The organism is Bacteroidota bacterium (assembly GCA_017303975.1).
In the GTDB taxonomy this organism is placed as follows: domain Bacteria; phylum Bacteroidota; class Bacteroidia; order JAFLBG01; family JAFLBG01; genus JAFLBG01.
This window is the reverse complement of sequence record JAFLBG010000003.1, coordinates 65,157-122,827: the sequence shown is the minus strand read 5'-3', so window position 1 is coordinate 122,827 and position 57,671 is coordinate 65,157. Positions and strand designations below refer to the sequence as shown.

The 57,671-nt window shown below is 35.1% G+C and carries 44 protein-coding genes (1 of these 44 only partly in view); 19 read left to right on the top strand and 25 right to left on the bottom strand.

What is annotated here, in order from left to right; genetic code table 11:
• Positions 1-715 carry the 5' portion of a gliding motility-associated C-terminal domain-containing protein gene (locus J0M08_02230; protein ID MBN8701853.1) on the bottom strand. It extends 3,806 nt beyond the left edge of the window, so only the first 715 of its 4,521 coding nucleotides appear in the window; the start codon lies at positions 713-715; the stop codon falls past the left edge of the window.
• Positions 716-896: 181 nt separating this feature from the next.
• Complete coding sequence (locus J0M08_02225) at positions 897-2,795, bottom strand: ABC-F family ATP-binding cassette domain-containing protein (protein MBN8701852.1); 1,899 nt, start codon at positions 2,793-2,795, stop codon at positions 897-899.
• Between the two features lie 216 nt (positions 2,796-3,011).
• Between J0M08_02225 and J0M08_02220 the strand changes: the two genes are divergently transcribed.
• Together J0M08_02220 and J0M08_02215 are read left to right on the top strand one after the other, a co-directional pair.
• Complete coding sequence (locus tag J0M08_02220) at positions 3,012-5,696, top strand: PKD domain-containing protein (GenBank protein ID MBN8701851.1); 2,685 nt, start codon at positions 3,012-3,014, stop codon at positions 5,694-5,696.
• 33 nt (positions 5,697-5,729) lie between these two features.
• Positions 5,730-6,941 carry a hypothetical protein gene (locus tag J0M08_02215; protein ID MBN8701850.1) on the top strand — a complete coding sequence of 404 codons (1,212 nt, stop codon included), beginning with the start codon at positions 5,730-5,732 and terminating at the stop codon, positions 6,939-6,941.
• Between the two features lie 19 nt (positions 6,942-6,960).
• Here the strand turns inward: J0M08_02215 and atpC are convergent, their stop codons facing one another.
• Positions 6,961-7,197, bottom strand: a complete 237-nt coding sequence (gene atpC, locus J0M08_02210) for an ATP synthase F1 subunit epsilon (protein MBN8701849.1) — start codon at positions 7,195-7,197, stop codon at positions 6,961-6,963.
• A 71-nt stretch (positions 7,198-7,268) separates the two neighbouring features.
• Positions 7,269-8,783, bottom strand: coding sequence for a F0F1 ATP synthase subunit beta (locus J0M08_02205; GenBank protein ID MBN8701848.1), 1,515 nt, complete (start codon positions 8,781-8,783; stop codon positions 7,269-7,271).
• Between the two features lie 305 nt (positions 8,784-9,088).
• Between J0M08_02205 and J0M08_02200 the strand changes: the two genes are divergently transcribed.
• Both J0M08_02200 and J0M08_02195 read left to right on the top strand, forming a co-directional pair.
• On the top strand, positions 9,089-10,033 hold the full coding sequence (locus tag J0M08_02200; GenBank protein ID MBN8701847.1) for a bifunctional riboflavin kinase/FAD synthetase: 945 nt from the start codon (positions 9,089-9,091) through the stop codon (positions 10,031-10,033).
• A gap of 11 nt (positions 10,034-10,044) precedes the next feature.
• The gene (locus tag J0M08_02195; GenBank protein ID MBN8701846.1) at positions 10,045-10,701 is read left to right on the top strand and encodes a leucine-rich repeat domain-containing protein; all 657 of its coding nucleotides are present in this window, start codon (positions 10,045-10,047) and stop codon (positions 10,699-10,701) included.
• A gap of 19 nt (positions 10,702-10,720) precedes the next feature.
• Here J0M08_02195 and lipA read toward each other — a convergent pair whose 3' ends face one another.
• Together lipA and J0M08_02185 are read right to left on the bottom strand one after the other, a co-directional pair.
• Entirely contained in the window at positions 10,721-11,593 is an 873-nt protein-coding gene (lipA, locus tag J0M08_02190) for a lipoyl synthase (GenBank protein ID MBN8701845.1), read from the bottom strand.
• 15 nt (positions 11,594-11,608) lie between these two features.
• Positions 11,609-12,418, bottom strand: a complete 810-nt coding sequence (locus J0M08_02185; GenBank protein MBN8701844.1) for a hypothetical protein — start codon at positions 12,416-12,418, stop codon at positions 11,609-11,611.
• 105 nt (positions 12,419-12,523) lie between these two features.
• On the opposite strand from J0M08_02185, the gene J0M08_02180 reads away from it, so the two are divergent.
• The 3 genes from J0M08_02180 to mnmD all read left to right on the top strand — a co-directional run bounded on the left by J0M08_02180 (position 12,524) and on the right by mnmD (position 14,579).
• Entirely contained in the window at positions 12,524-12,928 is a 405-nt protein-coding gene (locus J0M08_02180) for an OsmC family protein (GenBank protein MBN8701843.1), read from the top strand.
• A gap of 259 nt (positions 12,929-13,187) precedes the next feature.
• Positions 13,188-13,883 (top strand): uracil-DNA glycosylase, encoded by a 696-nt coding sequence (gene ung / locus J0M08_02175; GenBank protein MBN8701842.1) that lies wholly within the window; start codon positions 13,188-13,190, stop codon positions 13,881-13,883.
• A 3-nt stretch (positions 13,884-13,886) separates the two neighbouring features.
• Positions 13,887-14,579 (top strand): tRNA (5-methylaminomethyl-2-thiouridine)(34)-methyltransferase MnmD, encoded by a 693-nt coding sequence (mnmD, locus tag J0M08_02170; GenBank protein MBN8701841.1) that lies wholly within the window; start codon positions 13,887-13,889, stop codon positions 14,577-14,579.
• On the opposite strand, the gene J0M08_02165 is transcribed toward mnmD, so the two are convergent.
• The 4 genes from J0M08_02165 to J0M08_02150 all read right to left on the bottom strand — a co-directional run bounded on the left by J0M08_02165 (position 14,563) and on the right by J0M08_02150 (position 24,831).
• Entirely contained in the window at positions 14,563-16,899 is a 2,337-nt protein-coding gene (locus J0M08_02165; GenBank protein MBN8701840.1) for a TonB-dependent receptor, read from the bottom strand. The genes mnmD and J0M08_02165 overlap by 17 nt on opposite strands.
• A gap of 88 nt (positions 16,900-16,987) precedes the next feature.
• Positions 16,988-17,398 carry an EVE domain-containing protein gene (locus J0M08_02160; protein MBN8701839.1) on the bottom strand — a complete coding sequence of 137 codons (411 nt, stop codon included), beginning with the start codon at positions 17,396-17,398 and terminating at the stop codon, positions 16,988-16,990.
• Positions 17,399-17,513: 115 nt separating this feature from the next.
• Positions 17,514-20,666 (bottom strand): T9SS type A sorting domain-containing protein, encoded by a 3,153-nt coding sequence (locus J0M08_02155; protein ID MBN8701838.1) that lies wholly within the window; start codon positions 20,664-20,666, stop codon positions 17,514-17,516.
• A gap of 733 nt (positions 20,667-21,399) precedes the next feature.
• Positions 21,400-24,831, bottom strand: a complete 3,432-nt coding sequence (locus J0M08_02150) for a gliding motility-associated C-terminal domain-containing protein (protein MBN8701837.1) — start codon at positions 24,829-24,831, stop codon at positions 21,400-21,402.
• 313 nt (positions 24,832-25,144) lie between these two features.
• Here J0M08_02150 and J0M08_02145 point away from each other — a divergent pair, with 313 nt between their 5' ends.
• Positions 25,145-26,668: a hypothetical protein gene (locus tag J0M08_02145; GenBank protein MBN8701836.1), complete on the top strand. Its 1,524-nt coding sequence runs from the start codon at positions 25,145-25,147 to the stop codon at positions 26,666-26,668.
• A gap of 103 nt (positions 26,669-26,771) precedes the next feature.
• Here the strand turns inward: J0M08_02145 and holA are convergent, their stop codons facing one another.
• Positions 26,772-27,812: a DNA polymerase III subunit delta gene (gene holA / locus J0M08_02140; GenBank protein ID MBN8701835.1), complete on the bottom strand. Its 1,041-nt coding sequence runs from the start codon at positions 27,810-27,812 to the stop codon at positions 26,772-26,774.
• Between the two features lie 29 nt (positions 27,813-27,841).
• On the opposite strand from holA, the gene J0M08_02135 reads away from it, so the two are divergent.
• The 4 genes from J0M08_02135 (at position 27,842) to J0M08_02120 (ending at position 32,374) form a co-directional block, all read left to right on the top strand.
• Positions 27,842-28,315, top strand: a complete 474-nt coding sequence (locus J0M08_02135; GenBank protein ID MBN8701834.1) for a type I restriction enzyme HsdR N-terminal domain-containing protein — start codon at positions 27,842-27,844, stop codon at positions 28,313-28,315.
• A gap of 139 nt (positions 28,316-28,454) precedes the next feature.
• A complete protein-coding gene (locus tag J0M08_02130; protein MBN8701833.1) occupies positions 28,455-31,208 on the top strand; it encodes a S8 family peptidase in 2,754 nt (917 codons plus the stop codon).
• A 41-nt stretch (positions 31,209-31,249) separates the two neighbouring features.
• The gene (locus tag J0M08_02125; GenBank protein MBN8701832.1) at positions 31,250-31,798 is read left to right on the top strand and encodes a DUF5606 domain-containing protein; all 549 of its coding nucleotides are present in this window, start codon (positions 31,250-31,252) and stop codon (positions 31,796-31,798) included.
• 63 nt (positions 31,799-31,861) lie between these two features.
• A complete protein-coding gene (locus tag J0M08_02120) occupies positions 31,862-32,374 on the top strand; it encodes a DinB family protein (protein ID MBN8701831.1) in 513 nt (170 codons plus the stop codon).
• Here J0M08_02120 and J0M08_02115 read toward each other — a convergent pair.
• The 7 genes from J0M08_02115 to gldA form a co-directional block, all read right to left on the bottom strand.
• On the bottom strand, positions 32,357-33,115 hold the full coding sequence (locus tag J0M08_02115; protein ID MBN8701830.1) for a cyclase family protein: 759 nt from the start codon (positions 33,113-33,115) through the stop codon (positions 32,357-32,359). The genes J0M08_02120 and J0M08_02115 overlap by 18 nt on opposite strands.
• The gene (hemW, locus tag J0M08_02110) at positions 33,093-34,250 is read right to left on the bottom strand and encodes a radical SAM family heme chaperone HemW (protein ID MBN8701829.1); all 1,158 of its coding nucleotides are present in this window, start codon (positions 34,248-34,250) and stop codon (positions 33,093-33,095) included. The genes J0M08_02115 and hemW overlap by 23 nt, the downstream gene beginning before the upstream one ends.
• Positions 34,250-35,761: a HAMP domain-containing histidine kinase gene (locus J0M08_02105; GenBank protein ID MBN8701828.1), complete on the bottom strand. Its 1,512-nt coding sequence runs from the start codon at positions 35,759-35,761 to the stop codon at positions 34,250-34,252. The genes hemW and J0M08_02105 overlap by 1 nt, the downstream gene beginning before the upstream one ends.
• A gap of 69 nt (positions 35,762-35,830) precedes the next feature.
• Positions 35,831-38,407 (bottom strand): hypothetical protein, encoded by a 2,577-nt coding sequence (locus J0M08_02100; protein ID MBN8701827.1) that lies wholly within the window; start codon positions 38,405-38,407, stop codon positions 35,831-35,833.
• A gap of 45 nt (positions 38,408-38,452) precedes the next feature.
• Positions 38,453-39,982, bottom strand: a complete 1,530-nt coding sequence (locus J0M08_02095; GenBank protein ID MBN8701826.1) for a pseudouridine synthase — start codon at positions 39,980-39,982, stop codon at positions 38,453-38,455.
• A 144-nt stretch (positions 39,983-40,126) separates the two neighbouring features.
• Positions 40,127-42,613, bottom strand: coding sequence for a bifunctional UDP-N-acetylmuramoyl-tripeptide:D-alanyl-D-alanine ligase/alanine racemase (locus J0M08_02090; GenBank protein MBN8701825.1), 2,487 nt, complete (start codon positions 42,611-42,613; stop codon positions 40,127-40,129).
• 10 nt (positions 42,614-42,623) lie between these two features.
• The gene (gene gldA / locus J0M08_02085; GenBank protein MBN8701824.1) at positions 42,624-43,529 is read right to left on the bottom strand and encodes a gliding motility-associated ABC transporter ATP-binding subunit GldA; all 906 of its coding nucleotides are present in this window, start codon (positions 43,527-43,529) and stop codon (positions 42,624-42,626) included.
• A 96-nt stretch (positions 43,530-43,625) separates the two neighbouring features.
• On the opposite strand from gldA, the gene rsgA reads away from it, so the two are divergent.
• From rsgA to J0M08_02070, 3 genes are read left to right on the top strand one after another with little or no spacing between them, the layout of a single operon-like run.
• A complete protein-coding gene (rsgA, locus tag J0M08_02080) occupies positions 43,626-44,558 on the top strand; it encodes a ribosome small subunit-dependent GTPase A (protein MBN8701823.1) in 933 nt (310 codons plus the stop codon).
• Positions 44,559-44,577: 19 nt separating this feature from the next.
• Positions 44,578-45,543 carry a GNAT family N-acetyltransferase gene (locus J0M08_02075; GenBank protein MBN8701822.1) on the top strand — a complete coding sequence of 322 codons (966 nt, stop codon included), beginning with the start codon at positions 44,578-44,580 and terminating at the stop codon, positions 45,541-45,543.
• Complete coding sequence (locus J0M08_02070; protein ID MBN8701821.1) at positions 45,543-46,355, top strand: hypothetical protein; 813 nt, start codon at positions 45,543-45,545, stop codon at positions 46,353-46,355. Before J0M08_02075 ends, J0M08_02070 begins: the two co-directional genes overlap by 1 nt.
• A 12-nt stretch (positions 46,356-46,367) precedes the next feature.
• Here J0M08_02070 and J0M08_02065 read toward each other — a convergent pair whose 3' ends face one another.
• The 5 genes from J0M08_02065 to J0M08_02045 are packed head-to-tail and all read right to left on the bottom strand — an operon-like array spanning position 46,368 to position 52,281.
• Entirely contained in the window at positions 46,368-47,267 is a 900-nt protein-coding gene (locus tag J0M08_02065; protein MBN8701820.1) for a DUF4249 domain-containing protein, read from the bottom strand.
• Between the two features lie 13 nt (positions 47,268-47,280).
• The gene (locus tag J0M08_02060) at positions 47,281-49,635 is read right to left on the bottom strand and encodes a TonB-dependent receptor (protein ID MBN8701819.1); all 2,355 of its coding nucleotides are present in this window, start codon (positions 49,633-49,635) and stop codon (positions 47,281-47,283) included.
• Positions 49,636-49,690: 55 nt separating this feature from the next.
• A complete protein-coding gene (locus J0M08_02055) occupies positions 49,691-50,020 on the bottom strand; it encodes a MerR family transcriptional regulator (GenBank protein ID MBN8701818.1) in 330 nt (109 codons plus the stop codon).
• A gap of 2 nt (positions 50,021-50,022) precedes the next feature.
• Positions 50,023-52,044 carry a urocanate hydratase gene (locus J0M08_02050; GenBank protein MBN8701817.1) on the bottom strand — a complete coding sequence of 674 codons (2,022 nt, stop codon included), beginning with the start codon at positions 52,042-52,044 and terminating at the stop codon, positions 50,023-50,025.
• A 39-nt stretch (positions 52,045-52,083) separates the two neighbouring features.
• Positions 52,084-52,281 carry a hypothetical protein gene (locus tag J0M08_02045; GenBank protein ID MBN8701816.1) on the bottom strand — a complete coding sequence of 66 codons (198 nt, stop codon included), beginning with the start codon at positions 52,279-52,281 and terminating at the stop codon, positions 52,084-52,086.
• A 46-nt stretch (positions 52,282-52,327) separates the two neighbouring features.
• Between J0M08_02045 and folB the strand changes: the two genes are divergently transcribed.
• Positions 52,328-52,672 carry a dihydroneopterin aldolase gene (folB, locus tag J0M08_02040; GenBank protein ID MBN8701815.1) on the top strand — a complete coding sequence of 115 codons (345 nt, stop codon included), beginning with the start codon at positions 52,328-52,330 and terminating at the stop codon, positions 52,670-52,672.
• 2 nt (positions 52,673-52,674) lie between these two features.
• Here folB and J0M08_02035 read toward each other — a convergent pair whose 3' ends face one another.
• Positions 52,675-55,281 (bottom strand): M1 family metallopeptidase, encoded by a 2,607-nt coding sequence (locus J0M08_02035; GenBank protein MBN8701814.1) that lies wholly within the window; start codon positions 55,279-55,281, stop codon positions 52,675-52,677.
• Positions 55,282-55,467: 186 nt separating this feature from the next.
• Between J0M08_02035 and J0M08_02030 the strand changes: the two genes are divergently transcribed.
• Both J0M08_02030 and J0M08_02025 read left to right on the top strand, forming a co-directional pair.
• A complete protein-coding gene (locus tag J0M08_02030; protein MBN8701813.1) occupies positions 55,468-55,974 on the top strand; it encodes an acetyl-CoA carboxylase biotin carboxyl carrier protein subunit in 507 nt (168 codons plus the stop codon).
• Between the two features lie 30 nt (positions 55,975-56,004).
• A complete protein-coding gene (locus tag J0M08_02025; protein MBN8701812.1) occupies positions 56,005-56,718 on the top strand; it encodes a superoxide dismutase in 714 nt (237 codons plus the stop codon).
• 47 nt (positions 56,719-56,765) lie between these two features.
• On the opposite strand, the gene J0M08_02020 is transcribed toward J0M08_02025, so the two are convergent.
• Complete coding sequence (locus tag J0M08_02020) at positions 56,766-57,140, bottom strand: hypothetical protein (GenBank protein MBN8701811.1); 375 nt, start codon at positions 57,138-57,140, stop codon at positions 56,766-56,768.
• Positions 57,141-57,257: 117 nt separating this feature from the next.
• Between J0M08_02020 and J0M08_02015 the strand changes: the two genes are divergently transcribed.
• On the top strand, positions 57,258-57,467 hold the full coding sequence (locus tag J0M08_02015) for a helix-turn-helix transcriptional regulator (protein ID MBN8701810.1): 210 nt from the start codon (positions 57,258-57,260) through the stop codon (positions 57,465-57,467).
• The last annotated feature ends 204 nt before the right edge of the window (positions 57,468-57,671 follow it).

The following is a 57,671-nucleotide window of genomic DNA, read 5'->3' as shown; positions in this document are numbered from 1 at the left end:
TCTTATACTCCGATTTTACCTCCTCTATTCTCCCATTAATTGTCTGGTAAATTTTAGGCAGATTTTCCTTTATTACTTGCAATCCAGTATGTATTGAAAGTACATTATTCTCCAATTCAACCTTATCTGCTCCCGTATACTTTAATTTTATATCATTCACATCTCCGGTAGGATGAACAACAATATCATACTTTACTATTTTTGATTCTGTTTCGTAAAAGCTAAAATCAATTCCCTCGTAAACACCACTATAACCTAATTTATTGTACGACTTTACATTCTCAGCTTTTATCCCTGAATAATAATAATTGTTGTATCCACTTAATTGATTAGAGGCACTTATCAGAGGATTGTAATTTCCGCCAACAAACTCCAAATCCAATCGATGATATGAAATACGGGGGTTAGAAAGGGCAACTTCGTCAAACTGAGCTTTAGTTATCGTGCCTTCAAAAAGTTCTTTTGTTTTTGTTTCTAACGCTTCGAAATAAACTTTGTTTACGGAATTTATATTATGAAGTACATACGAAATTTTAGTATCAAAGAAATATAAATTTAAATCAGGAGTTGTCTTTACATACTTTATATCACTCCTTGAATTTCCATTAAAATCTAACACCTGCCCTTTATTCTCGATAAAACCGGATGCTGAAAAGCCCACACTTACGCATAGCAGAGTGAAAACAAAAAGTAAAATTTTTATTTTTTTACACATGAATCTTTTGTTTGATTGTATTTAATACTAAAACAAAACACATGCTTAAACGGGGTAAGGTTACTATACTATTAAGTAACTGCAATCCTTACGGTTTTTCAAACAAAAAAAATGTAATTATTAGAATGCGACAGAAAACAATCGCATTTCACCTCAATTTAACACACTAAAAATCAACAGATTAAATCAATTCGCTCAATTCAATCCATCGAGTGGTTTTTTCTTCTATCTGTTGTAACAAAACTCCTATTTGCAGAGACTTTTCAGATAGTACATCGTGAGAAATTTCGGGGTTTGAAATTTCAAGCTCCAGTTGTTTTCGTTGCGACTCCAACATTGCTATTTCTTTTTCTAAATTTTCGAACTCTAATTTTTCCTTATACGACAACTTTTTCTTTGCGTTTTCCTGTGGCTCCAGATTGCTGCTTTTCGAAGTCTCCTTTTCTACAGGAATTGCTACTTCTATTGCACCAGCATCCTTTTTCTCGTCCAATTCATTTCTATATTCGGTATACGTACCGGTATAATCAGAAATAACCCCATCACCCTCAAATACAAAAAGATGATCTACTAATTTGTCCATAAAATACCTATCATGCGAAACAACCAATAAACAGCCGCCAAAGCTCATTAAAAACTCTTCCAACTTATTTAATGTTAGAATATCTAAATCGTTTGTTGGCTCATCCAGAATTAAAAAATTAGGATTTTTTATAAGCACGGTCAATAAATACAACCTTCTTTTTTCTCCACCACTCAGCTTAGAAACAAAAGTATATTGCATTTCCGGAGAGAACATAAAATGCTGCAAAAATTGGGAAGCTGAAAGCTTAGATCCATCGGCTAATTGAATAACTTCCGCAATATCCTTTACTACTTCAATTACACGCTTATCTTCTTTTAATTTTATTCCGGATTGCGAATAATAGCCATATATAATCGTTTCTCCTGTATTTACTTTTCCTGAGTCGGGTTGCTCGGTGCCAATAATAATATTTAAGAAAGTAGATTTCCCTACTCCATTTTTTCCAATAATACCAATACGCTCGCCATTTTTGAATGTATAATCAAAACCAGCTAATATTTTTTTATCTCCAAAATTTTTATTTATTTTTTTTAACTCCAAAATCTTTCCACCCACACGAGACATCTTCACTTCTAATTTTAATTCTTGTTGTACTTTTCTGCTTTTTGCTTTCTCCTCTATTTCATAAAACGCATCAATTCTAGATTTAGATTTTGTAGTACGCGCTCTTGGCATTTTACGCATCCACTCCAACTCGTGCTTCATCAGCTTTTGAGTCTTACCTAAATCAACATTGTAAACTTGCTCTCGCTCTGCACGTCTTTCTAGAAAATAAGAATAATTACCGGCATGTCTGTACAACTTACCATCTGTAAGTTCTAGAATAGAATTACACACGCGATCTAAAAAATACCTATCGTGGGTAACCATCAAAAGTGTTATAGAATCCTGATCTAAATACTCTTCCAACCACTCTATCATCTCAACATCCAAGTGATTGGTAGGCTCATCCATTATAATTAAATCCGGATTATCTAACAGCAAAATTGCCAATGCCAATCGCTTCTTTTGTCCTCCGGATAACGCGGAGATTTTTTGTCCTATATGTACGATTCCAAATTTTGACAAAATGGTTTTCATTTTGGTATCGTAATCCCAAGCTTGCAGCTCGTCCATTTTATGCGATGCAGCTTCAAACACAGCATATGTTTCAGGATTGTAGTTTTCTGTTTGCTCTGCAAGTGCCTTTTCGTATTCCTTTATAACATTTACTAAGGTAGAATTGGTGTTTTTTATAATGTCTTCTATCGTAACATCAGCTTTAAACTCGGGCTCTTGACCTAGGTAGCCAACTCTAACACCATTGCGCATGGTAACAATTCCGCTATCTGCATCGTCTTTCCCAACCACTATTTTCAAAAGGGTTGATTTTCCTGAACCATTATTTGCAATTAAGGCAATTTTATCGCCTTTACTTAATCCAAAGCTTATTCCTTTGAACAGAATTCGTTCTCCATAGGTCTTGGAAAGATTGTCAACTGATAGGTAATTCATATGGGAGTCGAAGTTACAATAATTCTTGTAAAGCCCATTAGTAGTAGAAAATAGAATTTTCTCATTCTAGGCTATACCAATTATTCAACCCAAAACCTAATAATGATAAAATTTTGGTTAGAACTAAATCTTAGAAAAAAGTAGCTTTGAAAGGGATAGGAACATCTAATAACAAATTGACTAGCATAATTAGTTCGCTTATCTTTAAAGACTTAAATGGTATTGAATCTAAAATATAAACTACTATTTACCTTTACACTTCTAAGCTTATCCATGTGGTCAACACACATTGTAGGAGGAGAAATTTATTATGATTACTTAGGGAACAATAATTACAATATCACGCTCAAGGTTTACAGAGATTGCATTAATGGGCAAGCTCCGTTTGACAATCCTGCTTCCGTTGGCATTTTCGATGCTTCCGGAGTACTTATTACAACGTTAAGTATTCCATTTCCTGGCTCTACGTTATTGAGCTCTAATTTTAATAATCCATGCTACCAGACACCTACAAATATTTGTGTTGAAGAAGCCGTTTATGTTGGCTTTATTCAACTTCCACCCATTGCAGGTGGCTACTATCTTGCCTACCAACGCTGCTGTAGAAATAACACCATTTTAAATCTAGTAAATCCGGGCAATGTAGGCTCTACGTATTGGACCTACATTCCCGACCAAAGTGTGGCTACCACTAATAACAGTCCCCGATTTATAAATTACCCGCCCATTTTTTTGTGTGCAGGCTTGCCCATAACTTTCGATCATTCTGCCAACGACCCCGATGGAGATTCGTTGGTATATGAGCTATGCGATCCATACGATGGAGGTACCACATTAAACCCAATGCCGGTTCCTCCTTCCGGCCCACCTTACACAGCAGTTCCATTCAATACAACTTCGGGATACAACGGCTCTTATCCAATGGCCTCTAACCCTGCACTGAGTATAAACCCATCAACCGGATTAATGACAGGAACACCCAATACCATTGGACAGTGGGTTGTTGGCGTTTGCGTAAAAGAATACCGAAATGGAAATTTAATAAACATACATAAAAGAGATTTTCAATTCAATGTAATGAACTGCCCGAATAATACGGTTGCATCTATTCCGTCTCAGCAAACATTTTGCACCGGGTTTAATGTAAATTTTCTAAACAATAGCATCAATGGATTTAGCTACCATTGGGACTTTGGAGAGGCCGCCCTTACAAACGACACTTCTAATATAGTTGCTCCAACCTGGACATATCCTGCAGCAGGCACTTATACCGTTATGCTAGTTGTAAACCCAGGTTATTCTTGCGTAGATACAGCATACTCCGTTTTTAACATACAACCGTTGTTAAGCCCAAGCTTTACAGCTCCAACGGGACAGTGTCTAAATACCAGTAATTTCTCGTTTGCCGCAGGGGGGACGTTTAGTGGACCAATTACAAATTTCAGTTGGAACTTTGGACAAGGAGCAGCGCCACCAAATTCTAACCAACAAAACCCAAGCGGAATTTCATATTCTACCCCAGGAACAAAAACTGTAACTCTTAGTGTATCAGAAAATGGGTGCACTAAAACTTCTGTTCAAACAATTACAGTGCACCCAATGCCTACAGCATCTGTACCTGCACAACAATCGTTCTGTGGTGGGCTATCTGTAACCTACACAAACGCTAGTTTAAATGCCAACTCGTTTTTTTGGAATTTTGGCGACCCCACTACTAGTCAAGACACCTCATCGCAATCCTCTCCTACCTATACATTTTCCGCACCCGGAAATTATACAATCACACTTATTGCAGCCACCGGATTTGGGTGCAAAGATACAGCCTACACAACCTATGATATTCAGCCTTTGCTGCAACCCTCATTTATAAAACCTTCCGGACAATGTATTACAAATAATAATTTTTCGTTCACCGCTTCCGGATTTAGCGGTCCGGGCACTTTATTTACTTGGGACTTTGAAAACGGGGCTTCCATAAACACAAGTAATCAACAAAATGTAACTAATGTAAATTACGGAGCAGCCGGAATTTATGCAGTTACACTTACCATTTCAGAAAACGGATGTACTAAATACTATATCGACTCTGTGGAGGTTTTCCCATTGCCTACAGCACAATTTAATTTTTCGCCTATGGTTGTTTGTAATCCATATACCATTTTGTTTGCAGACACTACAAATGCAACCGGCTCTGTAGCCTCCTACAATTGGACATTTCACGATGGCACCACATCTTCGTCTCCAACCACATCGTTTTCGTATACCAACGTTGGTTTGTTTTCATTTACTGTTCAACTAACAGCAATTGACAACAACGGGTGCACACAAACATTTACATTTCCTAAAAACAATAGTATAACCGTAAATCCATCTCCAACAGCAGGAATAAGCATTAGCGAAACGGCAACTTCAATTTTTGACCCGGAAGTTACGGTAACAGATTTAAGCATCAATGGTGTAAATTGCTACTTGCATTTTGGCGATGGAACGATAGATAGCACCTGTAATTTTAACAACATAAGTCATTCCTACACAACACCAGGAACCTATACAATTCAGCAAATACTAATAAATGGAATTGGCTGCTCAGATACATTTGCATTAGCGTTTGAAGTTTTACCGGAATTTAGATTTTTTGTACCAAACGCATTTACCTACAACAATGACCAACTCAATGAAACGTTCTTGCCTAAGGTAATTGGGGCGTCTGACTACACATTTAGAATTTTTAATCGCTGGGGACAACTTATTTTTGAAACACACAACACGCAAGAAGGTTGGAATGGAGAATATAAAACTAATAAATGCCAAACAGGTGTGTATATTTATCAAATTACCTTTACAGACGATGTTGAGCAAAAAGAACACACTTTCGTTGGTCATGTTACACTGTTACGCTAATTACCGCTATCTTTACCAGATATAAGCAGTTCCATGCTACACTACATAAAACAAAATAAATTAAATTTCCTTATTACACTTTGCATCGTTGCAATTTTAGTATTCTTTGGATTTAATTTTTTTCGTTCAAAAAAAAACAAGCCAAGCTTTGTTCAGTGGTATGAAAAACATGTATCTAAAAAGGAATCGTTCAACAACTCACAAAAATATCCCCTACACACATTTGAATATGTATCACCCAATTTAGTAATTGACAGTATTTACATGTCGATGAAAGGACCGTTTAACGTAAACTACATTAATCTCAGTCCAAAAGGAAATAATCGTTTCTTAAATTATTTAAAAAAAACAGAAATTTATTGGTTGGTTGGTTATTCTGTAGAAATTCTAGACTCGAACAACAAACCATTGCCCGATATATTTTTATGTCACAATAATTTAGACATATACGACAAAACAACAGCGCCTTGGCAAATCAATACTATTGGCACTTTTTGCAGAATTTTCACTTTAACCGGTGGTCAAACCGAAATTAAATTACCGAAAGGATATGGCGTACCTATTGCATCATGGCAAGATTTAACCGTTACATCACAAGCACTAAATCACAATTACCCAAATATTCATCTTGCAACTAAACAACGAGTAAAAGTATATTATTTAAAAGATAGTGAGTTAGATTTTTCAATGCAGCCGGTATATCAGCAAGCCATTTTTGTTACCAAACAATTATCTGGTCCGGAAGGGGAATTTGCCAAACCACCCAAGCAATTTAGCCCCACAAGTCCAATTACAATTGGCGACACAAGCAGTACTATTTCATATTCTGCTTGCTGCACAGGAAGAGTGTTTGACGAAAATTTTAATCCATACAAAGACAACTACAACCGAACCTACACTGGACACTGGAATATAGCACCTGGATATGAAAAATTAACCAGCAATATTACATTAATGCTAGACCTAAAATACGACACCAAGATTCGTTTTATTGGTATACACGCACATCCGTACTCAGAATCGTTGGAGTTAATAGATAAAACAGAAAATAAAAGCTTATTTAAAGGCAAAAACAAATCATTTTCAGACAAGATTGGATTGGCTTACCTAGATTCATATTCCGATACAACTGGAATTCAGTTATACAAAACTCACGAATATGTATTGATTAGCGAATACAACAACCCACAGCAAGTAACTCATACTGCAATGGCAACAATGTTTGTGTATTTGGAAGAAAAATAAATTGAATTTAATTCGAAAACTATTGAGCCAAAACGGTAAGTGTATTTTTTGAAAGTTCCACTACTCCACCTTTTACATCAAAAAAAAGTTCCTTTTTGTCTTTATCGATTATCTTAATTTTACCGGGTTTTAAGCTAGATACAATTGGAGCATGTTTATCTAAAACTCCAAAAGAGCCTTCCTTGCCTGGTAAAGAAACGGATACAACTTCGCCACTAAATAACTTTGTATCGGGAGTAATAATTTCTAAAAACATAAAATATCGATTTTGAAATTTTTTTAATTTGAAGGTGCATTAATTATACAATTAACACACCTTCAAATAATTTAATTTTTAGCAGCTTCGTCTAATAATTTTTTACCTTTTTCAATAGCGTCTTCAATAGTACCAACTAGGTTGAAAGCTGCTTCTGGATACTCGTCTACCTCTCCATTCAAAATCATGTTAAATCCTTTGATGGTATCTTCTATAGAAACAAATACTCCTTTTAATCCGGTAAACTGCTCTGCAACGTGGAATGGTTGGGACAAGAAACGTTGTACACGTCTTGCTCTATGAACAACCAACTTATCTTCTTCAGAAAGTTCGTCCATACCAAGAATCGCAATAATATCTTGCAATTCTTTGTAACGTTGCAATATCATTTTAACACGTTGAGCTGTATCATAATGTTCGTTACCCAATACGGCTGGAGTAAGAATACGTGAAGTAGAATCCAATGGATCTACCGCAGGATAGATACCCAATTCCGCAATTTTACGGCTCAATACTGTGGTTGCATCCAAGTGAGCAAAAGTTGTAGCAGGTGCAGGATCTGTCAAGTCATCTGCAGGAACGTACACTGCTTGTACAGATGTAATAGATCCAGTTTTTGTAGATGTAATACGCTCTTGCATCAACCCCATCTCCGTTGCCAATGTTGGTTGGTAACCTACCGCAGATGGCATACGACCTAATAAAGCCGACACCTCTGAACCTGCTTGTGTAAAACGGAAGATATTATCAATAAAGAAAAGAATGTCTTTTCCTTGACCTTTTCCATCGCCATCTCTAAAATACTCAGCCATTGTTAAACCGCTCAAAGCCACACGAGCACGTGCCCCTGGAGGCTCATTCATTTGACCAAACACAAATGTTGCTTGCGATTTTTCTAATTCTTTTTTATCTACTTTAGATAAATCCCATCCACCTTTTTCCATAGAGTGCTTAAACTCATCGCCATATTTCACAATACCGGACTCAATCATCTCTCTCAACAAATCGTTTCCTTCACGTGTTCTTTCGCCAACACCTGCAAATACAGAATATCCAGAATGTCCTTTTGCAATATTGTTAATTAATTCCTGAATCAAAACTGTTTTCCCAACACCCGCACCACCAAACAAACCAATCTTCCCCCCTTTTGCATACGGCTCTAACAAGTCAATTACTTTAATACCGGTAAACAACACTTCTGTTGCTGTAGATAAATCTTCAAACTTAGGAGGATTACGGTGAATTGAATATCCACCCTCGTTACTTACTTGTTCAATACCATCAATAGCAGCACCCACAACGTTAAACAAACGTCCTTTTACCTTATCGCCAACCGGCATTCGAATTGCACTGTTAGTAGAAGTAACCTCTGTTCCACGGCTCAATCCGTCAGTAGAGTCCATCGCAATTGCACGAATGGTATCTTCTCCAATGTGTTGTTGTGTTTCCAAAACAACCACAGTTCCATCAGGACGAGTAACCTCTAGAGCATCTAATATATTAGGCAATTTAGCACCTTCTTGATGAAATGTAACATCGACAACAGGTCCAATAATTTGACTAATTTTTCCTTTTAAAGTAGACATATAATATGGTTTAATTTTTTCGTGTACGAAGGTAGTAATTTATTGAAAAAAAACCAGTTGATATCGTATTTTTACCTCTCTGAATATCAGCACGATACTTATTGCTTGAGGTAAACTTTTTAACAATTGTAAACCTCTTGCATAAAAGACCTATTTGGAACAAATAAAAATGTGTAATCCTTAAAATTAACAAATCTAAAATTCAGGGATTAGATTAGGTATCGACCATTTAAAGAATGAATTATATGACTAATTCTTCTTTATGAGATATATTTTTAACAAAAATAATTCCTACATTTTAGCCTGTGAATATTTTTTACCATACAAACGAAAATAAAAAAATCAACAACCCAATTATTACCATTGGTACTTTTGATGGCGTTCACCTAGGGCATAAAAAGCTGATCAATCGACTAAATGAACTTGCGACTAAATTTGACGGAGAAAGCACTATACTTACGTTTCACCCACATCCGCGCATTGTGCTTGCCAATGATTATTCAATTCGACTTTTATCTACCATAGACGAAAAAAAACAATTACTCGAAAAAGCGGGCATTAAAAATCTAATTATTCACCCGTTTACCAAAGAATTCTCGGAACTGACTTCAATCGAATTTATAGAGCAAATTTTACTCAATTCTATTAAACCTAAAGCCATTGTTATTGGCTACAATCATCACTTTGGAAAAAATAGAGAAGGTTCTTTTGAGCAATTAAAAAGCTATTCGGCAACGCACAACTTTTATATTGAAGAGATATCTGCTTTTGATATAAATGAAATAGAAATAAGCTCTACTAGAATCCGAAATGCTTTATCAATAGGCGATTTGAAGACAGCAAACTCTTATCTGGGTTATACCTACTCTATTTCAGGCAAAGTGGTAGAAGGAAAAAAATTGGGTAGAACAATCGGCTATCCAACAGCAAACATTGAAGCAGAGGACAAAACAAAGTTAATACCAGGAGATGGAATTTATGCCGTACACGTAAAACACAAAAATGTTTTTTACAAAGGGATGTTGAGCATAGGCATGAATCCCACTGTTAATGGCATTCACAAAACTATTGAAGTACACATTTTTGACTTTAATTTTGACATTTATGGCACGAATCTTGTTATTTACTTTTTTGAAAAACTACGAAACGAAGCTAAATTTGCAGGGTTGGATGAGTTGAAAAATCAACTACATTTAGACAAAGTAAATTCATTAAAAGTACTTGAGCGATTTGATGATTTGAAAAATTGAAAATGAAAGACATGAACCGATTCATTGCTAAGTCAGAAAACAATTCTATTGCTCTTATTACAATTATGTACGCAAATAAATTTCTTTTTATTTTTTGTTTTTTGCTTTCTACATTCGCTACCCAAGCTCAAGTTCTTGATTCAATAGGGTTAGCCAATGCCAAAACATTTACCTCCTTGCAAGAAGCACTAAAAACACCCAATGAGGTTTACAAGTTGGATTTAAAAAAGCAAAAACTAAAAGCTTTTCCACAAGAAATTTTGAAATTTAAAAACTTAACCCATTTAGATTTAAGTAAAAATAAAATCACCGAACTACCCGAAAACATTGGGGAATTAGAGAACTTACAATCTCTAACTTTATCTAAAAATAAACTCACTACACTTCCCAAGCAAATTGGCGACTTAGCAAACCTTACGTATCTAAACATCAATCAAAATGAATTAACTTCTATACCGGCACAAATGGGTAAGCTCGAAAACTTAGAAACGCTAGACCTTTGGAGCAACAACATAGAAACATTTCCGGAAGAAATTAAGTATATGAAAAATTTAAAGCGCTTAGATTTGCGAGTAATACTAATAAGCGATGAAGAACAAATGCGCTTGATGATACTTCTTCCTAGCACCAAAATATTTTTCTCGAATAATTGCAAGTGCCAATTATAGAGTTATGTAAACAAGAATTTTATTTCAAATGCTTTTCTGCGTGGTAAGAAGAACGTACCAATGGTCCGCTTTCTACATAATCAAAACCTTTTTCTAGGCCTACCTTTTTATACAAAGCAAATTTATCGGGATGAACAAAACTTTTCACCGGTAAATGATTTTTTGTTGGTTGTAGATATTGACCCAATGTTAAAATTTTGCAATTTGCTTTACGCAAATCATCCATTGTTTCATAAATCTCTTCTTCTGTTTCTCCTAAACCTAGCATAATGCCCGATTTGGTTGTACAACCGCTATCAGCCAATTGTTTAAGCACAGCAAGGCTTCTATCATACTTAGCTTGTATGCGCACTTGCTTAGTAAGCCTCCGCACTGTTTCCATATTATGTGAAACAATCTCAGGTTTTACATTTGCAATGCGTTGTATATTCTCTATTTCGCCTTTAAAATCAGGAATTAATGTTTCAATCGTAGTGCCCGGATTAGCCTCACGAATGGCGTTTATAGTCATTTCCCAAATAATGGAACCGCCATCTTTTAATTCGTCTCTATCTACAGAAGTAATAACGCAATGCTTGATTCCCATTAACTTAACCGATTCTGCCACACGCTTTGGCTCTTCCCAATCTACAGGCTTTGGGCGCCCGGTAGCCACCGCACAAAATCCACACGAGCGAGTACAAATGTTTCCAAGTATCATAAATGTAGCCGTGCCTGCACCCCAACATTCGCCCATATTCGGACAATTTCCACTTTCGCATATAGTATGAAGCTTGTGTGTATCAACAGTTTTGCGAACGTGTAAATATTCCTTGCCTGTTGGCAGTTTAACACGCAACCAATTGGGCTTACTAATTTTTGAAGATTCTTTTTCTAGAAGTGTATCAGACATAATTTACCAATGCGCTTAAAACCATTTTTTTCCAAACACCATACTTACATACAAATTTACCATCACTTGATTATTTTGTGTTAGTGCCATAATTGGTATTGTTTTCGGAAATACATCAACAGAAATACCTGTCTCAATTGCTTTAATTTCTTCGTTATGATCGGCATATTCTACACTTAAAGCCAACTTGGCGTATCCTCCGGGATAAATTTTCATTTCATCAAATCCTCTTAAATAGGGAGCCCTGCCATAAATATTATCGGGATAATGTTCGGTCGAATTGTATTTTTCTTCTTTTACATTAAACTCTCCGGGAAAAATAGAGGGTTGCAATATTTCGAGATAAACCGGCTTTGCAAAACCCAGAGAGGCGCCCAAAAAAGTACCTAAACGAATTTGCACACTCTTGCGCTCTGCTTTATCAAATAATACTTTCTGATACCCTACACCCGGACGAATAAGAAAAAGCGAATTGACTTTTCCGTAGAAGAAACCTTTTGAATTTTGGTAACTCTGATTTTTTATTTTTACTTCTTTTGGATGTCGCATTGTTACAAACTCAACCTCCAATATGCCTTTCTTTTTGGCAGTTATATGCTTACCTCTTCGGTAATTTGCTCCAAATCCATTCGAGTGCGCAAGAATACCAAACGATGATTCGTTGCGATACAATACATTTAGATTTTCTCCTCGCTGTGATGCAGAAAGAGCATCTTTCAATTCAGGTTTTGATGGACTAGGTGGAATTGCTGATGAGTTATCAAATCCAATAAGTATATTCTGAGAAAAAGAGTTGAATGTACTACTTAGTAAAAGCAGAATCACTGAAAAAAAAATATGTTGTTTAATTTGTAGTAACATAGCTACTGCTTTGTTGGAATAGTTATTTGCTTACTGTAATTTTAAGCTACATTAAATATACAAAGGCTTATGCACATTGCCCAAATAATTTACCAAGGAAATTTAAGAACAGAGGCTACACATCTAAAATCCGGTAATAAAATAATTACAGATGCCCCATTAGATAACAATGGGAAAGGAGAAGCTTTTTCGCCCACTGATTTACTCTCAACTTCTTTGGGAAATTGCATGCTGACCATTATGGGCATTTTAGCGGAACGCATAAACGTAGATATTACTAATACAGTAGTGGATGTAACGAAAATAATGAATGTAAATACTAGAAAAGTGAATGAAATAAAACTGGACGTTAAATTTCCAAAATCATATACCGATAAAGAAAAACAAATGCTTGAAAATGCAGCCAAAACGTGTCCTGTAGCATTGAGCTTAAATACAGAACTAATTCAAACTATAAATTTTATTTACCCATAAAGTGGGAAACAAAAGAAACTAGATAGATTTTTCTGTTGACTTTACAACAGCTTTTGTATAGGCAGGGCAACGTTCATGAGATTTACAAGATGACAAAACGATTGCTGAAACAAATAATACTAAAAGGGTATAACCGATTGATTTTTTCATTTTAAATGACTATTTGTATAAATATAAACCAAAAACTTTCAAAAAACAAAAATATCAACTAATCTTCTTATTTAAATAAATATATCCTTTTTTAAACTACTAACTATAGATGCAAACCACAGAAGTTCAAATTAACCCTCAACTAAACGAAAGTTGGAAAAACGTTTTAACAGAAGAATTTAATGCTCCATATTTTAAAGAGCTAAAAGCTTTTTTAGTAGAGGAAAAAAAAACACAAACAATTTATCCTCCAGGACCACAAATATTTTCTGCATTTAATCGTACCAATTTTGAAAACCTAAAGGTTGTTATAATTGGACAAGATCCCTATCATGGAAAAGGACAAGCAAACGGATTGTGCTTTTCGGTATCGCCAGGCATAAAGCCCCCTCCTTCCCTAGTCAACATTTATAAAGAAATGAAAACTGATTTAGGAGTAGAAATTCCAACAACAGGAAACCTAGAACCATGGGCAGACCAAGGCATCTTACTTTTAAATGCAACATTGACTGTTAGAGCGGGAGAACCCGGTTCGCACCAAGGCAAAGGATGGGAGCAGTTTACGGATACAATTATAAAAAAACTCTCATCGGAGAAAAAAAATTTGATTTTTCTTCTTTGGGGGAAGTTTGCTCAAGCCAAAGAAGCATTAATTGATACATCTAAACATTATGTTCTAAAAGCTGCACACCCGTCTCCATACTCTGCAAGTGCAGGATTCTTCGGGTGCAAGCATTTTTCAAAAACAAACGAATTACTAAAAAAACACAATCTACCTGAAATTGATTGGAGGATAGAAAAGTAGCGTATGAAAGTAGAACTGATAACAACCGAAGATGGCTCTCATACTTTATTCAACAAAACACTAAATGAGACCTACCACTCTACACATGGCTCTATACAAGAGTCTAATCATGTTTTTATACAGAATGGATTGACTCATTATATTAAGAATAATCCAACTACAAAAAACATAACTATACTGGAAGTTGGCTTGGGGACAGGATTAAACTCGATTTTAGCGTGGCAGTATTTAGCAAAAAACAATCTCCCTTTAAAAATAAATTATGTTGCACTAGAACCATATCCGATAGACACTGCAATTGTAAGTCAGCTGAACTACTCGACAATACTTAGCTTGAGCGATTTAGAACAGAACATATTCGAATTAATACATAGCTGTGATTTTGAAAACAACATAGAACTAAGCACTAATTTTTACTTTGAGAAAAAAAAAGAAACACTACAAAAAACAGTGTTCCCAAACTCTTTCGATATTGTTTTTTACGATGCTTTTGGGCCAAGAGCACAACCCGATATGTGGGAAAAATTTCTATTTGAAAAATTGTATTCAAATTTAGCGAGCAACGGTGTATTCGTTACCTATTGTGCAAAAGGCGAATTAAAAAGAAATTTAAAATCTATCGGTTTTGAAGTTGAAAGTCTGCAAGGCCCTCCAGGCAAAAGAGAAATGGTACGTGCAACTAAAAAGTCCAATTAGCACTTAAGCTAGGTAGCAATGGCAATTGATTTACACGCTTGTACAAAATTCTATCGAAATAAAATATATTGTCACGATTGTATGCGTTTGTAACACCAGCAGCGACTTCCATTCGGCTACGTTCAGAAAACTCAAACCTTTTTTTAACTGTAATATCTAATCTGTGATAATCGGGTAATCGACCACCATTCAATGAACTATATAAAATACCCAATTCTCCGTTTTGATTAGTATAGTTGGAATTTATACCATTGGTAAATGATAGCTTCTCATAAAATCCTTGTGTTTGTGTAAATGGAAAGCCAGAGCCGAAATTCCAACGCAGATCAACTTCCCAATCTGTGTGTTTGCCAAACTTATACGCTGTAACAATATTGATATTATGTCTTCTATCAAAGTGGGGAGCGTATTTCTCTATACCATCCCAGCGTCTTACATAGGTCAACGAGTATACTGTCCAAACATAGAAACGTTTGTAATCATACTTTAGCAAGAAATCTAACCCACGAGCATAACCGGTTTCAATAATAAAATCTTTTTTCAACGCATCCGGCTTGGTTGCATAATTTGCATTGTCTTCGTACAGTTTATTTCTATTGATATTGGTTAGCTGTGTAAAATTTTTCTGATATGCTTCTACATTCAATTCTAAATTAGAAGTTAAATCAAACTCAGTTCCTAAAATAATATGATTAGCTTTTTGTAGTTTGTGTTTAACATCTCTCACAGAACCGTCTTCTTCTGTAAAACGTGCAGGCAAATTATCTGATCCGGAAAGAAATCCGTAAAATAGATTAACTACATCCCGGTCTGAGTTAGCGCTAATTAAGTTTTGAGAATACAATCCTCCTGCAAATTTAAATCTAATCTTATTGGTGATATTGTACTTACCACTTAAGCGAGGTTCCGGAGAAAAGTTTGCCAATGAAGCATAGTAGTGTGCTCTAAAACTTGGTTCCAAAATAAGTTTCTTCTTCTTGCCTAAAAATTTAACCTTCACAAATCCAGCTAACTCGGTAGTGTTTTCTGTTTGGCTAATAAATTGATTTACGGAATTATAAAACTCGAAATTGGTTTTAAACCCAAGCATATCCAGTCCATATTGCACCTCGTTCAATCCGAAAAAATAGGTAAAATTCAATCCTGCATTAAACCCATTTATATCGCTTTTGCGTGGTTTTTCATCAGACTGCCCCAACATTTCTACTCCATATTTGGAGAACGCAAAATTACCCTGAATCAATGTTGCTGAAGATGGTGGTATAAGAATAAAATTACTTCCTACACCCGATGATTTCCAATTTAGTTTTGATAATGCTTTATAAGTTACATTGTCTCTAAAATTAAATCCAAACAAATTTATCTTACTTCCGTTTGCACTGTTAGCAGATACTTTACCATAAAAATCAGTAAACCCAAATGGCAAACCAGCTGTATCTACATAATTATAAACAGCTTTGGACGTTTGTGGCAAATAAGAATGCTTGGCACTAAGCACAAAAGAGGAACTTCCACGATCTTCATCAGAATTCTTTTTTAGGGGTCCCTCAAGTAGTGCTTTAGCTACAAACGGACTGGCGGAAACTTTACCTGATATTCTTTTCTTATTTCCATCACGTGTTTTTATATCCATAATAGAAGATATACGTCCTCCATACTCTGCACCAAAACCTCCGGTATAAATGTCTGCATTACGAATAATATCTGCATCGAACACAGAAAACAATCCAATAGAGTGAAATGGATTATATACAATCATCCCATCCAGCAATACTTTATTTTGCACAGGAGAACCACCACGAATATAGAGCTGCCCACCTTGATCGCCAGTAAACACTACACCAGGCAAAATTTGCAGGTATTGTGCTAAATCGGGTTCTCCTCCAACAGATGGCACTAAATTAATTTCTTTGGGAGTAATTTTATTTACAGAAACTTGGGTTTCTGTTTTTCGCTCCATTTTTGCTGCCGATATTTCAACAGCACCAAGTCTTACACTTGCCTTATTCAGAAATACTTTTTTTGTTACAATTTCTCCTGCTTTTACTGTAATATTTTCTTGTAAGGTATCGTAACCAAGATACGTTACCATTAACACATAGCTTCCGGGAGGGACCTTGGTAATGGAATAATAACCATTTACATCGGATGTAGCGCCATAAGAAGTTCCTTTTAAATAAACATTGGTAAACAATACCGGCTCGCCATTGTCCTTTGCATAGATAAATCCGCGAATATTGGCATTTTGAGACTGTTGCGCAGCAATATGTGCAACAAAAAACAAAAATATAAATTGAAGTTTAAGTATTTTCTTTGTCATATCATTAATAAGCAAGATGCAAGATATACATTTTTAAGTGTAGGATAACTACAACTGTATAAGCGGTGGATTATAAAATTAAACGGATTTACGCTGATTCAGACATTTCTATAATTTTGTCGAATTCCTCTACCTTTAAAGGCATTACAGACAACCTAGCTTGCTTAACCAAGTACACATTCTTTAGCATTGGCTCTTTTTTAATAGCAGCTAACGTAACCGACTTTTTTAATTTTTTGTATGGAGCAATATCTACTACCACCCAAGCAGTTTCATCTGTTGTTGGGTCCTGGTAATATTCTTTTACAACTTTCGCAATTCCAACCACTTCAAGTCCTTCGTTACTATGGTAAAAAAGAACAAAATCGCCTTTTTTCATTGCCTTTAAAAAATTGCGGGCGGTATAATTCCGCACACCATCCCACGTTGCTTTTTTGTCCTTTACAAATTTATCCCACGAATACTTAAAGGGTTCTGATTTTACAAGCCAGTAATTCATATAATTAAACACATAAAATTTAAGGGGGAATTTTTACAAACTAAATGTAGGGTATTTATTTTTCTTGTAAAAATTATAGTTTGGGGGTGTTTTGTTCTATAAACTGGCAATGGATTTACTTCACAATAATTTTTGTCGTAAAGTTACTAACCATTAAAAAGTACATTCCTGGGGCTAGATCTGATGTATCAACACTAATTTTCTTTGATTCGGTTTTAATTTTTTTTACAATTTTGTTGTTTATATCAATCATACAAATCATATTCAAATTTTCGTTCTCAAATCCGGATATAACAATGTTCATTCTTCCATCTAAAACAGGATTTGGGGCAACGTCTACCCGTCTTTTTGCTGGGAAGTTTTCATCCTGAGACAGAGCTATCACCTGTATATCATTAGAGCAACTTGCGCACCCATCTTCATTCAAAGCGCATACAGTATAAATACCATTCTCCGATATGACTATGGTTTGCCCATTAAAATTTGGTATTAATTGACCGTTTAAATACCAATTGTTATACACCCCATCGGTAAATAAACTATATCCACTTTGCAGAATAGTAGGTTTTTGAGGTAATTCCACAACAGTAATAGACTGGGGAATAATTCCCAAACAGCCGTTATTATCTATGTAATGGTGCAAAACAGTGTGCGTGCCAACCCCAGCTATAGTGCAAAAAAAGTTAGACCCGGAAACTCCGGTTCCTGTATAATAGTCAGCATTGTTTACTCCAGTTAAAAGTGAAATTCCGTTAGAGTCGTAGCACGTAGTAATTGGTGTTAGGGCTATAGATAGATTAAAATGATTGACGAGAACTGTAATTTGGGCATGTGCAGTGCATCCATTTGCAGCTGTTCCAGTAACCAAATAGGTGGTTGTATTTGTTGGAGAGTCAACGAATGAGCTTTTAGTATTATTTGTTGGCTGCCAATTGTAAGCAACTGCTCCGTTAGCTTGTAGAACAACAGAGTCACCAGCACACAGTTTAGTTGCTGTGGAATATACAGAAAGTGTTGGTGACGACTTTACATAAATGGTTTTTGTTGTACTTGTTATATTGCCATTAATATCTGTTCCTACCAATGTGTATGTAGTTTGGGCTGTTGGCGCAACCGAATTGGTTTGTCCAACTGCATTTTGTGGAAACCAATTATACTGATGTGCACCGTTGGCTACTAAATTTAAACTATCTCCTTGACAAAGTGAATCGGAAGCTGCTGTAATTCTTAGCTCCGGAATATACACTAACCATCCGTTGTTCTTAGGAAGGGTAAAGGATGTAGAATTAGTTGAACCATAATAAAGCGAATCCTTACCATTTATGGTACAATTAAAACTCAATATACCACTTTGTGGCAGCGTAACGTTCCAGGATTTATTTTTATTTCGGTTTACATATACCACCACCCCGTTGTTATATTCTACTTTTACTTGCGACATAAAGTTGTCATGATAAAGGCTGTCGTAGTTTGTGTCGGCTGCACGAATATAGTCAGAGGCATTTAGCATTTGTCCATTTAGGTTATATGAAATAAAAACAGGAGTTGCATTGTAAATTTTCCTCTGAACAGGGTATACATAGTTGTATTGTATTTTGGCAACCTTAGAAAACGATTTTAATAGACTTGGTGTGGGAATAAACGCTCCATTTCCATAAGCTAATTGGGTGGCGATATAGGTAAGTACAGAATCTGTCGAATACTTTTTAAAAACAGATTCTCCGTCTAATGGATTGGAGTAAAATCTTTCGATGTAGCCAACTCCATGCGATACATTCAGATGATGTAGTTTATTTAATTTGAAATTAACCAACAAGGGAAGTCTTTCTCCTTGTGAGTATTTAAGATCCTTTCCACAATTTAATTGCGCTTCAAAATCATCAAAATATCCACTGTATAAAAAGTGGTTATTTCCTTCGCCCGAGATTGGGCCATTGTGATGGGTTCTTAAATTTAATGCTAATTGTTGGTATGACTTTAATACGCTTTTAAAAGAAACACTCTCCACATTTTTATCATCATGATCTATTTTACTCGAAGGGTTGGTGGCTGAGTGAACATCCAAATAGCATCCATCGGTATTGTATGTTAAATGAATTAGTGGAGCCATTAAATTCGCATAATTAAACACCTTGTTGTGTTTCATTTGATAAGATCCTACCCAGGCTGTTTTTTGAGTGCCATCTGCATTTAGCGCAACATCCGGCAAATTATACATAGCAGAGTTTGGATAATAATCAACATAGTTTTCGTGGAGAGTAAACAAATAATTATGTGATTTTATTTTATTCTTAAGATTTATTAGCGCATTATCACCTCCATACATAGATCCGGCTGGCATAAATTGTGGAAACATATTGTCGTAACCACCATACTGCCAATTGTGAATTATACTCCACACATTGGTCACCCCTGCATTAGTTAGCGTATCAATATATTTCGACACATTAGCAAATGAGCCAATCCATGAATCGAAAATAAGACTTTCACCCGATTTTTTTAGGTAGGGAGAAACAGGATTATTTATATCGGGCAAAACATTATCTAAATTGGCGGAGCACGTTAAAATAATTTCTTCATAAATGTTTCTTCGTGTAAAGTTGGCCCGACACTCATATTCCATTCGTTGAGCAAAATATACCGATGAGCTTGAATAGACAGAGCTGTATGGAAATATTTCTGAACTTTCGGTATTCTCCCAATTTGTATAAAGGGTTGTAAAATGATTGTTTGAGAACAATACGTTTATCATTGGTAAATAAGGTATGCCAATTACTTTTGGATTTACACAATTAGCTGCCCGGTCAAGATCAAAACGAGAGCCATAATTGGAATTGCAGGTAACTTTTATGGCCAAACTTTTTTTGTTTTTTAAATAAAAAAAGTAATGATAATTAATGGAGCTCACACCAAAATTCATATTCCAATGCACATCCAGGGTATCTCCGTTATTAGTGCACGACAAAAGGGTGTACAATATATTGTTCCCGGTAGGGTAGTATGTATTTCCAAAATACTCTACCTTAATTCCGCCACCATTACTTGGATAAAAAAAAGGTTTGGACAACCCGTCAGGAAAGCACTTAAGAGATTTCAATGTTCCTTTTAAATTGGCATCGTATTCATAAATCACCGTGTCGGATTGGGATATGGCGTAAAATAAATATTTTTTACTTGTATGATCAAATAGTACACTTGCGGAAAGAGCTGTACTAAAGCTCAAAACGCAATAGAATACAAAACTATATTTGATATTATCCTTTATCATTTGTATTTGTTCAATTGATAACACTTACATGATCAAATTTCAATTTATCTAAATAAATTATAATAAACACAAACTCTTTTTCTCTATTCGAAGGAGTTGAACATGCCCCCCATTTCCTGCCCAATCGCTAGGCAATAACAAAAGGTACTTCTAATTGTAAAACAAATCAATTTAAACTATCGACTTTGTTACATTTTAGATTTCTAAAAATTTGTTGAAACAGCGCAAAAATATACAGTTTATACCCCCACTCAATTGTTGTGTTGGAAAATTACAGATGGCTATTTTACTACTACTTTCTCAACTTGCAAGGTGTGACTGTTGCGATTTAGTTTCAAAAAATAAATTCCCTTGGGCAATTAGGAGGTGGTAAAAGTTGCTATGCCATTTTTCATTTCGGCATCCATAATTTTTGTACCACTTACGGTATATAACTCTGCATTAGTACATTTTTGCAAAGTGTCATAAACAGTAATAAGACCTTCGGAGGGATTCGGATATATGCGAATGTCAGTTTTGTTAAGAATATTTACAGCGTTGAATTTACTTCGTTTGATTACACGTATGCGTGCATCTGAATCTAAGTTTGTTGGATTATAAATAATATTCTTTTTGTCGTTCGAAATAACATATACATCTTAACACAAAAGTAAATGGGTTTCTAGAACTAGAAGCAATTAAATTTATTTCACCCATCTTCTATAATAAACTAGAAATAATTTAAACTAAGCATCTACCTTACTAAGGTAATATTTCCAGATACGGAAACATTTTGATTCTTAGTGGTGGTTGAAATAAGTTTATAGACATAAACACCGGTATCCGCATTTTTATTCTTCAACACACCATCCCATTCAAAGTTTATATCTTCTGTCTCTATTATTTTTTCGCCCCAACGATTGTATATAGTAAAAAGTAGTTTTTTTACGCAAGCTGTCCCATAAATTTTCAATACATCATTTTGCCCATCACCATTGGGAGAAAAGGCATTAGGAACAAAAAGCGCTTGTTTACTACAACTAGCATCAATAAGAATAAATACCGAGTCCATTGCAGAGCACCCATACGCATCTGTTACTGTAACGTAGTACATCGTTGAAACACTAGGCGTAACCACTGTTGTTTGACAATTGGCGCAACTAGAATTTGAAATTGGAATCCAATTGTAACTAATTCCTCCGGTTGCATTTAGTGTTGCACTTTCTCCTTCAGTGAGTGTAATGTCAACACCTGCATCAGCTATTGGTTGAGATATAACAATGGTTACACTACCACTTGTAATGCAATTGCTGTTATACACACTTGCTGAATAAATTGAAGTCGTGGCGGGTGAAACTACAATAGATGTAGTGGTTTCTCCAGTACTCCACAAATAAGTTGTTCCTCCGGATGCTGTAAGCGTAATTGCTTGCGATGAGCAAATTGTTTGGTTGGGCGACAAACTTATGGTAGGCATAGGCAATACATTAATTAAAACAGAATCAACCGAAGTGCAACTGCCATTAGAAACTGACACAGTATAAACAGCATTTGCCAAAGGCGATACGGTGATCGATGTATTGCTAGAACCATTGTTCCATAAATAATTGGTGCCACCTGAAACACTTAATGATACACTTGCACCGTTACAAATAGTAGTATTACTACTCAATGAAACAACAGGAGGCTGAACCATTTGAATTGATACAGTAGTAGTTGCTGTACATCCAAATGCACTTAATGCTTGAACGGAATAAGTTGTAGATATTGTTGGTGAGGCTATAGTAGTTGTACCACTTGACACACTAAGGGTATTGGCGGGAGCCCAGGAGTAGGCTATTCCATTTCCATTTGCTGTGAGAGTTATAGTTTCCCCCACACATACTGAACTTGTTGGCAATACAATTGACACAAGTGGATCGGGATGCACAGTAATAGTCGCAGTATCAAACAAATTACAAACCCCTGAAGTTTCGAATAATGTATAAGTTGTAGTTGCAACAGGAACTACTGTAATGGCAACATTAGTACTGGCTGTGCTCCATAAATATCCGGATGCATTTGATGCTATTAGTTGCGTACTATCTCCTGCACAAAACCCAGAGACCCCATTTACTATTATTTGTGGCGCATTTATCATTGCTATAGCAATACTATCTTTTAGTATACAACCCTGTGCTGTAGTAATTGCTAAATAATATGTTGCCGAAGTAGTTGGTGTTGCCAAAACTGTAGCTGTATTTGTAGCATTTAACCCTATTGATGGCTGCCACGAATAATTTTGCCCTCCTGTTGAACTCAGTATAAGTGAGCTTCCATCACAAAGCGTTGTATCGTTGGTAAGAATCCCCGCAGCCAATGTGGGCGATGCTACTGTTATTTGTAAAGTGACACTATCCAAGGGGCAGGCAACTTTCATTTTAACTGAATAGGTGCCAGGAGTTAAATAACTATGTGTTGGAGTTGTGGCCGATGAAGTATTACCATCGCCAAAATCCCACATGTATGAGGTAGTTATATCCCATTTATTACATTGGCTTGTTGTGTCTGTAAAAGTAATGGGTGTAGAACAATTAGCTATTGTTCCAGAGGAAGTAACAAATCCAACATTACTTTTTTGTATGAGTTTAAAAACTGCTGTGGAAGATTTTCCTGCCGAAGGAGGTGAGGTTTGATAGGCTCCAGAAGTAGTTAGGAAGTTTGGGTTCAAAAGAGGATTGGCTTGTCCTACGGCATCGTGAGCAATAACGATATAGTTATCACACCCCGTAGATTTATATTCCATACTATGCCTAAGCGATTGCCCATTGGTTCCATAGACATTACTTGAGAGTACCGATGTTAAAGCCACATTTAATTTTGCAACATACATTCCTCTGGAAACAATAGTAGTTCCGCTACATAGATTTGGGATTCCAGATTGAAAGTTGGCAAAGCCGCAAATAAACAAATTATCATTGGCATCACACTTAATATTCGAACCTACAATAGCCCCCCAATTGGGAAGTGCTCCATAATGAGTACTTCTGAGTAACATGCTTCCCGAATTAGATAAAATACTTATAAAAGCATCGGTACTTCCAATCCGGTTTATACCATAAACCCCAGGCGTGGTAGGGAAATTTGCAGAATAAGTTACCCCCGTAACTACAACTTCTTGTGCGGAATTTAGGGTTAAGTCAATTCCATATTCATCATCATCACCACCTAAATATGTACTCCAAACCAAATCAGAGGCACCATTCCCTGAAGGATTTAACTTACATATAACAACATCCTTTTTCCAAGCGGTAGTAGTTGTATTCATAACTGCATCATAGCATCCTGATGTGGTAGGGAAATTCTTCGAAAGTGTATAACCTGTTATATAAATGTTACTTGCCGCATCTATATATAAACCTTTACCTGTACTTGCGGTGCCAAAACTTGCTGACAATGCAGCAGAGCCGTCTGACCTATCTCCTCCTATATAAGTTGAATATTGCAAGGAAGATCCAGTACTATTGAGCTTGAATATGACAATGTCGTCTTGCCCCCCATTGTATGTGCTATCATATGCACCAAAAGTTGTTGGAAAAGAATTGGGATTAAAAAGCTCAGTTACTAACCCATACACAATAGCTTCTCCGGCCGCATTTACCTTAATATCATCACCCGCCTCTGTATCAATGCCTCCAATAAATGTAGAGTATATAATATTCCCAGAGTTATCGAGCTTCATCACAAATGCATCTGATTCTAAAGGATTATTTACCCCTAAGTTTAAGTTTTGGTTATATGCTCCTGCTGTAGTTGGAAAATTAGGCGAATAAGTAAACCCTGTTATATATATATTTCCAGCATGGTCTATAGTTATTCCATTTCCTCTTTCATGAGCCACATCTCCAATAGATATGCTCCAAATAAGGTTACTACCGGTTGGATCGAGTTTATAGATAAATACATCTTGCCCACCTTTGTTCACGCTACCATCAGTTACAGGAAAATTACCTTCATAATAACCGGTGCAATATATATTGCCGGCATTATCAATAGCCATATCTCGTACCGAGGAATAACTTGTTGATTGTGTAGAACCAACATACGTTGACCAATCCATTTTAATATTCTTCGTGCCCCACGCCCTTGCCCCAAACAACATAAGTAATGCAACTAAAAACCTTAAGTTGGTATTACCGACTAACATAGTATATAATTTTTCTTAATGTACTTATCTTACATTGTGACAACAACTCAGAAAATTTCATTTGTAACATTTTAGATTTAATATGCTAAATTGCATAAAAAATTATTTAAGATACGATCGTATCAATATTTTCGTTTCTAAAAAAGTGATAAATGAAAACACATTTCGCCTATTTCAAAAACAGCTATTACAAGACATACTACTTTTTTTGAATAGATAACGGGAGCTAACAGAACTATAATTTCTAATCGAATACGAATAAAAATTAAATAAAACTAAACTACTTAATGAAATAGCCTCAAGGGCAAAAAACATGAGAAAGAAAGACTCCATTAAAACTTTAATTCACTCATTAACAATGAATGAGAAAAGATACTTTAAGATGTATAACTCCTTTTATGAAAAGGATAGTAGTTATTCTAAATTGTTCGACCTTATTGACAAAAACAAAGATGAGATTGAACAACTAAAGATTACACATATTCGTGTGACCAAGAACAGACTACAACAAAGACTATTAAAGAGTCTCAGGTCTTTTAACAGCGGGAAAACTCCACAATTATTGCTTCGAGAACTACTTGACTATATTGAACTACTTCAACAAAAGAATCTTTACTACCAAGCTTTAACAGTTATTTCAAAAGCAAAGTCTATCGCTATAAAATACGAACAGTTTAATAGTTTAATTGAATTACTAACAGCCGAACAACGTATATACATTACTCTTAAAGATTTGAAAGTGTTAGAAACTGTTTTTGAGAAAAATTGTAAAGCGATAGTCCACTATACAAATGTGTTTGAAAACCTTACTCGATTTGCTGTTTTAGAAGGAAAGCTTGGAGTACTTATTTTAACCGTGGGCAGAGCACAAAATATAAAGAGCAAAAAATTATATGTTGATCTTTTTTCGAATAAGCTATTCTCTCATGAGTCAAATGCCCTCTCTAAAAGAGCAAAAATAATATTCAACTATATAAGTGGCATATACTATTTAAACTGCGAAGGAGACTACAGAAAAAGCTTGGAGTATTTCTTGAAAATTAAAACTATTCTTGACTCGGATAAAAATTTGTATCAATTATTTAGCTTACGCTACATATTAACCATTGGAAATATATTATCTACAATTGTTTACATTCCCGAAGTGTCATTTGAGAGGGCAATAAAGTATTTAAATTTTTACAAAGCAATCCCCCCACAAACCGTTATGAATCAGGATGAAATTGAGGTAAGATATTATTGCACCCTTACCGAAATTTACCTACAATATGGCAAGTACAAAGATATTGAGCAGCATATTCCTGATATTTTAAAATGGTTGAATAATGTAAAAGAGACGGATAAAATAAAGTTTAAACTATATCAATTATACTTCAATATGGCTTCTATACTTTTTATTCTTGAAAAATACAATAAAGCTCTTACCTTGTTTGCTAAAATAACCAATGATCAAAATTTAATTTCAAAAAACATTGTATGTTATTCGAAATTATTCAGCTTACTTATTTACTACGAGACAAATTGCTATGATTTGATAAACAACATGGCCAATTCAACTATACGATTATTGAAAAAACTAGGTGGACTTAATGAAATGGAAAAAACATTAATTCGCTTTTTACAAAAGTCAGCTACCGAAAGCAATTCCAATGAAACTAAAAAAAAGGATTTTACATTACTAAAAAAAGAATTACAATCTATTATTAACAACAACCCTATTGAAGCAAAATCACTAGAGTATATTGATTTTATTTCATGGATTGATTCTAAATTACAAAATCAGAGCTTGTCAAGTTTTTTAACTGCGAAAGTTGAAAAAAAACGTAATTTACTATAAATATAAAGTGGACAGCAGAATCGTTGCCTTGAATACCACAAACAAGATTCACGAATACTTAAAGGGTTCTGATTTTACAAGCCAGTAGTTCATCTTATTAATTTTAATGTAATATTTTAAACACCATTTCTTTCAACAATTCTCCTTGGGGAATATTTCCGGCATCAACGCCTTTTGATTTTAAATCGTATTCACGCAAATAATTAACAATTGCTCTTAACTTCGGGAGCGAATACATTCTTGCAGCGCGCTCATAATCTTGTACAAAAAATGGATTAACCCCCAACCCTGAAGCAACAGCCATTTTCGATTTATCGGGCAAGGAATGATATATAATTAATTTAGAAAAATAGCCGTATAATGTACTAATGGTAACAACCATTGGATTATCCTTTTCATTCGCAGCAAAATAGTTAACTATTTTATTGGCTTTTAAAACATCTTTTCTACCCAAAGCTGCTTGTAGTTCAAACGTATTGTAATCTTTACTAATTCCTACATTTGCTTGGATATGTTCAATAGTAACTTCACTTTTTGCTGGGAGATTAATCATCAATTTATCCAACTCATTTGCCACCTTACTTAAATCATTACCCAAATACTCTGTAAGCATAGCAGCTGCACGCGGCTCTATTGAATATCCTTTTGATCTCAAATAAGCTTCTATCCAGTCTGGGATTTTGTTATCGTATAATTTTTTGGACTCAAACAATACAGCTTTTTTGGCAATTGCTTTTGCTAATGAAGTCCGCTTATCAATTGTTTTATATTTATAGCAAAAAACCAAAATCGTGGAAGGCTGCGGATTATCTAGATAAACTACAAATGGATGTTTGCTTTTCCCATCATCATCTGCCTTTTCTCTTCCTACTAGATCTTTCAAATTTTGAGCTTCCTTTACAATTACCACCTGCCTTTCGCTCATCATTGGAAAACGCTTAGCAGCGCTAATTACACTTAAAACATCAGTATCCTTTCCATACACAACAGTTTGATTGAACTCCTTTTCAGACTCATCTAATATTTTATTCTCAATCAAATCAGCTATTGCATCAATAAAATAAGGCTCCTCCCCCATTAAAAAATAAACGGGCGCAAATTTTTGCTTTTTTAATTCGCTTACAATTTGTTCAAATTCTTGCATGTACTCGTACTATTTTTTACCTTACTTAAATGCAATTTCCACAACTCAATTTACCCACCTTCGATTTCAAAATAAGATTGGATAATGAGTCTGATAAATTACAAATATTCGACATCATTCGGAAAAAATATGTGGTAATTACTCCCGAAGAGTGGGTTCGACAGAATTTTGTTCACTTCCTTGTTTTACACAAAAATTATCCGGCTTCTTTACTAAAAGTAGAACGGTTATTAAAAGTACACAAAGTAACTAAAAGAACCGACATATTAATTCACGACACCAAAGGAAAACCATTGTTATTAGTTGAATGCAAGGCTCCGGATATTGCAATTAACAATGTAGTCTTTGAGCAGGCACTGGTATATAATATTGAGCTTAAAGTGCCTTTCTTAATTGCAACAAATGGAATAACACATACAACATGCAAACTAGATATAGCAACCAATTCACATACTTTTCTTAATGAAATTCCAGACTATACATCCATAAACAACTTGCTTTAACTGCATTTTTTGCGTATATTAAGTATCATCGATTTTCTGTATGTTTAAAAAAATCAGTACCCTCTTATTTTTGCTTTTCTCTTTTGTTGGGATTAACCAAACGCTATCTTATCCGAAAACGAGTCAAACATACTTTAAGATGCCTGAAATAGCTGCTGATGAGTATTTACCAAACACTGTTATTTTTAAGGTAAAAAGTAGTTATCGAGCTAATTGCTCAAACAAATCGATTGATGGGATAGAAAAAATTTCTACTTTATTTTCTGCTATACAAGTAACTAAACTGGAAAAAATATTTCCTAACCACACAGCTCCAGCAGAAACTTACAATAACTTGGGACAAAAACTAGAAGACCTATCTCTTATTTATACCCTATACTATAGCTCAACTAAAAATTTAGAAAAAACAATTAACCAACTTTACTCAATAGGTATTTTTGAATATGTTCAACCCTATTACCTGCCAAAGTCGGTATCGTTTACTCCCAATGATGCCAATATTGGCTTGCAGTACCATATTCAAAAAATGCGGGCAGACAGTGCGTGGGGCATAAACACTACCACCGCCAGAGGCGATACAAATGTGGTAATTGGAATTATTGATAGTGGAGTAGAACTAACTCACCCCGACCTAAAAAATAATATAAAATACAACTACTCCGACCCATTAAATATGATTGATGATGATGGAGACGGTTATGTAGATAATTATATGGGATGGGACTTGGGTTCTAACGACAATGACCCTAGCTATCAAGGAAGCGACCACGGAGTACATGTTTCGGGCATTGCAGCGGCAAGTACCAATAACACAATTGGTGTAGCGGGGATAGGATTTACTTGTAAATTTTTACCGATTAAGGCCACAAATGCAAGTGGCTTTTTAACAGGAGCATACCAAAGTATTGTGTACGCTGCAGACCATAATTGTAAAATTATAAATTGCAGCTGGGGGGCTCCTACATACTCCCCTTTCGGACAAACAGTGGTAAATTATGCAACATACAACCATAACGCCCTAATAGTTGCTGCCGCAGGGAACAACGGTGCTTTTATGAATTTCTATCCTGCTGCGCTAGACAACGTGCTATCGGTAGCTGCAACAAATGGAAGCGATATTAAATGGGCAGGTTCTAACTGGTCCTACCAAGTTGATTTATGCGCTCCCGGAGATGGCATCTACTCTACTATTTCAGGGAATAGCTATTCAACAATGAGCGGAACATCTATGGCATCGCCAAATGCAGCAGGTGCGGCAGCCATTGTAAAATCTTTTTTCCCAAGCTATACATCCGGACAAATTGCAGCACAATTAAAAGCTACATGTGATAATATAGATGCACTTAATAACCCCTCTTATAAAAACAAACTAGGAACGGGTAGAATAAATCTGTACAAAGCACTTACCAATACAAATACAAAATATTTTTCGTTGACAACACATACAGAAACTGACAACAACAACGACATTTTTCTCACAAATGATACAATACGAATTACAGGAACATTTCTAAACTACCTCTCGCCAATTTCCAGTCTTACGGCTTCTCTTTCAGTAATCTCGGGAAACAACTATGTTGCGCTATTAGATAGCACTACAACACTAGGAGCCTTAAACACGCTGGGCTCCGCTCAAAACACAACAGACCCATTTCTACTTACAATAACAAATACAGTCCCCATCAACACTAGTATCAAACTGCGTGTATCTATAAGCGATGGAACTGTAACCCACAACGATTACTTTGAAATACTTATTAATGCTGATTATATAGACGTATCTATTAACGATATAAGCACAACTATTACCAGCAAGGGATTAATTGGTTTTAACAATATTAATCAAACAGAAGGACTTGGATTTACTTATAAAAGTAGCAGCAGCTTATTGTACGAAAGCAGTTTTATGATTGGAACGTCTACGCTGAGTGTTTCTGACAGAGCTAGGGCAGCAAGCGGCAATTACGATTCTGATTTTATTGCAACTACTGTTGTAAAAAAAATCCCTAATATCATTTCAAACTTTGACATAGAAGGCCTTTTTAACGATAGTGGAGCAGGAGCCAATGCACTTCCTGTTTCCGTAAGACATAGCGCGCATGCATGGAATACTGCGGGACACACCAAGTATATCATTCTAAAATATGTGATTAAAAACACCGGAAATACACCCCTAAACAATTTATATGCAGGCATACTGGCAGATTGGGACATTGACGACTTAACATACACAGAAAATAAAGCCGCATTTGATGCTTCAACAAATATGGGATACGCATTTCACACCGCAAATCAAGGTCTTTACTGTGGTATAAAAGTTGTGTCAACCAGTGCGGGAGCAAATCATTATGCCCTAGACAATAATAACAATGGAGCTGGCGGAATAAACGTGAGTGATGGCTTTGATACAGCGGAGAAATACATTGCATTATCTACGCCTCGTTCAAATGCAGGAGGATCCGGCAATGGAGATGACATTATAAGCTTGGTAAGTACCGGCCCATATTCCATTAACGCAAATGACTCTGTAATTGTAGGGTTTGCAATACTTGCAGGAGATAGCCTTGCTGATTTAAAAGCGAGTGCGCAAAACGCCCAAGTAAATTGGAACCAATACGCATTAAGCATTAATAAATCTACACTACCATTAATTACGATTCATCTATTTCCCAACCCAACTAGCAGTGGGTATTTTAACCTAGAAATAAACAACGATAAAGAGGAGGAATTTCAACTTTCAATAAGTGACGCTCTAGGTCGCACTTTAATTCAGACTAAGGCGCATGGAAACAGGCTTACAAAAATTCTCTTACCGGCAATAGAAAAAGGAATTTACTTCGTTACAATAAAAAACAAGAATTTTCATGAGGTAGAAAAACTAATAATAGAATAAAATCATTATTTTAGAACAAAATTAATATCTAACTTATAATTATGGATTTAAAAGGAATTATATCAATATCAGGAATGAGTGGACTTTTTAAAGTAGTAGCTCAATCTAAAAATGGATTTATAGTAGAGTCGTTGTTGGATAAAAGAAGAATTCCTGCATACTCCAGCTATAAAATAAGTACGATAGAAGAAATTAGCGTTTATTCTACAGGAGATGATGTACCCTTGGCAGAGGTATTAAAAAAAATAATGACTAAAGAAAAAGGTGCTGCTGCAGAAATCAAAGGAGATGATGCTCAAATAAGAAAGTATTTTGAATCGGCCTTTCCTGAGTTTGACAAAGAAAGAGTTCATACATCCGACATCAAAAAAATTATTGGCTGGTATAACATTTTGCAAAAAAATGATTTACTAAAAGATAAAGAAGCTGATAAAAAAGCAGGCGAAGAAACAGACAAAGCTGCTAAAGCACTAGCCGCAGGGAAGGAAGACGCTGTTAAAAAAACAAAGAAAGCGTCTGTTGCAAAAGTAGGTAAAACAAGTGCAGGAAAAGTGAAAGTTGCAGGTGTTAGAAAATCTGGCACTGCTTAAGCTTTAGCATTATTGATACAGTACAGCTTGTCTACCATTTAACTAATCTGTAAAACCATTGTCATGAGTCGTCCGCAAGCTTCCGAGTACCCTACAAGTTACGAGCAGTATATTTCTTTAGTTAACGGAGACAACGTAATTAAAGTTTTGGAAGAGCAAACGCTTTCTATTCGAGCTGTATTATCAAGCGTAGATGAAGATATGGAAGACCATTCCTATGCTCCCGGCAAATGGACAATAAAGGAAGTAATTGGGCACATAATAGATACCGAAAGAGTTGTAGGCTATCGTGTATTGCGCTATGTAAGAGGAGATGAAAGTATTTTGCCCGGATTTGACAGTGATATGTACGTTAAGAATGGAAATTTTTCTAGAAGAAGTTTGTACGATTTAGCGCACGAATTTAGCTATGTAAGAGGCGCTAACATCGCACTTTTTAAAACCTTCGACAATCTTGATTTAGAAAAAAAAGGAACTGCCGATGGTAAGCAAGCTTCAGTAAGAGCTCTATTATACATGATTGCAGGACATACAGAGCACCACATTAAAATTCTACGTTCAAAATACCTTGTCTAATTTATACAAAACAGGTTTTGATGGAGATGCATCGCTCTCAATAGAAGTAATCTGAATATTCAATAAATAAATTCCATCCGGTATATTTTCCGGTACAAAAATCAACTCAGAAATAGTACAGTTTACTCGTGTATTTTGGGGATATTGCCAAAATGCCCTGTGTGCAAGCAATTTTCCTCCATCTACTTCCGCATCAACAGAGGGTAAGTCTATCAACAAATGTTTTATACCGCATTCTACCAAAAATTCGCAAACTTCCGGATGTAAATAAGGCGGATTCGTATTGCTATAATTCTTTGTCAATTTTTCCTTCGTATTTGGAAGTGTTCTAATTACAAGTGCTTCGGGTTGCACAGACCGATTTATTATTTGCTCTATTTGCTTTTTCACAATCACCTTATCTTTTCCAACCTCAATTGGCTCAACAGAAATCAACTGAGCAATAAAAAAATAATTAGTAAGGCATTTATTTATCGTATAGTTTTCCGTGCTAATATGCCCCACGCATTCCGTATGGGTTCCATGGCCATGTGGGTTAATAAATAAATTTTTAAAATTTACCGAACCTCCTTGATTCACATCTCCTACCCAATTGCCCATTACTACTGGCTCAAATTTCGGATTACCTACATACCAGGCTTTAACATTAGCATCTGTATTGCTCAACGACATTGATATATCAAGAGGTTGAGATAAATCAAATTTATATGTATCGTTTTTATACTTGATTGTACTTTCCATTTTCATGTTTTGTAAAAAATAAATCGGAAGCAATTTTATCTGCTATTAATTTTCCGGTTCTTGTTAACGTATAATTATTTTCTTTTACTAGCACGTTCTTTCCTTCTACAAAAGGAGCAATTCCTTCTGCAAAATGGCTCTCATACTCATTGCCAAACTGAGACACAATATAATTTCTATCCACACCCCACATTGTGCGCAACGATGTCATTACATACTCATTAAACAAATCGTTTTTTGCCAATTTTTCCTTTTCAAAATCAAGCTTACCCAAAACAACAGACTTTATATACAAATGATTGTTTGATACATTCCATTGTCTGCTTGTTCCACTATAAGAATGTGCCGATGGCCCTAAGCCTATATATTCTTTGTTCTTCCAATAGTTGCTATTGTGCTTGGAAATAAAACCGGGCCTACAAAAATTAGAAATCTCGTATTGAATTATATTGTTGTGCTCACAAAAATCAAGTAGGTGTATAAATTGAGCGGCAGCCTTTTCGTCCGTTGGCAATTGGGTTAAATTATTTTTTACACGATGCGCTAAAACAGTCTTTGGCTCTACCGTTAAACAATATGCAGATAAATGAGGGATTTGAAATGCTATAAACTTTCTCAAATTTGCATCCCACGTTTGCAAGGTAGAATTCGGCAATCCGTATATCAAATCAATACTGATATTTGTTATTCCTTTATCTTGTGCTTGTTTAATGCAATATTCCGCTTGACTGGCATTATGGGCTCTATGGAGCAATTGCAAATCATTTTCATCAAACGATTGCGTACCAATACTAAGCCGATTAACTCCCACTGCTATCCAATCTCGTAGCTTTTGCTCTGTTACATCATCCGGATTAGCCTCTAGTGTAATTTCGGCAGTAGAGCTAATTTTATATACGTGGTGAAGCGCCTCGATAATTCTAAACAAATGGTCAGAGCTAATAATAGAGGGAGTTCCTCCGCCAAAATAAACTGTTTCAATATTTCTATTTTGAAGATAATCTTTGCGCAAATGAATTTCCTGCACTAACGCCTTTACAAAATCATCTACATAATTAGTTTGTGTGGAAAAATGAAAGTCGCAGTAGATGCACGCTTGCTTACAAAAAGGAATATGAATATAAATTGATGACATTATTTGGCAAGCACAATTCTAAATGTTGTTCCCTTTCCTATTTCAGATGATCTGACAAAAATTTTACCTTGATGATAGTTTTCGATAATTCGCTTACACAGCGAAAGGCCCAAGCCCCACCCTCTTTGTTTAGTAGTATAACCTGGCTCAAAAACTGTCTTATACTTAGAATTTGGCATTCCTTTTCCGGTATCAGAAATGTCTATATACACAAATTGGGTTTGGTCAGAAACTTCAATATAAATAGAACCCTTACCATCCATTGCATCTACGGCATTTCTACATAAATTTTCTATAACCCACTCAAACAATGGTTTATTTATTTTTACTTGCAAATCGTAACTTACATTATTCTTGACCTCAAACAACACATTTTTCGAAGTGCGTTTTTTCATGTAATCAACAGATTCTGACAATACCGCCTCCAAGTTATGCAAATCTAAAACCGGGGTTGAACCTATTTTGGAGAAGCGCTCGGTAATAGTTTCTAGTCGCGACACATCGTTTTGTATTTCATGAATAGTTTCGGCATCCAATCCTTTCAATTTTAAATATTCAACCCATGCTAATAAAGAAGAGAGAGGCGTACCAAGCTGATGTGCCGTTTCCTTGGCCATTCCAACCCAAACTTGATTCTGCTCGGCTTTACGAGCGGTACTAAATAAGGTGTAAGCTATGAAAAGAAACAATCCTATAATTAAAAATTGAAAATAAGGATAGTACTTTAATTGAGTTAGTAAAAAAGAATCGTTGTAGAAAATATAATACCTTTCATTATTACTTAGTTCAATCTCTATTGGTTTATTCTGAGCCTCCATAGATTTTATAGTTGCTTGCAGCTCCGCATTGTCAGAAACAATAGCAGAATCTATATTCCCAAATGCAACAACTTGTATTCTGGTAGAGTCGGTATAAATAACCGGAACAGAGGCCGTATTAATAGCAACTTCCGAGATAAATGATTTAATTAAATCATCTAATACAATTTTCAAGTCATTAAATAAACGTGAATCTCTGTAATACAAATAATTCTTTTGACCTTTGTATATCTCTATTTCTATTGGGGGTTGCAAAGCATTCATTATTGCTATTTCTTGGCGCAAATAATCGGCATTGCTCTGCAATACAGAATCAATATTGCGAGTGGCTATAACAGTGCCTTTGCTATCCGCTAATATTACGGGCACGGTTTCATTGTTCTTTATAACTTCGAAAATAAAACTTAAGTCATCTATTTGCAATGCTGGATTTGCAAGCATTTTAGTGCCTTTCGCCCACAACTCCACTTTTTTCCTTTCCTCCTTCTTAATCTTCTCAAACAATTCGTTCGTATATTTTACTAGACTTGCTTTTTTCTGAATGGCATCTGCCCAAAGTTTCACTTTCTTGCGCTCCTCCTGTGCAATCTTATTCACAAGCGTATTGGTGTAAAATAAAGAGATCGCAACTATGACAATAGCGCTAACAAATAAAATTATTTTCCACTTACGTTTTTTTGAATAAATATTCATTCTTACAACTTTGTTACAATCAATCTAGTTTAAGATACGCAATTTTAGGGGTTCGAAGAGCTAAATAGCTCAAAAATCATCATCCTCATCTTTACCATTCGCATCCTTTTTATCTTCCTTCCAAATTACCTTTATCTTATCCGATTCTTGTTCTTTCTTTTCAGATTTGCTATTATCTTTTCCGAATTCTTCTTTAAAAATTTTCCTTATTTCTTGTTTTTCTTTTTGCATATCTTGCTTTACATAATTAAATGCAGATTTTCTATCGTACTTGATAATTGGATTATCTACCGTGCCCGTCATTAAAACAAACAAACTTATTTTGCCCAATCCATCATCTTCAACTTGACCAAATTCATCGTTTTCTCTCTTTGCCTTCTTTGCTTTCTTCGATAAAATATCATTCAGGTATAACTTAATTTTATAGTCGATACTATTATCGAATCCGTGCATACCACTACACACAATATCAATTGCTGTGGACTTTACATCCATTTTAGGAATTACAATTTTCTCATTTCTGATGTCGATCTGATTTTTCAATGTAAAAAATTTAATATGTTCCAGCTCGGAAAGTTTAATATATTTAGAAAGAGCTCTCAATGGTTCATATTTAATAAGCTCACCTTTATCTATGGTTAAATTACATGTTGTTATTAGCTTATCCCACTTAGGAGTAAAACTTTTATCCCAAAATGCTTGTAAAGAAATATCTGCGGTAGCAATACCTTTAATATTATCTGCGGATAATGTTTGTTGACCAAAATTATCAAACTGATTAAACACTTTCGTGAGATTTACTTTATCTATTGTCGACTCGCACACCAATGAGATATTAGAAACATCCCTTGTATCAAAAAAACCGGTAGCAGAAACTTCTCCATCAGCCGTATTCATTCTTACAGGATGAAAAAACAATTGTTGATTTTTCAAATCGAGCTCGCCCGAAATAGCTGTGGCTTCAAATTTCTTAAAATTAAATTTATTGCATGTAAAACTAATTGAGCCATTCAAATTAGTAGGCAGATAAAAGACAGCCCCACCGGAACTTCCAGAAGAAGTATTGTTCAAATTAATTTTATCAATTTCAACTAATCCACTGAGTTGTATAATTACAGTGGTATCTACAATTGCAGGAATAAGATTCTTCAAAAACCCCTTTGCAGAAAATTTTGTTTTATTAAGTATGCCCGATACAGAGGATACAACTAATTGCTCCGGTTCAATTAAAAAATCTCCGGATAAACTGTCAAGAGACATATCCAACATTTTAAAATCACCCTTTACATTTACTAATCTGCACCTTCCGGAAACTTCGGATGCAGTTTTTCGATGCTTCGGAAAGCTATTGATATCAGCCAATTTACCTTTGTAATATACTAACACACTCAACTGTCCGGAAAAAGACTGAGCAATTGAATCGGGAACAAAAGAAGAAATAGTTTCCAAATCAATTAATCCTTTTAAAAATAAATCCATCTCGGGATTTGCAAAATCGGTAACAATAATACTCCCAGCTATTGGGTTGTTTTTTATGCGACAGGAAAAGGATTGTATTTTAAACTCGCTCGTTATACTCTTCTTATGTTTTTCATACAAAAACTCGGCATCAAAATTTATTTTATCAATAGCAGAATCTACTTTCTTGTGACTTATGCTCCCATTTACAACACTAATCAAACCTTTAATAATAGGCATTTCTGTATCGGAAACGACTCCTTTTATTGTTGTTGAAAATGCTACATTTCCGGCATTAGAATAATCTGAAAACTTCCGAGAAAAATCTTTCGGCACTAATGCGAGCAAGCTAATTAAGTCAAGTTTTTTTCCTGAAATAGAAACATCTATATCGGTATACGTATTTGCGGGGATAATTTTTCCTACTACATCAAACTTCAACTTATCATTTACTACAACGGTAGCGTCTTTAAACAAAACATCGGATTCGCTAATTTTTAAAACTGCTCCTAAATCAATGTTTTTTGCAGATACATAGCTTGTCTTTTTTAACGTGAAATTATTGACAAGAAAACTGCCATTGATTTTTAAATCGAATATTTTCTCTTTAAAATTCCCAGAAAGAGTGTTGTGTTCAATATAAGAATCTAACTTGAAATCACTTTTAAAATCAGTATGAGTAATGCGTATTTTTTCAAATACCATTGATTTCACATCAAACGAAACAGCTGAAGACTCTTTAACACTGAGCGAATCTGTTGTTTTTAAAAAATGAAAATTATCACTTCCATCTCGAAATATTTTTGTGTGGCAATACCCGTCTGAAACCTTAATACTTTTGATATTGTATTTTTTTTTAAATACATCAATAATATTAAATTCGAAACCCACAAAACCCAACGAAAACAAGGTATCCACCTTTGCGTTTTCATTCTTCACATTAGAGCTAGGTACTTCTAATGCCTTAACATTTCTAAACTCAAGAGCTGCATTAGGAAAAGATCTTAGGAAGGTAAAATTTATATTTTCAGGCTCTATAAAAACAGGAGTAAGCAAATAATTATTAAGTTCCTTTATTGCATATTGCTTTATTTCTTTTTCGTATAAAAACCCAAGCGCAACAACGCTAAAAAGAAAAACGAGTAACAACCCAAAACACCAAGCAAGTATTTTCAAAAACCTTCTCATAATCTGTATTTACAAGCTAATTCATTAAACGAGCAATTACAGTATTTATTTTACTACACGTAAATCCTTTGCTTTGGGCGTCATTTTCAAAAAAGAAATCTCTTTATCGGAAAGCAACCTGCAGCGACCTTTTGGAAGATCTTTCTTTGTTAATCCTGCAAAAAATACTCTGTCTAATTTCACAACATCGTATCCTAAATGCTCAAATATTCTTCGCACAATTCTATTTCTTCCGGAGTGTATTTCAATACCAATTTCTTTCTTGCTACCTGCATCTTGCACATAAGTTATGCTATCAACCTTTATAGGTCCATCTTCTAACTCAAAGCCTTCTACAATTTTATCAAAATCTTCTTGTCTTAAATTCTTGTCTAATGACACTTGATATATTTTACGAGCTCCAAATTTAGGGTGCGTAAGTTGTTGCGTAAGCTCTCCATCATTGGTAAGAAGCAACAAGCCGGTGGTATTTCTATCTAATCTGCCCACAGGATAAACCCTTTGAGAGCAAATATTACCAAGCAACTGCAATACGGTTCTTCTTCCTTCCGGATCATCTAATGTGGTGATATAATCTTTTGGCTTGTTTAACAAGACATACGCCATTCTCTCTGGCTTAATGGGCTCTCCATTCATTCTTACCACATCTCCATGATTAACTTTATAGCCAAGCTCGGTTATTGTTTTACCGTTAATCGTAATAACACCGGAAGTAATTAAGCTATCCGCCTCTCTACGAGAGCAAATCCCACTATTGGCAATGTATTTGTTAAGTCTTGTTAATCCAACTGCTAAAGGAGCATTAAAATCTCTTTCTCTAGAATCAAAGTCACGAGAACCTCTTTCTCGATAATCTTGCTTTTCATCTCTAAACCTAGATTTACCTCTCGACTCAAACTCTTTGTCTCGCTTGGGCTTAACAAACTTTTTCTTTTTGAAAATATCAAAATTACCTGCCCCTTCTTTTTTAAATTTCACAGGCTCTTTCGAATCTTTCCTTTTTTTTCTATCGTCTTTAAAACCTCTCGAAGATGCTGATTTTCGGTCGTTGTCGTATCTAGAAGGGCGCTCTTCATCCGATTTAAATCTTGATCTTTTATCAAAACCGGTGCTTCTGTCGTCTTCCTTATTAAATCTAGGCTTTCTGTCGCTACTTTCTTTCCTGTCAATGCGAGTCGGTCTTTCATCATCCGATTTGAATCTTGGCTTCCTATCGGAATACGAATCTTTTCTATCCTCTCTATTGAATCGTGTTCCTCTGTCGCTACTTTCCTTTCTGTCAAAGCGAGACGGCCTTTCATCGTTCGATTTGAACCTTGGCTTCTTATCAGAATATGAATCCTTTCTTTCCTCCCTCTTGAATCGTGTTCCTCTGTCACTACTTTCTTTTCTATCAAAGCGAGAAGAGCGCTTATCGTCTCTTTTAAAATCTGATGTTCGTTTATCGCCTCGCTCAAATTTTCTCTTTGATGCTGCTCCATCGTTTTTAGAAAATCTAGAACTACTTCTATCTGATTTTTTAAAATCTTTTTTATCTCTGCTAAAATTTGGTCGAGCAGGCTTTCCTCTTTTCATATCTATGTATTTTTATTGTCATTCAGCATCGCCATTTTATCTTCGCAACTGTTTATGCGTTTTGCTAATAGCTATTTCACAACACTGTTATTTACATAAAGATACTAAAACCCTAAAGAAAACAACGTTTATAAGCAGAGTAGATTATTCTTGGAAATAAATCCGCTTTACACGTGCAGATATACTCGTAAGCACCTCATAAGGAATTGTGTCCATTTGCTGAGCCAATTCAAGAATAGAATTTTTCCCATCAAATATAATTACCTCATCGCCCTCGTTAGCAGCAATATCAGTAACATCAACCATTGTCATATCCATACAAACCCTACCCACAATAGGTGCAGGTTTATGATTTATATAAACCCGCCCTACTCCATTGCTAAGTTTTCGGCTCAATCCATCTGCATAACCAATTGGAATAGTGGCTGTTTTCATTTCTTTTTCAGCAATAAAACTTCTTCCATAACCCACGCTATCTCCTTTTGCTATTGTTTTTATTTGCGATATTGTTGTTTTAAGAGAACTAACGTTTGTCAAAAATTTCTTTTCCTCATCAGTTTGAGGAATGCCATACAAACCAATACCCAAACGCACCATATTAAATTGTGCATCCGGAAATCTTGATATACCAGAAGAGTTCAAAATATGTTTATCAAAACTGTACGAAAAATGTTTTTCGATTTGAGCCGCTAACTCTTGAAGTTTCTTTATTTGCATTCTGGTAAAATCATCAAAACGACTATCATCGCTGGCTGCCAAATGAGAAAAAACACTTTTAACAACTAAGCTCTTATTGTTTTTCAATCGCACTATTAGTTCATTCAACTCTTTCTCCTCAAAACCTAATCGATGCATTCCCGTATCCAGCTTAATATGCACAGGGTGTTGAGAGGTAGAACCTCCGGTTTCAAAATGATATTTCTTAATTGCATCTTCGAACAAATTAAGTACTCTAAAGCTAAATATCTCAGGCTCTAATTTATACTCTATCATTGCATTGTAACTCTGCTCCTCAGGATTCATAACCATTAAAGGCAATGTGATTCCTGCTTTTCTTAATTCTATCCCCTCGTCTGCATACGCTACCGCCAAATAATCAACACCATTGTGTTGGAGTGTGTTTGCAATTTCAAAGCTACCGCTTCCGTAAGAGGAAGCCTTTACCATTGCCATTAATTTTGTGCCTTTTTGAATTTTACTTTTGTAAAAATTTAAATTATGAATAAGCGCATTCAAATTAATTTCTAAAACAGTTTCATGTGCCTTCTGTTGCAACATTTTACTTATTTGTTCGAAACCAAATGCACGAGCCCCTTTCAAAAGAATAGTCTCTTTATAAAAGGTATTTAACGGAAACTTTTGAATAAATTCTTGAGTAGTTTGAAAAAAATATTTTTCTATTTTAAATACATCAAACTGCTTACTTATGGAGGGCCCAATACCAATAATACGGGTAACTCCCTTTTGGTGTATTAAATCGGCAACCTCTTTATACAAGGCACTTTCACTCTTTCCAGTTTGTAGGATATCCGACAAAACAACTGTTCTTTTTGCATACTGCTTTTGTTGATTCAAAAAGTCAAGCGCAATTGCCAAAGAACCTATATCAGAATTATAACTATCATTTATAATCGAGCAATCATTAATTCCCTCCTTTAACTCTAATCGCATTGCTACTGGCGCTAAATGCTTTATACGATTTGCAATAAGTGCGTTATCATATTTCAAATACAATAACAATGCCCAGCAATGAATAGCATTTTCGATAGAGGCATCATCAATAAAAGGAATTGTTATAGAAATAAAATTATTATTGTATATCCCTTGAATATCTGTCTCATGAAGCTTTTTAGAAATTCGACCTATTTGCAAATTAGCCTTACTTTTTTTTGACCATGAAAAAATATTGGCATTTGAAAAATGTTCATTTTTCACAATTGCTTCGTGAATAGCAGCATAATCTCTGCAGTAGATAAGGATTTCAGCATTTTCAAACAAAAGTATTTTTTCTTCTATCTTTTGTTCCAACGAATCGAAATTCTCGGCATGTGCTTGACCAATATTGGTAAATATACCAATAGAAGGTTTTACGATAGCCTCTAAGTTTTTCATCTCATTTGGCTTCGAAATTCCGGCTTCAAAAATCCCCAGCTCATGTTCTTCTGTTATTTGCCATAAAGATAGAGGCACCCCTACCTGCGAATTGTAACTCTTAGGGCTTCGCACAATATGTTTGTCCTCCTTCAAGAGCTGGTAAATCCATTCTTTCACAATAGTCTTGCCATTGCTTCCGGTAATACCAATAAGCGGAAAGTTAAACTTAGCTCTATGTGTACCGGCTAACTTTTGCAGTGCGGTTAATGTATTTTGTACACAAATAAAATTACAGGCTACTCCCGAATAATTGTCGGGCACTTTCCTTACAACAAAATTCCGAACGCCTAAATCAATAAGAGATGGAATAAATGTATGACCATCGTTCCGATCTCCTTCAATAGCAAAAAAAAGTGTCTCGGCAGGGTTTATAAGTTGCCTGCTATCAATAAGAATAGCGCTAATCTTAACATCCGAAAAACGTAGAGAGCTGTCCGGCAATAAAATTTTAGCAATATCATTAATCGAATACTCCATTTAATTTTTACTATTTAGTTAACTGCTTAAACACATCCTCCAACCGTTGCTCTTCCTTTGTAATAGTTAACACAGTTAATTCATTCTGAACCGCAAACTGAAACAATAAGGGTCTAATATCAATACTATCAGCCGACTCCAACACCCAAATGGTTGACGACTTTGCTTCTACGCGCTGCACACCTTTAATAGAAAGCAACTTAGTCTTCTCTACTGCTTTATCAAATTCAACGGTAACAATAATTTTACTATCCACCCCTTGTTGAATGTCTTGCGTTGGTTTATCAGCAACAATGTTTCCTTTGTTGATTATAATTACTCGATGGCACATTGCTTCTACCTCTTGCATTATATGAGTAGATAGCATTATTGTTTTGGTTTTCCCAATCTCAATTATCAATTTCCGTATTTCTGCTAGCTGGTTAGGATCTAAGCCGGTAGTAGGCTCGTCAAGAATCAAAACCTTGGGATTGTGAATTAATGCCTGCGCTAATCCCACGCGTTGCTTATATCCTTTAGATAAAGAACCAATTTTTTTATTTTGTTCTAACGACAACCCTGTAAGGTTTATGATATCGGCTATACGCTCTTTTCTATTCTTTAATTTGTGTAACCCGGAAACAAAATCTAAGTATTCCTTTACATACATATCGTAGTACAGCGGATTGTGCTCAGGCAAATACCCAATGTTTGCTCTAACATTTAAACTATCTTTCTCTACATCAAACCCATAAACACTTGCAGAGCCGCTACTAGGAGGAATAAATCCTGTTAAAATTTTCATCATAGTAGATTTACCTGCACCATTAGGACCAAGAAAACCAACAATCTCACCCTCTTTTATGGTAAACGACACATTATCTAGAGCTTTTTGTGCTCCGTACAATTTGGTAATATTCTTAGCTTCTACAGACATTATTGCGTATTAAAGAAAATTAAAACTTAGTATTTGTTTCTACTTTGTTTGGAATACATTAATTTACACAAAAAAACTATAATACTCTTTGAGTAAATGCGAGGAATTGTAATTAAATCGACCGGCAGTTGGTACACCGTTTTAACAGAAAATGGTGCAAAAATAGAGTGTAGATTAAAAGGTAAATTCAGAATAGAAGGCATGAAAGCGACCAATCCTATTGCCGTAGGCGATTCTGTAGAAATAAAAAAAGAACCTGATTTAGATGTTGCTATTATAGACACAATTCACGAAAGAAAAAATTACATTATTCGTAAATCAACCAATCTATCAAAACAAACGCATATAATAGCGGCTAATATTGACCAAGCATTTGTAATGGCAACATTGGCTATGCCTCGTACATCAACCGGATTTATTGACAGATTCTTACTTACTGCCGAAGCCTATGCTATTCCTGCAAATATAATTTTCAATAAAATAGATTTGTACGATGAAGCAGGCATGAGTGAATTACAAACACTCAAAAACATCTATGAAAAAATTGGATACAAGTGCTACTTTACATCTACAACAAACATGCATGGCATTGCAGAACTAAAAGATGTGATGAAAGGAAAAACAAACCTAATTGCAGGACACTCTGGGGTTGGCAAATCGAGTTTAATAAATTGTTTAGACACTTCATTACATCTAAAAACAGGCAATCTATCAGAAGCTCACGACAAAGGCATGCATACTACTACGTTTGCAGAAATGTTTATACTAGACCATAACACATTTTTAATAGACACTCCTGGAATAAAAGAGTTTGGAGTTGTCGACCTCGAAAAAAATCAGCTATCACACTATTTTCCTGAAATTTTTAGAACTTCAAATAATTGCAAATTTAATTCTTGCTTACATGTAAATGAGCCCGGATGTGCTGTAACAAAGGCAATAGAGCAAGGAGAGATTGCTCTTTTTAGATATAGCACCTACTTATCAATATTAAGTGGGGATGAATTAAAAAAAGAATACGAGCAATAAGTATATTTGTAACACGATAATGAAAATTGAAATTTTAAATACTACTTATTTTGAAAAATATGATTCGCTAAGTGCTGAACTTGGCAGTGTGTTTAATAACAGAACATTATTAGCTGTGTATGGCAGCAACCTGACCATTTATGGAATTCACCAAAATGATGGACAATTAATTGGCGGATTTCATTTATATAAATCAACAACATCAGGATTCTCACATATTAAAAATCCTCCATTTATTCCGCATATTGGTTTGTTTATAAAAAACAAAAGCTCCAATCAAGCTAGCAGATTAACTTTTGAAAAAAATTGCATTCGTACCATATGCGACTTTATAAGCAATCTACACGCTTCCATTTACACCTTTTCGTTGCCGGAAAATTTTATTGACTCTCAACCTTTTTTTTGGAGTAAATACAAAGTTGTGCCCAACTACACCTACCATATAAATTTGAAAAACTCAGAAGAGTCCATAATTTCCAGCTATTCGACTGAAAAAAGAAATGAACTGAAAAAATCAGAAAAAGAGGGTATTGTAGTAAAACAGATTACAGATTATAGTATTGTAAAAAAACTTGTTGCAAAAACGTTTGAGCGAAAAAAAGAAAATTTACCTTCCGAAATTCTAGATAAAATACTGTTACAATTTGCTACCAACGAAAATTCGTTTGCATTTGCGGCCTATAAAGAAGAAACTATTGTTGCAATTTGCTTTTGTTTAACCGATAGCGCCAATGCATATTATCTTTTAGGGGGATATGATGCCGACAGCAAACAAGGAAGTGCGGGCACATCGTTAATTCATGCTGCTATCCAGCACAGTAAAAAATTAGAGAAAAAAATATTCGACTTTGAAGGCTCCATGATTACTGAGGTAGAATCTTTTTTTAGAGGATTTGGAGGCGAATTAAAACCATACAACACTATTAACAAAGCAAGCCTACTATTGGAACTAGGTTTAAAATTTATTAAACGTACTAGCTTTTAATGAATATTATTATCTCACACGATGTTGATCACATAAGTGTTTCGGAGCACTTAACAAAAGACTTAATAGTCCCGAAATTTATTATTAGGGCGAAACTCGACTTATTTACCGGAAAAATATCATTGACAGAATTTTATTTTCGAATTACCGACTTGCTAAAAAACAAGTGGCATCGCATTCCGGAGCTAATTGCATACAATAAATCAAAAAATATAGACACTTCCTTTTTTGTTGGAATGGCAAACGGAAAAGGGCTATCGTACAAAAATGAACTAGCTTTTTATTGGGCAAATTACATTGCGAACCAACAGGTAGAAGTTGGCGTACATGGAATAGCATTTGACAATTTATCTGCGATAGAAAACGAATTTACTCTCTTTAAGAAAGCTACTGCCCTTGATTCGTTTGGCATTCGAATGCATTATTTACGGAATGATTCTTCTACATTAAATTTATTGAACAAGGCTGGCTATAAATTTGATTGTACAGAATTGGCATTTAAAAATCCCTATCAGATTGGCAATATGTGGGAGTTTCCGCTACAAATTATGGACGGACATATTCTATTAGGTAACAAACGTAGACAAACAAGAACACTAGAACAAGCAATTGAACAAACAAAAATAAACGTTCAGAAAGCCGTTGATTTAAAATTAGATTATTTGAATATTTTATTTCACGACAGGTATTTTGACGAAAAATCCTTTTACACTTGGTTTGCTTGGTACACTTGGGTAATAGAATACTGCCAACAAAACAAATTTGAGTTCTGCAATTACAAAACTGCTATAAAAAAACTGGAAAAGAGATAAGTACAGATTTTTTTATTGTATTCTAACTCCTTTGCTATGCACAGCAGCCATATTAAACCAACCAACAGCCTTTAACGAAGTTGCACTTGTTTTCTTTACAATATTGGTGGTTAGATTTTCCGGAGTTATAGCAAATAATCCACCATTTGTTAACTGACCTTGCATTTGTGTAATGTAAAAATAACTGCCAGCGGTAAGTGAATGTATCTCTACGCGCAAGCTATCCCCAAGTTGATAGGGATCATCAGAATCATTAATACCTTGTGCAATTGGAGGTATAAAATATATTCCATCAGAACCATTGTTCCCTTCACTTCCAAAAGAGCCATCTACACAAACATTAATTTGCCCGGGCTTATTTAAAAATGAGTTGTTGCGATAAGTTCTAACCCAATAAAAATCTTGTTTACCTATAGAATCTTGTCCAACAAAAAATGCAAAATACCCTTCCTTTACGCCAATTGACTCTTCCCGAAACTCATATTCTATAGTATCAACAAGGGTTGTTCTATTTAAAAAAGAATTAGCAACATAACTATCACCATCGTAATCAACTACTAATTGGTAAGAATGGTTTACAATTCCAAAAGTATCCAATACACTTGGAGTAAACACATAGTTACCATCTCCGGCATACGAAAAAACATACTCTTTTAAATTGGTAAGGTCTTTTACTTTTACTTGTGCACTTGAAATTACAGGTGCAGGCACATTAGAAAAATAAGGGGCAGATTCAGTTAGCCTAACTACCTGTGGCTTGTCTTGATTGGTAAGCCAGGCATCAACCACCAACAATTTTTCGCCTTCCTCTAAATCAACATCTACAACCTTTTCACATCCTGTTAAGATAACACTAGCAAAAAGTAGGGTTAGTGTATATTTTACAATATGTAGTTTCTTAAAATTGAACATAACTTTATTCTATTTAAAATTTAAAATTATAAGTAACGGAAGGTATTATAGAGCCTATTATGGCTATACGAACCGCTTCGGTTTTTGTTGAATTGTCTTTATTCGTTCTAAAATAAATACTATACGGGTTTTGACGGTTATAAATGTTATACGCCCCGAATACCCAATTGCCTTGCCATCTGCGAGTATCATTTTTTTTGCTTTGATAGGTAGCAGAAAAATCTAAACGATGGTAAGCCGGAATCCTGAAATTATTGCGGAGTTCAGTTGTATTATGAGGTATAATATATCCTTGCATTTCCAACCTGCTCGTAGGAAAAGTACCCGGAGTTCCGGACTGAAAAGTAAAGTTTGCAGCAAAGCTCCATCGTTTATTCATGTCGTATGTAAGTACAGTATTTATCACGTGAGTTCTATCGAACCTATTTAAAAACCACTCGTTCTTACTGATGCCTTCAACCTTTCGTTCAGTGCGAGATAGTGTATAACTTACCCAACCGTTCCATTTACCTTTAGACTTTTTTACAAAAAATTCAGCACCATAAGCACGACCAATGCCTTGTATTAAATCTGCCTCTAAATAGTTATTCAACAACAAATTGGCATTAGGAACATAATCTAATTGATTCTGCATTGCCTTGTAAAACACCTCAACGGAGGTTTCAAACATATTGTCTTTTAAATTTCTAAAATACCCAACAGCTACTTGATCTGCCAATTGGGGCTTTATATTATTCGTGCTTGGAGTCCAGATATCCAAAGGACTTGCAGCTGCAGTATTGGAAACTAGATGCAAATACTGCGCCATTCTATTATAAGAAGCTTTTACAGAACTTACATCATTCAATTCATACTTTACAGAAGCACGAGGCTCTAAATTTCCATATGTTTTTATTGGTTCGAAACTATCGTATTTTTTTTCAGAAGCTAGTAGTTTTCGTATTCCGGAAGTAGTATCTCTGTATGTATACGCATTCCCTTCGCCCATAAACGTAAACCAAGAATAACGCAACCCATATTCAAAACTCAATTTCTCATTTACCTTTTGCTCGTTGCTTATATAAAGCGCATTTTCTAATGCGTGTTGATTAGGAATACTTATGTTGTTTTTTATATCTCCACTAGTAACAACGGCATTACCCGGTTGAAACTTATACAAAATTGCTTGCGCTCCGAAACGTAGTGTATTCAATGGGTTTATGTAATATGTAAAATCGGGTTTTATGCTATTGTTTATAATCTTTGCGTTCCAATCAAATCCTTGGTCATTCTCATCGTCAGAAAACTTAAGTACATAATCATAATTACTATAAAATGCAGTAGCATTCATAAAAAGTTTTTCATTGAACAAATGGTTCCAACGAGCTGTAGCAGTAGTATTTCCCCAATTAAATCCAAAGCTAGGCCCTCCAAAAACATCTCGTCCTAAATAACCACTTAAAAAGACGTTATTTTTCTCATTTATTCTATAATTTATTTTTGCAGTTAAATCATAAAAACTAAATTTCGAACCTTTTAACTCATCTGGCAAAAAGGGTTTGGCAAGCACATCAATGTAAGACCGTCTAGCAGCAATAATAAAAGACATCTTATCTTTTATTATTGGGGTTTCTAATGAAAAACGGCTAAAAATGCTACCAATTCCTCCATTCAATTCCAGCTTTTTGCTGTTTCCTTCTTTCATTCGAATATCAAGTAATGAAGACAATCGTCCACCATACTGAGAAGGAATTCCACCTTTTACAAGTTTAATGTCTTTAACTGCATCAGGATTAAATACGGAGAAAAATCCAAATAAGTGAGAAGAGTTAAATACAGGAGCCTCGTCCAACAACACTAGATTTTGATCGATATTTCCACCACGCACATTGAAGCCGGTAGCACCCTCCCCAACTGTGGTAATCCCCGGCAAAAGCTGAATACTTCTAATTACATCCACTTCTCCAAGCAATGCAGGAATTTTTTGAATCGTTTTTATATCCAATTTGTTAACACTCATCTCTTGGGATTTCACATTCTTATCTTCACGCTCCGATGAAATAACAACCTCTGTAAGTGTTTTATCGTCAGTTTCCATCTCAACACTTATGGTAATATTAGCATTGAGCTCAATAGGTTTAATTATTTTCTTGTAACTAACAAATGAATACGCAATCGAGTAATTTCCTTTGGGCAGACTTAAGGAATAAAAACCGTACACATTAGAAGTTGTACCTGTGGTAGTGCCATCAATATATACATTGGCTCCTATAATAGTTTCTCCATTTGTTGCATCTTTTACATAACCACTAATGGTATATTTTTCTTGTGATACAGAATAAAAAACTGATGCAACTAAAACAAAAAGAGTAAAAAATATTTTTTTCATAATTTATATAAATCAGAGGCAAAACTAAGGAAACATTTTTATTTTCCAGAGTTTCCTATTTTAAATTTTCTTTAATTTGAAGTAAAATTTCTTTTGCGCGTATTAAGGTTTCTATTGCATGTGATTTTGCTAGTACAGACGCTCTATCATTTTTAAGATGCTCCTTGGCGCCTTGTAATGTATACCCCTTTGTTTTAACTAAATAATAAATCAACCTAATTTGCTCAATATCATCGGTAGTAAACAAACGGTCTCCTTTTTTGTTCTTTCTTGGAGTTAAACAATCAAACTCCTTTTCCCAAAAGCGAATCAGAGATGCATTTACATTAAACATATCGGCTACTTCGCCAATGGAGTAGAATAAGCGTTCGGAGTTTGATTCCATTTTCAAATAAAGTTCACATTATTAATTATCGCATCCTCCACAAAATTAGGCAGCGTAACTTTCAATCTCTTTTCGGCTTGCATAGCACGTTTTATAGCAAACACCGCTTCTTTGTTGCGAGCCCAGCTTCTGCGTGCAATGCCGTTATTCACATCCCAAAACAACATGCTTTTCAATCTTCGTTCGCAATCTTTGCTACCATCCAATACCATTCCAAAGCCTCCGTTTATTACCTCACCCCAACCTACACCACCACCGTTGTGCAACGAAACCCAAGTAGCGCCCCTAAATGCATCGCCTACAAAATTCTGAACAGCCATATCAGACGTAAAGCGAGAGCCATCGTAAATATTAGATGTTTCACGATACGGAGAGTCGGTGCCCGAAACATCGTGATGGTCGCGACCTAGAACGATAGGCGATTTTATTTTTTTATTTCTAATAGCGTCATTAAACGCTTTTGCAATTTTGGTTCGACCTTCGGCATCGGCATATAATATGCGGGCTTGCGAGCCAACAACCAATTTATTTTTTTGCGCTTCTTTTATCCATAAAATATTATCAGCCAATTGTTGCTTTATTTCCTTTGGTGCTTTTTTATAAATATCTTCCAACACCTTAGTTGCAATCTTATCCGTCATCTCTAAGTCTTTCGGATTAGCAGATGTACATACCCACCGGAACGGGCCAAAACCATAATCAAAACACATTGGCCCCATTATATCTTGCACATAAGATGGATACTTAAAATCTCCGTTGGGTTTTAAAATATCGGATCCTGCTCTACTAGCCTCTAGCATAAAAGCATTACCGTAATCAAAAAAGTACATTCCTTTCGCAACAAGTTTGTTTATTGCAGTTACATGCCTTATTAGTGTCTTATGAACTTCTTGTTTGAATTTTTGAGGATCTTTTGCCATCATTTTCTGAGCATCTTCTAAAGAAATGCCCACCGGATAATAGCCACCTGCAAAGGGATTGTGCAGGGAAGATTGGTCAGAACCTAAATCTACTTTAATATTTTCTTTAACTAGTTTTTCCCATAAATCAACTACATTCCCTTGGTAGGCAATAGACACCGCTTCTTTTGCTCGCTGAGCATTTTTTATTCGAATAATTATTTTATCTAAGTCAGAAAACACTTCATCTACCCACCCTTGTGAATGTCTTGTTTGAACTGCTTTGGGATTAATTTCAGCAACCACACAAATTGCCCCTGCAATAACAGCCGCTTTCGGCTGCGCTCCACTCATGCCTCCCAAGCCGGATGTAACAAATAAAAGTCCTTCTCCGGCTTTTCTTTTAGGAGACAAAGCTCCCTTTTTATATATACGAGCAGCGTTTAATAACGTAATAGCAGTGCCGTGTACAATGCCCTGCGGACCAATGTACATGAATGAACCCGCTGTCATTTGTCCGTATTGAGTTACCCCGAGTGCATTAAATTTTTCCCAATCATCCGGCTTGGAATAATTTGGAATCATCATTCCGTTTGTAACTACTACTCTTGGCGCATCTTTGTGCGAAGGAAACAAACCAAGAGGATGCCCTGAATACATGACCAATGTTTGTTCATCTGTCATCTCGGCCAAATATTTCATTGTTAATCTATATTGAGCCCAATTCTGAAATACCGCTCCATTGCCACCATAGGTAATCAACTCATCTGGGTGTTGTGCAACTGCATGATCTAAATTATTGCTCAACATGTGCATAATTGCGGCAGCTTGTTTGCTTTTATAAGGATATTCATTTATTGGTCGAGCATACATTTTGTAATCGGGTTTTAAGCGATACATGTATATTCTACCATACGTTTTCAACTCATGAGCAAATTCCTTTGCTAAAACCGCGTGATGTTTTTTATCGAAATAACGCAACGCATTTTTCAATGCTAATTTCTTTTCCTCTGTCGTTAAAATATCTTTTCGTTTGGGGGCATGATTTAGTAAGGAATCCAATGGTTTTAACTTAGGAAGTGTTGATGGAATACCTTCTAGTATTATTTTTTTAAAACTATTCATAATCTAATTTCTTATTTCTTTATTCTTGCGTCTCTATTCTTACTTCTTATCTTCAGGTTTTATCTTCTTATCAAACAATCCTGTTCTTTTATTGTACCCATAAGGACAATGCTTGCAGCCGCTTTTACAACAATACCCTCGTTTAGACAAATATTTTTCTGTAAATACAACAAATCCTTCTTCGGATAAATAATAATCATCCGGTTCTAAATTATGTCTTTTGCTAAATCCTTCCATACTGCAAATCAAACAACGAATTTATATATTTATACAAATCTTTACTATGAATTCAATTGAAATTGAAGGTATAAAAATTTATGCGTATCATGGATGCTTAGCCGAAGAAGCTAAAATTGGCGGGCATTATATTGTTGATGTATATATAAATGTTGATTTTGAAGAGTCTGCCATTACTGATGATTTGGCCAAAACAATTGATTATGTTACTGTCTACGATATCGTGAAAAAAGAAATGGCAATACGGTCTAAGTTAATTGAGCATGTTGCCAGAAGAATAAACTTATCTATAAAAAATACTTTTGCAGAAATACACCAAGTAAAAGTAAAGGTTACTAAAATCGTACCTCCTATGAATGGAAACGTTGAAAAGGTTTCGGTTGTTTATTAATTTTACTTAAGTTCATTCATAAGTATATCCACCTTCTCTTTACTAGCTATCAGTTTTTGTAATTGGTATTCTTTTTCAATTAAGGTAGCCGACTCGGTTGATTTCAGTTTTTCAACTTCTGCTTTAAGCGTTACTTCCCTTTTAGCATATTCCTCTGCAATGGCTGTATAAAAGCGTTTTAACATAAATTTTAAATACTTGGACGATTCCACTTTAACTTCACGCTTAACCAACTCAACACCCTCTGCAATCTTGTCATTAGAACATCTAATTAAAAACTGTTGAAAACTGGCGAGAAAACCTAACTTATTCTTCGAATTATATTTAAATTGGTTTTGAAAAAAAGGATAATCCCTCTCCTCACCTAATTCTGCAAAAACTTCTGCCAGCACACTGGGCACAGCTCCTTTTGTAAGAGTACTATTCTTTCTTGCTTCTTCAATTGCCAACTTGGGTTCATTTTTAGAAACTATTTTGATAGCTGTTGCAGCCACCAAATAAGACGAATCTAACATTTGCTTCTTAGCAAGGTCTAAAACTTCAGCGTTGTAATCATACTTATTCAACTTAGTTAATACGGCAGTTCGTACAAAAGAACTTTTATCTGTGGCGGCTATAGTAAATAAGTCAACTCTAAGTAACCTGGTAAGAGTACTGTCAAAAGAATCTATCGTGTACTCTCTTAACACAGGGCTTTTGTCTGTCAATGCTTCTTTAAGCGTTTCGTTTACCAAAGGGTTGGCTAAATAAATTTTCGACATCGTTAATTTTACTAAGGCCTCCTGTCTATCAATAAACAAAGGGGCATTGTAGTATTGGTAACGCCACTCTTCAATAGATTTATCTTCTTTCTTTAATGCTAATAATGATTTGTCGGCATCTACATTCACTAGACGAGGTTGGTGTATAAATGTAAAATCAAAGGTTTCTTTTTGTTTTGTTACCACAATTTCTTTTCGGACCACACTATCTTTAAAATAAAAATCAATTTTGATAGGCAACCTATACAATGGGTATTTAGTAATGTCTTGCGTTTGTTCTATATCAACTTTTGTTTTTCGCTGCACATCATCATAAATTGTTTCTATAGACAAACTTGGATGACCTTTTGCATAAAACCACTGATTAAAAAACCAGTTCAAATCTTCTCCGGTAACTTTTTCAAAAACCAATCGCAGTTGATGAATCTCGGTGTTTTGAAATTTATATTCTGTTAAATACATTTTTAGTGCTTCAAAAAAAGCTTCATCTCCAACATACTTTCTAAGCATATGCAATATTCGCCCACCTTTTTCGTACGAATGCGCATCAAACATATCTTCTTTGTCATCGTAGTAAAAACGAGCCATATCAACCTTTTTGTAAGATGACTCGAAAATATATTTATTCAAATCTTGTTTAGCATGGTAATCTGCGTTATCTCTTCCATACTTATATTCACGCCATAAATATTCTCCATAGGTTGCAAACGATTCATTTAGGGGCAAATTAGACCAGGACTCTGCTGTAACTAAATCTCCAAACCAATGATGGAACAACTCGTGTGCAATAACATCTTCGGCAAATTGTTCATCATCTAATAATTCCCTATCAGTTTTCTGAACAAACTTATCGCCAAAAATTGTTGCAGTAGTATTTTCCATAGCTCCTGAAACATAATCTCTTACTGCTATTTGAGCATACTTGCTCCAAGGATAATCTACACCAAGCTTAGTAGAAAAAAATTCCATCATTTCAGGAGTATGCCCAAACACATCTCTGGCGTAGGGTTCGTATTCCTTTTCAACATAGTAAGAAACTTCCTTCGAGCGCCAAGTATCCTTTACAATGGCATATTCTCCTATTGCCATCATTACCAAATAGGGCGAATGCGGCAAATCCATTTTCCAATAATCAGTACGGGTACCATCTGCATTTTCTCGTTGCGTAACCAAAATCCCATTCGATAGTGTAACGTATTTTTTTTCTACAGTTATCGAAATTTCATGAGTCATTTTTTCGTTTGGATGGTCAAATGTTGGAAACCAAGCAGAATTGGATTCTGTTTCACCTTGTGTCCAAATTTGCTTGGGTTTATTTTCATCTTTACCATCGTAATTAATAAAATAAAGTCCTTTGGAATCATTGATTACAGCACTTCCCTTTTTAGGCAAATCTTCCGGTTTTGCTACGTAGTCAACATATACCCAAAAAGAATCTGTTCGCTGGTAATTTTTATCTAATGAAACGGCTAATATATTGTCCGAATAGGTATATTTTACGGGGATTTTGGCAGGATTGAGATTATTGTACAAACACACTTCTTTTATCTCAAAACCTTGAGCATCCAACTCGAGTTTGTTAATTGGATAAAAATACGGTCGAATCTTAATCCACGCTTTTCCTTTTAATTGCGCCTTTTCCCAATCAAAACCAACGTCTAATTTGGTATGAATAATATCGTAGTGTCTTGTATTACTCGCACGATATTCTTGTTCTGCTTTATCTGTAACCGATACTGTGTCGAGCAAAATAGGATTACTAACAACATCTTTATTTATGCTTTTCTTCGTTTTACAAGAAAACAGAAACAAAAAAGAGAACAGAAACAAAAATGAAATTTTTCTCATGCACTTATTATATTAAAGCTGTTGTGCTATTGTGTTTTAATGCAGTAGCGCAATCTAAAGGACGGCAAAATATTGAACTTTTCAAACACCCTGAGTATTGATAACCACCAAACTAAAAACAGTGAATAACGTTTAAGGTATTATAACAAGTATATTTCATAAATTTAAGTCATAAATTTAAACAACATGTATAAAGTTTCTATCGAAAATAAAATTGTTGATGTTGAGCAAAACAAACAAAATGGATATGAAATAACGGCTAATTCGAAAAAAATAATTTTGGATTGCATTAAAACAGCCGGCAACCATTATCATGTTTTATCTGACAATAAATCCTACAACGTAGAACTTATCGCCATTGATAAATTGACAAAAGAAGTTGTGTTAAAAATAAATGGTATAAAATACGAACTTAAGCTGAAAGACAAGTACGATTTGCTACTAGAGAGCTTAGGGATGGATACTGCCTCCAACAGTAAAATAAACGAGCTAAAAGCTCCAATGCCGGGATTGGTAATAGATATTTTAGTTAAAGATGGTGACTCGATAAAAAAAGGAGACTCCCTATTAGTGCTAGAAGCCATGAAAATGGAAAATATTTTAAAGTCGCCTGCAGATGCCACTATAAAATCTATTGAAGTCAAAAAAGGAAATGCAGTTGAAAAGAACCAAGTTTTAGTATCATTTGCGTAAAAATTAAAAATCAAAACCAAAAAACTACGCATGAAACGAAGATTATTTTTAAAAAAATCTATACTTGCTGCAGGGGCCGTAACACTTGCAGACTCTACAGTTTGGGCTAAGGGGCCTAAAGAGCCTACTTTGTTTACACTACCGGAATTAGGATACGGTTATGATGCACTCGACCCACTTATAGATGCGCAAACGATGGAAATACACCATAGTAAGCACCATGCAGCTTATGTATCTAATCTAAATAAAGCATTAATTGAAAATCACAAGCAAATTGGAAGTATAGAGGATTTATGTAAAAACATTTCGCTTTATAATACCACCATACGAAACAATGCCGGAGGACACTACAACCACTCTTTTTTTTGGAAACTATTAAAAACAACAGATTACACAGAACCAATAGGCGAGTTTGCAGAAGCCATAACGAAACAATTTGGTCATATCAGTAAATTTTCAACACTTGTAAAAAAAACGGGAATAAATCATTTTGGCTCCGGATGGGTTTGGGTAATTGTAAATAGTAAAAGGGAAATTGAAATTGGCTCACTACCAAACCAAGACAACCCTCTAATGAATATTGCAGAACAACAACTTAAAGGAACGCCAATATTAGCAATAGATGTATGGGAACATGCTTACTATTTAAAACACCAAAACAACAGAATAAAATACCTATCTGAGATAAGCGGAGCAATAAATTGGGAGTACGTAAATAGTCTTTATTTGGCAGCTATTAAATAGTTGTAGCGGTATGCAACGGTGTAAATTATGTTGTTAACCAATAAACTCTATTCACTCAATTCATCTTCTAATACTAAATTATCACCTGCCTTTCCAATATTTAAATAAGAGGCTGTAAACAGCCCAAAACTTGCAAGGGACATTGCACCTCCAATAAAATAAAAAGAATTCTCTTGTGAAACAGCCCCCACAGAAAAGGACAGTATAGATCCTGCTGACATTGCTAAACCAATAAAAAATTGCTTTCGGGTCTTTTGTAAATATTCACCTGATGTATTAATAGTAATATGTAAACTTTCCATATCCATTTTCATCTCTTTTACCTCTTTAATCAACTGCTCTTGCCTTGCTTTGTATATCGAATCTTGTGCAAACAAACTGTTACATACCAATACAATTAATAAAAAAATAAATTTTCTCATCGACTTTTCGTTTAGTTAATAAAATAAAATCATTCCTAAAATCTAAACTACTAAAAAAACGGACTCTACATAAATGTTGGGCTAATATTATTTGAGATGCCCCACTTTTGATGTGTAATGCAAGAATTAAAGCAGATTGGCGCAAACATCAAAAAGCATAGGCTAAGAAAAGGCTTAACTCAACTTGATTTGGCTGCCTCCTGCGGTTTTGAAGAATCAAGTATTGGCAGATTAGAAAACGGCAATACAAATCCTACGATCAAAACACTCTTAAAAATTTCAAATGCTTTAAGCATAAAGCTATCTGACCTTGTTAGAATAAAGTAAAAGAATATGGTTCAAAACAGACTATTTTCCTACGCAAATAAAAAGGGACTCAAAGCGTAAAGCTCTGAATCCCTATTCTTTTCAGCTCCCCGGGCTGGGCTCGAACCAGCGACCCCATGATTAATCCCGATGCATCGGGACTCTAACCAACTGTGCTACCCTTTGTTGTTCTATTTCAGACCCAATCAACAATTCTAGATATTT

Coding starts and splice junctions, on each gene's coding strand:
- J0M08_02225 (MBN8701852.1), bottom strand. CDS start 2,795: ATGAATTACCTATCAGTTGACAATCTTTCCAAGACCTATGGAGAACGA.
- J0M08_02220 (MBN8701851.1), top strand. CDS start 3,012: ATGGTATTGAATCTAAAATATAAACTACTATTTACCTTTACACTTCTA.
- J0M08_02215 (MBN8701850.1), top strand. CDS start 5,730: ATGCTACACTACATAAAACAAAATAAATTAAATTTCCTTATTACACTT.
- atpC (MBN8701849.1), bottom strand. CDS start 7,197: ATGTTTTTAGAAATTATTACTCCCGATACAAAGTTATTTAGTGGCGAA.
- J0M08_02205 (MBN8701848.1), bottom strand. CDS start 8,783: ATGTCTACTTTAAAAGGAAAAATTAGTCAAATTATTGGACCTGTTGTC.
- J0M08_02195 (MBN8701846.1), top strand. CDS start 10,045: ATGAACCGATTCATTGCTAAGTCAGAAAACAATTCTATTGCTCTTATT.
- lipA (MBN8701845.1), bottom strand. CDS start 11,593: ATGTCTGATACACTTCTAGAAAAAGAATCTTCAAAAATTAGTAAGCCC.
- J0M08_02180 (MBN8701843.1), top strand. CDS start 12,524: ATGCACATTGCCCAAATAATTTACCAAGGAAATTTAAGAACAGAGGCT.
- ung (MBN8701842.1), top strand. CDS start 13,188: ATGCAAACCACAGAAGTTCAAATTAACCCTCAACTAAACGAAAGTTGG.
- mnmD (MBN8701841.1), top strand. CDS start 13,887: ATGAAAGTAGAACTGATAACAACCGAAGATGGCTCTCATACTTTATTC.
- J0M08_02165 (MBN8701840.1), bottom strand. CDS start 16,899: ATGACAAAGAAAATACTTAAACTTCAATTTATATTTTTGTTTTTTGTT.
- J0M08_02160 (MBN8701839.1), bottom strand. CDS start 17,398: ATGAATTACTGGCTTGTAAAATCAGAACCCTTTAAGTATTCGTGGGAT.
- J0M08_02155 (MBN8701838.1), bottom strand. CDS start 20,666: ATGATAAAGGATAATATCAAATATAGTTTTGTATTCTATTGCGTTTTG.
- J0M08_02150 (MBN8701837.1), bottom strand. CDS start 24,831: ATGTTAGTCGGTAATACCAACTTAAGGTTTTTAGTTGCATTACTTATG.
- J0M08_02145 (MBN8701836.1), top strand. CDS start 25,145: ATGAGAAAGAAAGACTCCATTAAAACTTTAATTCACTCATTAACAATG.
- holA (MBN8701835.1), bottom strand. CDS start 27,812: ATGCAAGAATTTGAACAAATTGTAAGCGAATTAAAAAAGCAAAAATTT.
- J0M08_02135 (MBN8701834.1), top strand. CDS start 27,842: ATGCAATTTCCACAACTCAATTTACCCACCTTCGATTTCAAAATAAGA.
- J0M08_02130 (MBN8701833.1), top strand. CDS start 28,455: ATGCCTGAAATAGCTGCTGATGAGTATTTACCAAACACTGTTATTTTT.
- J0M08_02125 (MBN8701832.1), top strand. CDS start 31,250: ATGGATTTAAAAGGAATTATATCAATATCAGGAATGAGTGGACTTTTT.
- J0M08_02120 (MBN8701831.1), top strand. CDS start 31,862: ATGAGTCGTCCGCAAGCTTCCGAGTACCCTACAAGTTACGAGCAGTAT.
- J0M08_02115 (MBN8701830.1), bottom strand. CDS start 33,115: ATGGAAAGTACAATCAAGTATAAAAACGATACATATAAATTTGATTTA.
- hemW (MBN8701829.1), bottom strand. CDS start 34,250: ATGTCATCAATTTATATTCATATTCCTTTTTGTAAGCAAGCGTGCATC.
- J0M08_02105 (MBN8701828.1), bottom strand. CDS start 35,761: ATGAATATTTATTCAAAAAAACGTAAGTGGAAAATAATTTTATTTGTT.
- J0M08_02100 (MBN8701827.1), bottom strand. CDS start 38,407: ATGAGAAGGTTTTTGAAAATACTTGCTTGGTGTTTTGGGTTGTTACTC.
- J0M08_02095 (MBN8701826.1), bottom strand. CDS start 39,982: ATGAAAAGAGGAAAGCCTGCTCGACCAAATTTTAGCAGAGATAAAAAA.
- J0M08_02090 (MBN8701825.1), bottom strand. CDS start 42,613: ATGGAGTATTCGATTAATGATATTGCTAAAATTTTATTGCCGGACAGC.
- gldA (MBN8701824.1), bottom strand. CDS start 43,529: ATGTCTGTAGAAGCTAAGAATATTACCAAATTGTACGGAGCACAAAAA.
- rsgA (MBN8701823.1), top strand. CDS start 43,626: ATGCGAGGAATTGTAATTAAATCGACCGGCAGTTGGTACACCGTTTTA.
- J0M08_02075 (MBN8701822.1), top strand. CDS start 44,578: ATGAAAATTGAAATTTTAAATACTACTTATTTTGAAAAATATGATTCG.
- J0M08_02070 (MBN8701821.1), top strand. CDS start 45,543: ATGAATATTATTATCTCACACGATGTTGATCACATAAGTGTTTCGGAG.
- J0M08_02065 (MBN8701820.1), bottom strand. CDS start 47,267: ATGTTCAATTTTAAGAAACTACATATTGTAAAATATACACTAACCCTA.
- J0M08_02060 (MBN8701819.1), bottom strand. CDS start 49,635: ATGAAAAAAATATTTTTTACTCTTTTTGTTTTAGTTGCATCAGTTTTT.
- J0M08_02055 (MBN8701818.1), bottom strand. CDS start 50,020: ATGGAATCAAACTCCGAACGCTTATTCTACTCCATTGGCGAAGTAGCC.
- J0M08_02050 (MBN8701817.1), bottom strand. CDS start 52,044: ATGAATAGTTTTAAAAAAATAATACTAGAAGGTATTCCATCAACACTT.
- J0M08_02045 (MBN8701816.1), bottom strand. CDS start 52,281: ATGGAAGGATTTAGCAAAAGACATAATTTAGAACCGGATGATTATTAT.
- folB (MBN8701815.1), top strand. CDS start 52,328: ATGAATTCAATTGAAATTGAAGGTATAAAAATTTATGCGTATCATGGA.
- J0M08_02035 (MBN8701814.1), bottom strand. CDS start 55,281: ATGAGAAAAATTTCATTTTTGTTTCTGTTCTCTTTTTTGTTTCTGTTT.
- J0M08_02030 (MBN8701813.1), top strand. CDS start 55,468: ATGTATAAAGTTTCTATCGAAAATAAAATTGTTGATGTTGAGCAAAAC.
- J0M08_02025 (MBN8701812.1), top strand. CDS start 56,005: ATGAAACGAAGATTATTTTTAAAAAAATCTATACTTGCTGCAGGGGCC.
- J0M08_02020 (MBN8701811.1), bottom strand. CDS start 57,140: ATGAGAAAATTTATTTTTTTATTAATTGTATTGGTATGTAACAGTTTG.
- J0M08_02015 (MBN8701810.1), top strand. CDS start 57,258: ATGCAAGAATTAAAGCAGATTGGCGCAAACATCAAAAAGCATAGGCTA.